Annotated in this window: 51 protein-coding genes and 1 pseudogene (1 of these 52 running past the window's edge); 24 read left to right on the forward strand and 28 right to left on the reverse strand. The window is 53.5% G+C overall.

From position 1 onward, the window contains the following. Positions 1 to 263, forward strand: a 263-nt coding sequence (locus tag CFLAV_RS35600) for a hypothetical protein (RefSeq protein WP_007416368.1), incomplete at its 5' end; no start/stop codon positions are given. A 38-nt stretch (positions 264 to 301) separates the two neighbouring features. On the opposite strand, the gene CFLAV_RS18735 is transcribed toward CFLAV_RS35600, so the two are convergent. Both CFLAV_RS18735 and CFLAV_RS18740 read right to left on the reverse strand, forming a co-directional pair. Then, entirely contained in the window at positions 302 to 1,438 is a 1,137-nt protein-coding gene (locus tag CFLAV_RS18735) for a glycosyltransferase family 4 protein (protein ID WP_007416369.1), read from the reverse strand. A gap of 296 nt (positions 1,439 to 1,734) precedes the next feature. Next, positions 1,735 to 2,538, reverse strand: a complete 804-nt coding sequence (locus CFLAV_RS18740; protein ID WP_040549416.1) for a class I SAM-dependent methyltransferase — start codon at positions 2,536 to 2,538, stop codon at positions 1,735 to 1,737. Between the two features lie 283 nt (positions 2,539 to 2,821). Between CFLAV_RS18740 and CFLAV_RS35025 the strand changes: the two genes are divergently transcribed. Continuing rightward, entirely contained in the window at positions 2,822 to 3,043 is a 222-nt protein-coding gene (locus tag CFLAV_RS35025) for a hypothetical protein (protein WP_007416371.1), read from the forward strand. A 167-nt stretch (positions 3,044 to 3,210) separates the two neighbouring features. On the opposite strand, the gene CFLAV_RS18745 is transcribed toward CFLAV_RS35025, so the two are convergent. Further along, entirely contained in the window at positions 3,211 to 3,534 is a 324-nt protein-coding gene (locus CFLAV_RS18745; protein WP_150107494.1) for a hypothetical protein, read from the reverse strand. Positions 3,535 to 3,899: 365 nt separating this feature from the next. On the opposite strand from CFLAV_RS18745, the gene CFLAV_RS18750 reads away from it, so the two are divergent. From CFLAV_RS18750 to CFLAV_RS18760, 3 genes are all read left to right on the forward strand, one after another. After that, positions 3,900 to 5,072 (forward strand): glycosyltransferase family 4 protein, encoded by a 1,173-nt coding sequence (locus CFLAV_RS18750; protein WP_007416373.1) that lies wholly within the window; start codon positions 3,900 to 3,902, stop codon positions 5,070 to 5,072. Between the two features lie 102 nt (positions 5,073 to 5,174). Beyond that, the gene (locus CFLAV_RS18755; RefSeq protein ID WP_007416374.1) at positions 5,175 to 6,335 is read left to right on the forward strand and encodes a glycosyltransferase family 4 protein; all 1,161 of its coding nucleotides are present in this window, start codon (positions 5,175 to 5,177) and stop codon (positions 6,333 to 6,335) included. Next, entirely contained in the window at positions 6,328 to 7,494 is a 1,167-nt protein-coding gene (locus CFLAV_RS18760) for a glycosyltransferase family 4 protein (RefSeq protein WP_040549418.1), read from the forward strand. Before CFLAV_RS18755 ends, CFLAV_RS18760 begins: the two co-directional genes overlap by 8 nt. Here CFLAV_RS18760 and CFLAV_RS18765 read toward each other — a convergent pair. The 3 genes from CFLAV_RS18765 to CFLAV_RS18775 are packed head-to-tail and all read right to left on the reverse strand — an operon-like array spanning position 7,483 to position 10,675. Next, a complete protein-coding gene (locus CFLAV_RS18765; RefSeq protein WP_007416376.1) occupies positions 7,483 to 9,033 on the reverse strand; it encodes an MATE family efflux transporter in 1,551 nt (516 codons plus the stop codon). The two genes, CFLAV_RS18760 and CFLAV_RS18765, sit on opposite strands and share 12 nt — an antisense overlap. Further along, positions 9,030 to 9,854: a hypothetical protein gene (locus CFLAV_RS18770; protein ID WP_007416377.1), complete on the reverse strand. Its 825-nt coding sequence runs from the start codon at positions 9,852 to 9,854 to the stop codon at positions 9,030 to 9,032. The genes CFLAV_RS18765 and CFLAV_RS18770 overlap by 4 nt, the downstream gene beginning before the upstream one ends. Then, positions 9,851 to 10,675, reverse strand: a complete 825-nt coding sequence (locus CFLAV_RS18775) for a glycosyltransferase family A protein (RefSeq protein WP_007416378.1) — start codon at positions 10,673 to 10,675, stop codon at positions 9,851 to 9,853. Before CFLAV_RS18775 ends, CFLAV_RS18770 begins: the two co-directional genes overlap by 4 nt. 152 nt (positions 10,676 to 10,827) lie before the next feature. On the opposite strand from CFLAV_RS18775, the gene CFLAV_RS18780 reads away from it, so the two are divergent. Beyond that, positions 10,828 to 11,928 carry an outer membrane protein assembly factor BamB family protein gene (locus CFLAV_RS18780; RefSeq protein WP_007416379.1) on the forward strand — a complete coding sequence of 367 codons (1,101 nt, stop codon included), beginning with the start codon at positions 10,828 to 10,830 and terminating at the stop codon, positions 11,926 to 11,928. Between the two features lie 673 nt (positions 11,929 to 12,601). On the opposite strand, the gene CFLAV_RS18795 is transcribed toward CFLAV_RS18780, so the two are convergent. From CFLAV_RS18795 to CFLAV_RS18815, 5 genes are all read right to left on the reverse strand, one after another. Then, a complete protein-coding gene (locus CFLAV_RS18795; RefSeq protein WP_007416380.1) occupies positions 12,602 to 13,276 on the reverse strand; it encodes a response regulator in 675 nt (224 codons plus the stop codon). 245 nt (positions 13,277 to 13,521) lie between these two features. Next, entirely contained in the window at positions 13,522 to 14,286 is a 765-nt protein-coding gene (locus CFLAV_RS18800; protein ID WP_007416381.1) for a glycosyltransferase family 2 protein, read from the reverse strand. A gap of 112 nt (positions 14,287 to 14,398) precedes the next feature. Further along, entirely contained in the window at positions 14,399 to 15,202 is an 804-nt protein-coding gene (locus CFLAV_RS18805; RefSeq protein WP_007416382.1) for an ABC transporter permease, read from the reverse strand. A 16-nt stretch (positions 15,203 to 15,218) separates the two neighbouring features. Next, on the reverse strand, positions 15,219 to 15,986 hold the full coding sequence (locus CFLAV_RS18810; RefSeq protein ID WP_007416383.1) for an ABC transporter ATP-binding protein: 768 nt from the start codon (positions 15,984 to 15,986) through the stop codon (positions 15,219 to 15,221). 4 nt (positions 15,987 to 15,990) lie between these two features. After that, a complete protein-coding gene (locus CFLAV_RS18815; protein WP_007416384.1) occupies positions 15,991 to 16,674 on the reverse strand; it encodes a RibD family protein in 684 nt (227 codons plus the stop codon). Between the two features lie 258 nt (positions 16,675 to 16,932). Between CFLAV_RS18815 and CFLAV_RS18820 the strand changes: the two genes are divergently transcribed. Beyond that, positions 16,933 to 20,145 (forward strand): beta strand repeat-containing protein, encoded by a 3,213-nt coding sequence (locus CFLAV_RS18820; RefSeq protein WP_007416385.1) that lies wholly within the window; start codon positions 16,933 to 16,935, stop codon positions 20,143 to 20,145. Positions 20,146 to 20,166: 21 nt separating this feature from the next. On the opposite strand, the gene CFLAV_RS18825 is transcribed toward CFLAV_RS18820, so the two are convergent. Beyond that, a complete protein-coding gene (locus CFLAV_RS18825) occupies positions 20,167 to 20,469 on the reverse strand; it encodes a putative quinol monooxygenase (protein ID WP_007416386.1) in 303 nt (100 codons plus the stop codon). Positions 20,470 to 20,541: 72 nt separating this feature from the next. After that, positions 20,542 to 21,675 carry an L-dopachrome tautomerase-related protein gene (locus CFLAV_RS18830; protein ID WP_007416387.1) on the reverse strand — a complete coding sequence of 378 codons (1,134 nt, stop codon included), beginning with the start codon at positions 21,673 to 21,675 and terminating at the stop codon, positions 20,542 to 20,544. Positions 21,676 to 21,872: 197 nt separating this feature from the next. Here CFLAV_RS18830 and CFLAV_RS18835 point away from each other — a divergent pair, with 197 nt between their 5' ends. Beyond that, a complete protein-coding gene (locus CFLAV_RS18835; RefSeq protein WP_007416388.1) occupies positions 21,873 to 22,937 on the forward strand; it encodes a DMT family transporter in 1,065 nt (354 codons plus the stop codon). A 175-nt stretch (positions 22,938 to 23,112) separates the two neighbouring features. Then, entirely contained in the window at positions 23,113 to 23,628 is a 516-nt protein-coding gene (locus CFLAV_RS35030) for a TPR end-of-group domain-containing protein (protein ID WP_007416389.1), read from the forward strand. Between the two features lie 53 nt (positions 23,629 to 23,681). Here CFLAV_RS35030 and CFLAV_RS37885 read toward each other — a convergent pair. Beyond that, positions 23,682 to 23,822 (reverse strand): annotated as a pseudogene (locus CFLAV_RS37885) (response regulator); the annotation flags it as partial. Positions 23,823 to 24,106: 284 nt separating this feature from the next. On the opposite strand from CFLAV_RS37885, the gene CFLAV_RS32690 reads away from it, so the two are divergent. Next, complete coding sequence (locus CFLAV_RS32690) at positions 24,107 to 26,008, forward strand: GH25 family lysozyme (protein WP_007416390.1); 1,902 nt, start codon at positions 24,107 to 24,109, stop codon at positions 26,006 to 26,008. 86 nt (positions 26,009 to 26,094) lie between these two features. Here CFLAV_RS32690 and CFLAV_RS18850 read toward each other — a convergent pair whose 3' ends face one another. The 4 genes from CFLAV_RS18850 to CFLAV_RS18865 form a co-directional block, all read right to left on the reverse strand. After that, a complete protein-coding gene (locus CFLAV_RS18850; protein ID WP_007416391.1) occupies positions 26,095 to 26,556 on the reverse strand; it encodes a response regulator in 462 nt (153 codons plus the stop codon). A gap of 149 nt (positions 26,557 to 26,705) precedes the next feature. Beyond that, complete coding sequence (locus CFLAV_RS18855; RefSeq protein ID WP_007416393.1) at positions 26,706 to 27,140, reverse strand: response regulator; 435 nt, start codon at positions 27,138 to 27,140, stop codon at positions 26,706 to 26,708. Positions 27,141 to 27,353: 213 nt separating this feature from the next. Further along, the gene (locus tag CFLAV_RS36560) at positions 27,354 to 29,504 is read right to left on the reverse strand and encodes an ABC transporter permease (protein WP_007416394.1); all 2,151 of its coding nucleotides are present in this window, start codon (positions 29,502 to 29,504) and stop codon (positions 27,354 to 27,356) included. 36 nt (positions 29,505 to 29,540) lie between these two features. Then, entirely contained in the window at positions 29,541 to 30,875 is a 1,335-nt protein-coding gene (locus tag CFLAV_RS18865) for an efflux RND transporter periplasmic adaptor subunit (RefSeq protein ID WP_007416395.1), read from the reverse strand. A 733-nt stretch (positions 30,876 to 31,608) separates the two neighbouring features. Between CFLAV_RS18865 and CFLAV_RS18875 the strand changes: the two genes are divergently transcribed. The 10 genes from CFLAV_RS18875 to CFLAV_RS32695 all read left to right on the forward strand — a co-directional run bounded on the left by CFLAV_RS18875 (position 31,609) and on the right by CFLAV_RS32695 (position 42,744). Next, positions 31,609 to 33,825 (forward strand): TonB-dependent receptor, encoded by a 2,217-nt coding sequence (locus CFLAV_RS18875; RefSeq protein ID WP_007416397.1) that lies wholly within the window; start codon positions 31,609 to 31,611, stop codon positions 33,823 to 33,825. A gap of 66 nt (positions 33,826 to 33,891) precedes the next feature. After that, a complete protein-coding gene (locus CFLAV_RS18880; protein WP_007416398.1) occupies positions 33,892 to 34,599 on the forward strand; it encodes an energy transducer TonB in 708 nt (235 codons plus the stop codon). A gap of 37 nt (positions 34,600 to 34,636) precedes the next feature. Continuing rightward, positions 34,637 to 35,296 carry a MotA/TolQ/ExbB proton channel family protein gene (locus CFLAV_RS18885; protein ID WP_007416399.1) on the forward strand — a complete coding sequence of 220 codons (660 nt, stop codon included), beginning with the start codon at positions 34,637 to 34,639 and terminating at the stop codon, positions 35,294 to 35,296. After that, on the forward strand, positions 35,293 to 35,718 hold the full coding sequence (locus tag CFLAV_RS18890; protein ID WP_007416400.1) for an ExbD/TolR family protein: 426 nt from the start codon (positions 35,293 to 35,295) through the stop codon (positions 35,716 to 35,718). The genes CFLAV_RS18885 and CFLAV_RS18890 overlap by 4 nt, the downstream gene beginning before the upstream one ends. Further along, entirely contained in the window at positions 35,715 to 36,134 is a 420-nt protein-coding gene (locus CFLAV_RS18895; protein WP_007416401.1) for an ExbD/TolR family protein, read from the forward strand. Before CFLAV_RS18890 ends, CFLAV_RS18895 begins: the two co-directional genes overlap by 4 nt. Positions 36,135 to 36,141: 7 nt before the next feature. Then, positions 36,142 to 36,672 (forward strand): coiled-coil domain-containing protein, encoded by a 531-nt coding sequence (locus CFLAV_RS18900; protein WP_007416402.1) that lies wholly within the window; start codon positions 36,142 to 36,144, stop codon positions 36,670 to 36,672. A 93-nt stretch (positions 36,673 to 36,765) separates the two neighbouring features. Beyond that, positions 36,766 to 37,002 carry a hypothetical protein gene (locus tag CFLAV_RS18905; RefSeq protein ID WP_007416403.1) on the forward strand — a complete coding sequence of 79 codons (237 nt, stop codon included), beginning with the start codon at positions 36,766 to 36,768 and terminating at the stop codon, positions 37,000 to 37,002. A 170-nt stretch (positions 37,003 to 37,172) separates the two neighbouring features. Beyond that, a complete protein-coding gene (locus tag CFLAV_RS18910) occupies positions 37,173 to 37,772 on the forward strand; it encodes a HEAT repeat domain-containing protein (protein ID WP_040549423.1) in 600 nt (199 codons plus the stop codon). Then, positions 37,769 to 38,434, forward strand: a complete 666-nt coding sequence (locus CFLAV_RS18915) for a HEAT repeat domain-containing protein (protein WP_007416405.1) — start codon at positions 37,769 to 37,771, stop codon at positions 38,432 to 38,434. Before CFLAV_RS18910 ends, CFLAV_RS18915 begins: the two co-directional genes overlap by 4 nt. Positions 38,435 to 38,706: 272 nt before the next feature. Continuing rightward, positions 38,707 to 42,744: an NPCBM/NEW2 domain-containing protein gene (locus CFLAV_RS32695; RefSeq protein ID WP_160164616.1), complete on the forward strand. Its 4,038-nt coding sequence runs from the start codon at positions 38,707 to 38,709 to the stop codon at positions 42,742 to 42,744. 147 nt (positions 42,745 to 42,891) lie between these two features. On the opposite strand, the gene CFLAV_RS18925 is transcribed toward CFLAV_RS32695, so the two are convergent. The 10 genes from CFLAV_RS18925 to CFLAV_RS18970 all read right to left on the reverse strand — a co-directional run bounded on the left by CFLAV_RS18925 (position 42,892) and on the right by CFLAV_RS18970 (position 52,340). Continuing rightward, positions 42,892 to 43,629 carry a glycosyltransferase family 2 protein gene (locus CFLAV_RS18925; protein ID WP_007416407.1) on the reverse strand — a complete coding sequence of 246 codons (738 nt, stop codon included), beginning with the start codon at positions 43,627 to 43,629 and terminating at the stop codon, positions 42,892 to 42,894. Between the two features lie 3 nt (positions 43,630 to 43,632). Continuing rightward, positions 43,633 to 44,256 (reverse strand): HAD family hydrolase, encoded by a 624-nt coding sequence (locus CFLAV_RS18930; RefSeq protein ID WP_007416408.1) that lies wholly within the window; start codon positions 44,254 to 44,256, stop codon positions 43,633 to 43,635. Then, a complete protein-coding gene (locus CFLAV_RS18935; RefSeq protein WP_007416409.1) occupies positions 44,253 to 44,591 on the reverse strand; it encodes a cupin domain-containing protein in 339 nt (112 codons plus the stop codon). Before CFLAV_RS18935 ends, CFLAV_RS18930 begins: the two co-directional genes overlap by 4 nt. Positions 44,592 to 44,654: 63 nt before the next feature. Continuing rightward, a complete protein-coding gene (locus tag CFLAV_RS18940; RefSeq protein WP_007416410.1) occupies positions 44,655 to 45,329 on the reverse strand; it encodes a PI-PLC domain-containing protein in 675 nt (224 codons plus the stop codon). 68 nt (positions 45,330 to 45,397) lie between these two features. Further along, positions 45,398 to 46,066, reverse strand: coding sequence for a class I SAM-dependent methyltransferase (locus CFLAV_RS18945; protein WP_007416411.1), 669 nt, complete (start codon positions 46,064 to 46,066; stop codon positions 45,398 to 45,400). Then, positions 46,063 to 46,893, reverse strand: a complete 831-nt coding sequence (locus tag CFLAV_RS18950; protein WP_007416412.1) for a glycosyltransferase family 2 protein — start codon at positions 46,891 to 46,893, stop codon at positions 46,063 to 46,065. The genes CFLAV_RS18945 and CFLAV_RS18950 overlap by 4 nt, the downstream gene beginning before the upstream one ends. After that, positions 46,890 to 47,960 carry an NAD-dependent epimerase/dehydratase family protein gene (locus tag CFLAV_RS18955; protein WP_007416413.1) on the reverse strand — a complete coding sequence of 357 codons (1,071 nt, stop codon included), beginning with the start codon at positions 47,958 to 47,960 and terminating at the stop codon, positions 46,890 to 46,892. Before CFLAV_RS18955 ends, CFLAV_RS18950 begins: the two co-directional genes overlap by 4 nt. Before the next feature lie 51 nt (positions 47,961 to 48,011). Next, a complete protein-coding gene (locus CFLAV_RS18960) occupies positions 48,012 to 49,067 on the reverse strand; it encodes an NAD-dependent epimerase/dehydratase family protein (protein ID WP_007416414.1) in 1,056 nt (351 codons plus the stop codon). A gap of 116 nt (positions 49,068 to 49,183) precedes the next feature. Beyond that, a complete protein-coding gene (locus CFLAV_RS18965) occupies positions 49,184 to 50,380 on the reverse strand; it encodes a glycosyltransferase family 2 protein (protein WP_007416415.1) in 1,197 nt (398 codons plus the stop codon). A 34-nt stretch (positions 50,381 to 50,414) separates the two neighbouring features. Beyond that, positions 50,415 to 52,340, reverse strand: coding sequence for a hypothetical protein (locus CFLAV_RS18970; RefSeq protein WP_007416416.1), 1,926 nt, complete (start codon positions 52,338 to 52,340; stop codon positions 50,415 to 50,417). A 205-nt stretch (positions 52,341 to 52,545) separates the two neighbouring features. Between CFLAV_RS18970 and CFLAV_RS18975 the strand changes: the two genes are divergently transcribed. From CFLAV_RS18975 to CFLAV_RS18985, 4 genes are all read left to right on the forward strand, one after another. After that, positions 52,546 to 53,031, forward strand: coding sequence for a YajQ family cyclic di-GMP-binding protein (locus tag CFLAV_RS18975; RefSeq protein ID WP_007416417.1), 486 nt, complete (start codon positions 52,546 to 52,548; stop codon positions 53,029 to 53,031). A 346-nt stretch (positions 53,032 to 53,377) separates the two neighbouring features. Beyond that, positions 53,378 to 53,593, forward strand: a complete 216-nt coding sequence (locus tag CFLAV_RS18980) for a hypothetical protein (protein WP_007416419.1) — start codon at positions 53,378 to 53,380, stop codon at positions 53,591 to 53,593. Positions 53,594 to 53,945: 352 nt separating this feature from the next. Beyond that, positions 53,946 to 54,080 (forward strand): hypothetical protein, encoded by a 135-nt coding sequence (locus CFLAV_RS36975; protein ID WP_272941488.1) that lies wholly within the window; start codon positions 53,946 to 53,948, stop codon positions 54,078 to 54,080. Positions 54,081 to 54,508: 428 nt separating this feature from the next. Then, positions 54,509 to 57,671, forward strand: partial view of a LamG-like jellyroll fold domain-containing protein gene (locus CFLAV_RS18985; RefSeq protein ID WP_007416421.1) — the 5' portion only. The gene runs 695 nt beyond the window's last position; only the first 3,163 of its 3,858 coding nucleotides appear in the window; the start codon lies at positions 54,509 to 54,511; its stop codon lies beyond the right edge, outside the window.

Below are 57,671 nucleotides of genomic sequence, written 5' to 3' on the forward strand. Positions count from 1 at the left end.
GCTTCACCGATGCCGAATGCCTGGCCCTCGCGAAGGCCTTAACCGGCAAAACCGACTGGCTGGTGGATCATGATGACGTGCACGAAAGGGAATGGAGTTGTGCCTCCTTCAGAGCAACCAAATTGAAGCTGGACAAGGGTAATCAGTTGGAGGTCAGCGGCAAGGCCTATACAGATTTTCTGGAGGCCATGACCAGACAGAAGGAACTGGACAGCATCAAGAACATCGAGGACAAATTTGGCTCTGCGTCCAGGTCCAAATAATCCATGATGGTCCGGCCCTCATCGACCGGCCGCACGTCCTATTTGCCCAGCACTTCCCGATAAATCTCCACATGTCGGCGGGCAATGATTGAAGGATGATATTTCTCGCGGGCGATTCGCTTTGCATTGACTGCCAGACTTTTGGCCAGGCCGGCATCAGTGAGCATCTTGGCAACGCCCTGCTCCATGCTGGAGACATCTGTCGGATCCATGAAGAGCCCATTACCCCCTTCTTCAATGAGATCAGGCAGCCCTCCCACCTTTGCGGCCAGGACTGGCACTCCTGCAGCCATGGCCTCCAAAACAACCATTGGGCAATTATCTTCCAGGGATGGAAGAGCCAGCAATGAAGCACTCTTCAGGTGAGTTTTTAGTTTCTCCCGATCAGCAAAACCACCGTACTCACACCAGGATCGGGTCGCAATGATCTCGAAGAATTCTTGCACATAGGGCTCCTCCTTGTTCGCCTGCCCCAGAAAGAGTAATTTGATTTTGTTCTTCGCGGCCCAGGAATCCAGCGCCTTAATAAAAGGATTTTGATTTTTTCGGTACGATATGTTCCCCACACACAGGACAGTCCTTGTTTCGTCTGGTGCGGTTTCGACATCAAAAAAGGATGCATCCACGGCATTTGGCACCAGCCAGGTTTTAGGTGCCAAACCCTTCACGGCCTCTTCGGTATAGTGAGTGATGCAAACCACCCCTTTGGTTTTTTGCAAAGCTATGTTCTCAAGTTGCGCCGCCAGCCAGTAAAATGACAGCGGTTTGGCTACATTGACCTGGGCAATCAATCGCATGTTTCCATGAATGGTCAGCACATTGGGAAATTTCGAAAAAACCGCACTCACCGCACACTCCCGTTCCGTCCCCTGCCCATGCACAATGTCGGGCCGGATGACTTTTAACCGGCGCCGCACGGCCCGCACGCATCCTTGATAGGACGTGCGCATCCATCCAAGCTTCGGCACATACAGGCTGTGAAAGAAAATATTTTCCGCCAGCTTCTCCGGCGATTTCACCGGCTTCTGCACGCACGATACCACGTGCACTTCCAATTCCGGCATCGCTGCAAAGCCTTGCAACAATGCCTCGGGCGCAGTTCCAAAGCCCGGCACCGGCACGTTGTAAGTCCCGTAGTGCTGGCGATTATCTGTTGTAATGACGGCAATCTTCATTTCAAAAATCTACGCAATATAATCCCGTCTCTGGCAACCACCGAAAATGCTGTCGTTTATTTAACCCGCGGTTGGAATTTCAAGACTCGCTCTCCTCCATCACCACGTGCGGAGAAGGACACCGAGTGGGTCAATGGCTTATCTGTTGCCTTCCACTCACTCCATGGGTAAGGCCATGGCGCGAAGAATACCATCATTGACTTCTTATCAGACATTTTTTCAGTAATCGCGCTAACTCGTGCTAGCAAAGCATTTCCCATTCCAGCCCGGAAACTGAAACTGATTTTGCCATTGGTTTAGGCAATCTTCTGAAAAACCCGATTGTGCCCCACTTGTAAAATTTCACGAAACCGCTTCGTGTCAATCTCCTGCGCCAACCGCGAAGGACCAGGATGCCCCCCCGTGGCGAACAGTGGCGGCCGATACGCCGTCGTCAATCCCGAATCATCCAACACAATCACACCCCCAGCCTTCACACTCTCGGAACAATTTTGCCAGTCCTGCAGCGCAATCTCGTAATCATGATTGCCATCAATGTAAATCAGGTCCCAACTTTGCGATTTGATCAATTCCTTCGCCGGGACATCGGTTGAATAAGCCTTGAGCAATATCGGTGCACGCAGCGAAAAATGCCGGAAGTTGGTCAGCGTATCTTCGTAATAATTGATCCCTTTATCATACTTCGAAACCGCATCGCCCGCCGTCGAGAATGGTGAAATGCCAAACACCGTGCACGGCACCCCTTTCAATCGCGCCAGCAGTGCCACCAAACTCGTCGTCTGCCCGCGATACACTCCGATCTCCAAAAAATTCGCTGGTTTCAAGGTTTCAAACAAGGAATACCACATCACATGCATGGCATCCTCGCCGAACCCCCGGCGATTCTGACTGAAATAAGTGCGATGCTCCCGGATTTCAGCCGGAAGGCGTTGATGAAAGAACCGAAAACACTCAAGATAAAAACCGGTGGGATCCTTTAAACTGCGCGGCCAATCGGCCTGGGTAAGACGCTCCGGAGCGGGCGTTTTCAACACCTGCTTTTTCATCCAGGCACTCGCCACCCGCCAGTAATGGGCATAAAGGAAGCCGGTTATCGACATGCTTAAAACGCTAACTTTAAAGGACAACCCTGTGAAAGCAAAAAACATCACTGCCACAACGGCGGATTGCCTCCATCCGCCAACAGGTCATCACAAACTTCGACCTATGCCCGGGAATCCTGGCCGCTCAACCACCATAACATGGGGACAACGATGCTTAAAATGCTTTCCGCAACGGGCAAGGTGAACTCCCAATTGCAGGAGAATCACGTACGGACGATATTTAAAAGTGAAGGTTTATGGATATCACTCCGCAGACTGTAAAAAGAAGGAGAGTCAAATCATGAAATATGTACTTTGTTTGGCCGGTCTTGCCGGCTTATTGACAGTAATCGGCTGCGAATCAGAACATCATGACCATGGCGGCCAGGGCGGGTATGGCAACGACACTTACTATGGCTCCGGTTACGGCCCTTCAGGAGACCGCTTCCGTGGCTACGATAAAGCCCCTCCACAATATCGAGAGGGCCAGTGGGACCGGGACTACCGGAACTATCCCCAGTAAAGTCCCGGATATTTCTCACCATTAAGCAGTGATACCCTGGACGCCAGCTAGCCTGCTTGCAACCGCTTAAAACACCTTGGATCAATAAAACCAGGGTGTTTGGCCGCTTCAGACTTCCAGCCCATTCTCTTTCCCTCAGCCAATCAGATGGAGGCATTCGGTTCCGATCACGGCTTGAACAGGCCATTTTCTTTCACGATTAGCCGCTCAATTGCATATTTTTGAAAGATTTGCCATTTCCGATACGTAGTTATTATGACAGCAGAGGCAAAATATTCCCGCACATGGCGGGCGCTGCTCACCAAATGAATAAATGCATAAGCACCAAACTTCATGCCTGGAAAGAAGTATGCTGGTTCCTTGCCAAGTCCCGTCAAAATTTCGAATTGAAAGACGTCGAAAGAACGGAACATTTGGAATTCTGCTCTGACGTGTGTACGGCTTATAACTACTCCCACTACTTTGAGACTCCCACCACGGCGGTTTTCCAACCGACCTGTCTCTCTGGCCCCAAACTAGAAACTTGACCGGCAACCTGTCCTAGGTAGTCAGACCGAAATCGATCGATGCCAAAAGTCAATTTGCAGACGCTTTCCTGAAACCGCGCGCCACCCTGGAATAGTTCTTATTAAAACGCGTCGACGCCCCTACTCCCAACCCTTTTGAACACTGCCTTCATGCTCAGCCAGAGAGTGATATTGTAACTTCGCTCACTGCCATTTCGAAAACCCTCAGGAACTCCCCCTCAAGAACGGGCCAATAACGGTAGAATTGTCTTTTTTGCAAAAGGAATGTCTCTAAAATGCCTGCTCACTTTTGAACTAAATCGGATCGAATGAATCGAAGCTGTTGTTGAATGGCGGCCAAACGAAAAATTGCCCTCTGCCTCGAATACCCGCTCGCCTTGCGCGGCGGCGTCAGCGTGCTCGTCGAAACCTTGCTGCAAGGCCTCGCGGCTCAATACGATCTGGTTCTCGTTTCCAGGGATTCCGAAAAGGACTTCTCCCGGCTCCCTGTTGCTTCATTTATCCAAAATCATTTCGAGTGGAATCCTGCCACGGTATCCCCCCGCACCTCCCGGACTCTGGCGGAACAACTCGCCCAGGCAGGAGTGCACCTGTCTCATTTTCATTTTGGCGGCAATTTCGGCTGGGGAAATCGTTTTATTGGCCATTGCCCCATCCCTTTCGTCCACTCCAAAGGAATCCAAGCGGTCAGCACCATACATTCCTTCAAGGGCTTGTTGGACGGTTATTGCGGCTCCCAGCGTGCCCTTATGGTCAAGCTCGCCATGCTGCCGCTGGCCTACGCTGGAAAGCTCCACGGGCTGTTCCATTTACGCCGCGAGATTGCCGTTTCCAAATCCAACTTTAACAAATTGCGCCGCGTCTATTGGCCCGCGCGGTCAAGGTTCGTCCAGATTTATCATTCGCGACTGAAGAGTGCTGACGCTCCGCCAAACAACCCGGTTCGCCAACCTCTCATCTTGAATGTCGGCCATCTGGCGGATGTCAAAGGGCAGGATGTGCTCGCCGAAGCCTTTGTGCAAATCGCACCAAAATATCCGGAATGGAAGTTGTGCCTTGTCGGTGACGTGCTGGAAGCAGAAATGGGCGAACGTATTAATGCACTCGCCCAAACTCACGGCCTGCAAAACCGCATTATCCTGGCTGGTCCACGGAACGATGTCCCTGAATTGATGGCCCAAGCCTCCATTTACGTGCAACCTTCGCGGAGCGAGGCATTGGGACTTGCTCTCCAGGAGGCCATGTTCTGCGGTTGTCCCACCATCGGCTCGCGGGTTGGCGGCATCCCTGAATTGATCCAGGACCAAAAAAATGGCTTGCTGGTCGAGCCTGGAAATCCAGCCCGCCTCGCCAAAGCGCTGGAAATGCTGATTCAAAACCCTGCATTACGTGAAAGCTATGGCCATGCGGCCAACACCTTCATTCGCGAAAGCGGCATGACCTATGAGGCGATGCTTGAGAGCCACCTCCACCTGTATGAATCCATCCTGGAAAAGAGCTGACGAGAAAATTGTCTTTTTTGCCGGAGCCATTCCATTAAATTATCTCCTTATTGTTGAAACAAATCGTCACCGGCCAACCTGAGATTGAACCGCACTGATTAAATGGCGCGCAGAAAAAACATTGCCCTCTGTCTCGAATATCAGTTGGCCTTGCGCGGGGGCGTCAGTGTGCTGGTGGAGAATTTATTGGCGGGCCTGGCGCCGCATTACGACCTGGTGCTGGTGTCCCGCGATTCCGCCAAAGAATTTGCCACGTCGCCCATGGCATCACTGGTTCAGCAACACTTCCACTGGGAATTAACCGCTGCTTCACCGATGACCGCGCGCGAACTGGCCGGCATTGGAGTCGACCTCGCGCATTTCCATCTCGGCGGCAATTACGGCTTTGGCAATCGTTATATTGGCCATTGCCCGATTCCCCTGCTCAACAAAAAAGGCATCCCCTGCTGTTCGACCGTGCATTCGGTCATTGATCCGCTGAATGGTTTTTGCGGGCCTGAGAAACCGCTCTGGTTCAAGCTCGCTTTGCTGCCAATCGCCTGGGCAGGCAAAATGCATTCTCTCCTGCACACGAAAAAGGAGATCGCCGTATCTCAACACGATCTGGCCAAACTGCAACGCTGGCATTTTCCGCTTAAAGGCAGGTATCTGCAAATCTACCACTCCCGTCTCAAACAAGCGCCGCTCGCTACCAATGAGCTGGCCAGAGAGTCGATCATATTGAATGTAGGGCACATCGCCTTTCCGAAAGGCCAGGTCGTGCTGGCGGAAGCCTTCACTCAAATCGCGGCCAAATATCCGGATTGGAAATTGTGTCTCATCGGGCATGTGGCTGAAAAGGAAGCTGCCGCCCGGGTCAGGGAAACAGCCAAAGCTCACAAGCTCGAAGATCGCATTCAGCTCGTCGGCGAGCGCCATGACGTCATGGATTGGATGACCCGCGCCGGCATTTACGTTCAGCCTTCATTTTTCGAGGCTCTCGGTCTGGCCCTGCAGGAAGCGATGTTCCGCGGCTGCCCTGCCATCGGTTCCCGCGTCGGCGGCATACCGGAGTTGATCGATCATCAGAAAACAGGTTTGCTGGTCGAACACAACAATGCTGCGGAACTGGCCCGTGCTCTGGAATCGCTCATTGCGAACTCCGCACTCCGCGAACAGTATGGCAAAGCGGGCGCGGTCTCAATTCGGGAACGGGGCATGACTTTCGAGGATATGGTCGCAAACCATATTCGTCTCTATGAATCCATCTTACAAAATGCCTAAAGAAAACTTTGTTGTCGCCACACCCGGCCGCTCGGTTTGCGACGACAATGCGCGCGCGCTGGAGCACCATGGGTTACTCCGTTTCCTGGCCCTGGCCACCCGCAACGGATCCAAAGGCATCCCCCCCGAGCGAACCCGCCTCAAACCCGCCGTCGGACTCGCCGCCTATGCCGCCGCACGCATGCTCTCCACTTTCGCCGCCGAATCCTTTCGCATGCGGTTGCACCCTTGGTTCGATCATTGGGTCAAAAAGCAACTGGAGCCGGGCAATCATATCATTTCCAGCTACGGCTATGTGAACGCTTCCTTCCAGTGGGTGCGCAAGCATGGCGGCAAAACCCTCCTCGATGGCGGCAACTCTCATCCTGAAAATTTCTGGACCATCCTAAGTGAAGAACATAAACGCTGGAATTGCCCTTACCCTCCCGTGGCCCGCCATCATTACGAACGCTCAATGGCAATGATGGAGCATGTCGATTATGTCCTCTCGCCCAGTTCCTTCGTGAGCCGCTCCTTTTTGGAACGTGGCTTCAAGCCTGAGCAAATGATCAGGAATATTTATCCGCTCGACCTCTCCTGCTTCAAACCGCCAACCGAAGGGAGGCCGAAGGACCGACCGCTGACAATAATTTCAACTGGGGCACTGTCCCTGCGAAAGGGTGCTCCATATATGCTTGAGGCGTTTAAAATTGTTCATCAAAAGCATCCCTCAGCCAGGTTCCGTCTAACGAACGTTGTTCAAAATAGTGCTGCTCCCATTTTAGAAAAATATCGTGACCTGCCAATCGATTGGGCTCCCAGCCTGCCGCATCCACAGCTAGCTCAGAGACTTCAGAATTCAGACATTTTTGTTCTCGCCTCTTTGGAGGAAGGATTGGCGAGGACAGCCTTGGAAGCCATGGCGTGCGGTGTACCGGTAATTTTAACACCAAATACTGGAGCAAATGATTTTGTTGAAGCAGGGAAAATCGGCGAAGTCGTACCTATCCGCGATCCCCAGGCGATCGCGGATGCAATCCTAAAATGGGGTGATCTGATTATGACAAGATCAACTCCTCCAACACGCATGTTTGATCCTAATCTTATCTCTTTTGAGAGCTTCGAAGCAGACTTCATAAGCCAACTGGCCGATCGCGGCGTTCTAAACTCACCGGCCTAACATTCCTTTGATGATACTCCATTCCCTGGAGATCATCTCCCGGTTAACACCTGCGGCCAGCGCTGCCACCAGCAAAATCAAACCAAAGCTTACCACCAGCATTATCACATGAGCCACTGAGTCAGGCTTCAACACTGTTCGACACAATCCACCAATTCCCACCACGGCCAATGGCAGCAGACAGCTTTTCGCGGACCATGATAACGGAGAGAGTTTCAGGTACCGGCAGGTAATCCACCCCAGGCTCAGGCTGAGTACAATCTGAGCTATCGCCGTTGCAATGGCAATGCCCGTAAGAAATCCCAGCCGCATTGATAAATACGATAATCCGAGGTTCAACAACCCCGTTCCACCGACAGCGATTCCAGTCTGTTTTATGCCGTTGTTTCCACATCGTCCCGCCACCTGGATGCCCGCGTCTCCCCCGGTGGTGGCAGCGAGGTTGCAGGCGAAGGCTATTTGAAGCGACAGAGGCATTTGATACTCCGCTCCCTGCCACAAGGCAATGAACAGATCATTAAAGGCCAAATAACCCAACGCCGCAGTACACCCCATCAAGATCTGAGCTGTGTTAAGAAAATTGACTTCCTTTAGCGCCCTGGTCTTTTCTGCCTCCTGCCCGCTCGCCAACCATTGTGTAATCTTGGGAATACTGACAAAACTCGCGGTCAAAATCAGCATGGTCGCCAGATCGCAAATTTTATAATTGAAAAAATATTTGGTCACGGCCGCACCACCGAAGCCAGGCAAAATGAGCACTCTATCAGTCGCAAAATATATGGCATTTCCTATGCTCGATAGATAGACCCACCCACTGGTGCCAGCCAACTCCTTCCAGAGTTTCAGATTAAACCCGAGCGGCCAAATGGTCCCTACCCACGGGTGCGCCCACTTAACCATCGAGCAGGCGAGCGCTCCAACAGCAATTGTTGCCGCTGAATAAGGCAACAACTGCACCCAGAGAGGAAAGTCATAAATGGCGAGCCAAACCTGTACCGCCGGCGCTAGTATTTGGCCGATAAGAACAGTAGGAATGACAGGCCAGGTCACCGTCCCCAAAGCAAAGTTCAAACTGTGAAAGTATCCCGCCAGCAGGACTACTGCGACGTTCATTCCACCTACTATCATCAGCAAAGTCAACGAACCAGAACCGGGAGCGCTATCAAACTTAAGCCATCGCGGCAACCAGGGCGAAAGGGCTACGAACGCCAGGAAGCACACCGAGGAGAGCAGTAGAACAATCGATCGCGCAGAGGCAAGCAGTTCACGAAGTTTTGAATCCTGCTTCTGTCCGAGATACTGCCCGGTGCGCAGAGCTATGGCGCCACCCATCCCCAGGTCGCTGAGTCCGCCCAGGCGCGTTACACTTTGAAAAGTAAGCCAGAGTCCGTACAAGTCAGCTCCCATCGCCTGCACCAACAAACGTGGAAATAATAATCCAAGCAATGAACCCAGTCCCATGGAGACAATGCGCATGCCGAAAGCCGACCGCACGGAAGTCCGGTTCTCCTTAAGCCATGAAATAAAGCTGCCTCTCATTCGCCTGCGAGCATGCCTTGCCCGTTAAAAAAACTTCCGCAAAGACCGGAAGCAACGCCTGTTTTCGACCAGGGTAATTTCGCGGCCAGGCAATAATTTTTCATCTGGCGCAACATCAGCCAGGTCTCGATCATGCGATTCATTCGGGTGCTCATCACTGCCCTGGCAGGACTCTTCGCCGTTTCACCTGTGGCTACGAGGCTTTCAGAAATATTTTCCAACCCGTAATGCAGCGCGAGAATGGCATTCAAATTCAAAGCCGCGCACGCAGGCAAATGAGCGGAAAAGCCTCCGGTGGCCAGCCAGGCCGTGCGCGTATAAGCAACATTGATCGAGCGTGAAATCCAACTCATCTGCCGGGGAAAATAATTGAGGAAATCCAACGGACTTATCGAACTCTGCCCGGTCGGGGCTCGCATTGTTTCCTTTCCCCAATCAGTCGCAACTTCGGCGTCACAGCGCACGAACTGTGCTTTGGGGCGTTCAGTGACCCGCTGCTTCAACCGCTCGAAATACGCAGGCTTTAATTCCTCTCCCGGCAACAACATTTTCAGCCACTCCGCCTCGGACTGCGAGTGAGCCCAGTTCCACTGCTCGGTGCGTTTTAGCTGAAAGGGTGCCTTCACCCTGCGCACAGGGATGCCGGCTGCCTGCAATTGTCTTTCCGCCTCGTTCACCTCAATGGAGACAGGCGCGAGAGCACTCTCGTTCAACTGAACCACAAAGCCGCGCTCCCTTTGTGCCACCAGCGAACCGATGGTCTCACCCAAGCAAGCCTCCGGGTGGGCAACGGGAATGATGATGTCCAACCAGGCACTCATGGCTTCCTCATTTGTACCCAATAATTCCGCACCTCCCGTGCCATCATGCGCGCGAATGTCACCTTGGAATATCGAACCCGCTCAGCCCAGGCACGATACCCGAGCATGCAATAATAGGTCATGGTTTCGCGAAAGGTGTCCTTTTGCCGCCCAGGAAGACTTGTCGAGAATCGAGCATCGTGAATATTAAAGTGGCACAGCGGCTCTTCGATCCCATAAACGCCATACCTTGCGGCCAGCGTGCAAAACATCAAACTGTCCGAACAAATCGGCAGCGGTGTGGGATATCCGCCCACGGTAATAAAAGCGGTCTTTTCAATGGCCGCGGCACTGGGTGGCCCGAATTGCATGCCGTAACCCAACACTTTCAACTCCATTTCTGCTGCGGAACGGAAACGTCCAGCCCACGGGCTGCCACTGGTGATGGTCGGATTATTTCCGGGATGCAAAACATAATTACAAAAAATATAACGGCAATGGGCATTGGCCGAAATGACCTCGCGCAACCGGGAGATGTAATTTCCATCCAGCCAGTCACCCGCAAACAACGGCTTCAACCAACTCGCGTGGGATTCGTAATGCGCCCAGTTCCAATGCTCCACGCGGCCCAATTCAAAGGGCGGCTTCACGCGCCGCACCGCAATGCCCACGCTTTGCAACTGAACGGCTGCGGCATCAATGATCTCTCCACCCTTGGTGGTATAATTATCACTCAGCAGCACTGAGAAGTTGCGATCTGTTTGCGTGGCCAAGGATTCAATGCTCCGCTGCAGGACGGCAGGCGGATTGCGCAAGGGCAGAATGACTTCAATCGTGCTCAAATGTTCTTTTACGCCTGTTCTTCTACGTGATTAACGGAACAGATTCAAGCGCGGACCGGCGGAGGCGAAGACGAACACCAAATTCATAAATCACCTTGACATTTCTTTCCGCTGCAAACGACCTTGGTAGACTGATCGTGCAGTCTGCTAATATGAAGAAATACTTTGCGTTGTCCGCCATGCTGCTGATTTCAATTTCGACATTGGTGGCCGAAGAACCGGGCAAGCTGATCTGGGAAACCTCCGTGGGATACTACTGCGATGCCTCAGCAGCATTGGCAGAGGACGGAACCATTTATATTACCTCTTCAAACAGTAAACTGGATGCCATTTCCACCACCGGGACAAAGAAATGGTCATTCAACTCCATGTCCGACATCAAGTCCTCACCCGCCATTGGTTCAGATGGCACCATCTATTTCGGAAGTAGAGACAGGCACTTTTATGCTGTCACCCCTGAAGGAAAAGAAAAATGGCACTTTAGAACTGGCGGCTGGGTGGACTCTTCCCCTGCGATAGCAGCCGATGGCACAATCTTTTTCGGATCATGGGATAAGGCTTTTTATGCAATTGATAGTAATGGCAAACAGAAGTGGAAAATGGAAACCGGTGGGCCGATCGACTCTTCCCCTGTGATTTCCGCTGACGGAACCGTGTATATCGGATCTCACGACCAAAAGTTCTATGCCCTCACTCCCGATGGTAAACTGAAATGGGCTTTTGAAACGAAAGGACCTATTGTCGCATCGCCAGCTATCGCAATGGATGGCACAATCTACATTAGTTCAGTGGATGGCAACCTGTACGCACTCAATCCTGATGGTTCCATGAAATGGAAATTTCATACTGGCGGAACACGAACTTCCTCACCAGTTCTGGATAAGGACGGAATCATCTACATAGGCGTAAACAATTTCTATTACTCAATAAAGCCGGATGGTACTAAAAATGCGGATTTTGGAAATGACGACTTTGACGGATCAGCCGCAGTTATGGACAACGGAGTTGTTGTCTTCGGCTCTCAGCAAGGAACTTTGTACGCATTTAACTCTCAATTCGAAATTCAATGGTACCTTGCTTTAGGCGGCGCCATGACCTGCTCGCCGACGATATCATCCAACGGTATGATTTATGTCGGCTCAAATGCTTTTAAATTCCGAGCTATTAAAGGCCCTTCCGGCCTTGCAAAAAGTTCCTGGCCATGCTTCCGTGGGAATAATAAGCAGACTGGAAGAGTAGTAGAAACGAAATAGATTTTTATCTCAGATTTTACAAACCCTCACCCACGTGGGTGAGTGGAGTGTCTCAGGACAATACCACTCCGCTTGGCAAGCAAACAGTTTGAAGCGCAGAATCCGCCTCCGAACCTAACCATGGAGCCGCATCGAGAAATCGGTGCGGCTTTTTCTGCATCCCGGTTCAATGGGACGAGCTTGCCACTTGGCAGGGAAGCGTAAAGAAGAACGAGGCGGCTTTTCCCACAGCCGATTCCGCCCGGATGCATCCATCTGGCTTGCTGAATTAACCAACTGCCCTTCATCCGTTTGGAATGGCATTCGGTATAATCAACGAAATTGAACACTGATCCATTTACCCCATGCGGGAGTCATGACTCCAAAAAATATCGGTCAAAGCTTAGAGCCCGTTTTAAAATTCTGGAGGGTGCTGTTTTTGCGCAAAAGGCTGTATGGCAAGGCGCGACGAAGGAGAATATCCCTGGTGGATCTTCGACTGAGGAGCAACGCCGCCAGACGGCCTTTTGCGCGAAAACCCTCCGGGCGGCGGTGCTTTTGGTCACGGCCTGCGTTGGCTCGGCCCTCACAGCCCGCTGCGGGGATGCTTGGTGCCCGTGCGGAAGCACCTCGCCACCTTGGCCGCAGCCAAAATCCCCAACCGCAGCACCCTCCATAATTTTAAAACAGGCTCTTAGAGCAGCGGGACCGCATTTTTTTCCACCATTCCTTTGGAGATGGCATAACGCGTGAGACTGGCCACATCGTGAATATTCAGCTTGTTCATCACCTGCTGCCGGTGTTTCTCAACCGTCTTGATGCTGATGGCAAGATCGTCCGCAATCTGTTTATTAGCCCTGCCCTCCGCAATCAATTGCAGAACCTCCCGCTCACGGGCGGTAAGATGAACGCCGCTTTCTCTGAACGCGTGGCCATTGGTAAACGCTTCGCGCTTTAATTCACTCAGGCCTTTGGCAATTGCGGGGCTGAAAAAGTTGTTCCCTTTATAAACTTCGCGAATGGCCGTCAACAAATCGTCCGCCGCGGATTGTTTGACGAGATAACCCAAGGCACCGGCTTCCATTACCTTCTGAACATATTCCTGGTCGCTGTACGACGAAAGCACGACCACCTTGATGCCAGGCTTGTTCTTCACAATCTGCCGGGTCGCCTCCAAACCGTTGAGCTTGGGCATGGCTAGGTCCATGACCACAACCTGTGGCGACAACTTTTTGGTCAGCTCCACAGCTTCACGACCATCGCCCGCCTCACCCACAACTTCCACATCACCAGCCGCCGCCAGCAGGGCCCGAAGACCTTGCCGGACAATGATATGATCGTCAGCCAGTAATACAGTGATCTTCTGCATATTCTTCAAAACAAAGGTAAAGGCGGAGACGGGAGGACGCTAGGGTTATTTTTCAAAACCTGTCCTGGTTCCCTGGCATAACCGGTCGAAATAAATAAAAAGACCAGCCCCACTCAGGGCTGGCCAACTTGCGATCTGGACGCAGTGAGCTTACCAAACATATTTTTAATCCCAATGAGGTGCTTCCCGCAAAGAGGGGTGTGCGGATCACCCTGTTCCTAAAAACTCAACAACCTGACCACCGTTTATACGGATTGCGCCCGCTTCCGATAATACTCCGTTTTTTTGAACAACTTCAAATCCTCCGGTGTTCCAATGCCGTACATCCCTTGCAGCTCGCGGCCGGTTTTCATGGTGATAATCTTCGCACCTTCGCCGATAAGTTGGTTGTAGGTGGGCGCAACATAGAACTCATTGTTCACCCGCAGATTCGCCGCAATCATGGCATCCGCCGCACGAACATATTCCCTGCCCTGCCGAAAATTATAAATGCCCACCGTCGCTTCGTTGCTCACAACCTGTTTCTCAACTACTTCCTGCACGCTGCCATCCGATTTCATGCGACAATAAGACCATTTCGGATGATCAGACCAGAAGGTCATGATGAGACCGGCCACCTCCCGCGCATCAGCCGCCGCCAGGTAATCGTTGATGTCCAGGTCAACAATTTGATCGCTGTTGGCTATCATCAACGGGTCGGTATTGTCAATGAACTTGCGGGCGAGCAACACCGTGCACGCCGCGCCTTCAGTGACCTGTGCGACTGGAACAATTTCACACCCGGGACAAAGCCGCTTCAGTTCCGCCGGCACTTCGGGATAATTTTCCAGATGCTCAGCCAGGCAAAGAAAAATAAATCGGTGCGGACGATTCGGCCGGATATTATCGATCACCCACTGGATCATGGGCCGTCCACCGACGGGAATCAGCGGCTTGGGTGTGGTATAACCGACCTTGGCAAAACGTGAACCGCGACCGGCCATGGGAATGACGATTTGTAATGTGCTCATTTAGATAATTCCACCTCTATCCTTGGAAATTACTGAAATGGTGACAAGCACGAAAGAGCTGACCACCTGCCCGATTGGCGCCAGAGCTCGTGCAAAAAGCAGTCGTTGGCATTTAACTCAACGTCTCCGCGCTGTATCTGGCAATGAGCCCGGTGCGCACGGCATGCTTATAGACCCGCGTGAAATACCAGCAGGCGAGCAGAATATAAAGCAGCGCCAGGCAAATACCCCACAGCAATGTGATGCCCGAAATGGGGCGACCGGCGACGACATTGCGCATTCCCTCAAACACATACGAAGGCGGCAAGAGGCGTCCGATCACCTGCATCCAGGGCGGCAAAGTCGAGAGTGGATAGAATACCCCGGCAAAAGGGGACAACAGCGCTGGGATCGGCCAGACAAACCATTCTGAAGCCGGCCCAAACCGCAGCACCACCGCGCTGCCAATAATCCCCAGCGCAATCCCCGTCAAAAAAAGCACCAGCAGAAATGGAATCAGCATCAACCCATAGGCAAAAAAGGAAAGCCCGAACACCGTTGTCGCCAGAACGAGCATGAAGACCAGCCCAATCAGGCTCGTCACGATGCTGGTAAGCACGAGTCCGCTCAAATATTCCGGAATCGAGAGCGGTGACGCAAAAAAATTAAGGAAATTACGCGACCAGACGTCCTCGAAAAATGCCGTCGTTACGCCGTGCATAACCCGCGTGAAGAAATCCCAGAGCAGCACCGCTCCCAGGAGCGTGGGCACAAAATTGAAACCGGAAGCCGTGACGCTATTGAGATACTTGGTGATGAAACCCCAAAGCACGATATCGATGGCGACCCATATGAACAGCGGCAAAGTGCGCGCCGGACTGCCACGCAGAAGATAAAACTGTCGCAATACAATGGCTGAGGTGCGTTTAAGAAACATATTAATTAGACACTAATTAGACACGCTCCAGCGCTAGTGGCTCACGCGCAATGGTGATGAATAATTCCTCCAGGCTCGTTTTACCGTGCTCAGCCGGAAGAGTTTTCGGATTCCCCTCGAGCAAAATCTTTCCATGCGAAAGGAAAAGCACCCGGTCGCACACCTCCTCGACCTCATACATATTGTGGGAGGTCCAGAGCACGCCGCCGCAATCACGAGCGGTAAACTCGCGAATCTTCGTGCGGATGTCCCGCGCCGTGGCCGGGTCAAGCGAGGCGGTCGGCTCATCCAGCAGCAGCAGGTGCGGCTGGTTCAACATTGCCTTGGCCAGACAAACACGCGTTTGCTCGCCCGAAGAGAGCACACCGCACTTGGTATTGCGAAACGCCTCGAGATCGAATTGCTTCAGCAAGGCTTCAATGCGATCGGAAAGTTTCTTCACTGCATAAATAAGGCCGAAGATCCGAAGGTTCTGATATACGGTCAGGTTTCCCGGCAGTGGCGCGTAAACTGCGGCAAAGTTCGTGCGTGATAAGGCCTGCGTGCGCTGTTTGGCAATATCAATGCCTTCAATGCGAATGCTCCCTGAACTGGGCTCGAGCACCCCAAGAATCATATTGATGGTCGTCGTCTTCCCTGCCCCGTTCGGTCCCAGGAGACCCACAATTTCGTTGCGGCCAACCTCAAAGGAAATGCCATCCACTGCCACTGTGGTGCCATACACCTTGCACAGTTGCGAGACGGACAGCACTTTCGATGTGGCTGTTTTTGGCTCTACAATCATCTGTTTATTTCTGAACCTTATACCGCAGCCACAAGATATCGCTGGTTAACTTCTTCGTGGCAAGCAGCTTCAGCCTCGACACAGATTTTTTTCGACTGGGCGTTTCGATGTCGAAGAGACTCGCAGTGCCAATGGTGCCATCGGCAACCGGCATGAGCAGCAAGCTCAGCTCATCAATCAAACCCGCCGCCAGGAACGAGCCGTTGATTTTCCCGCCACCTTCGAGCAACAATTTCTTGATCTGAAAATATTTACCCAACTTCTCGAGCACCCGCTTCAAATCGATTTGCGTTTTCCCGCCAAAAATATAGGAGATGTTTTTCTTTTGAAGAAATTCCAAATAACTGTCCGACACCTTTTCCGCCAATATCTCAACGATGTGATCCGCGTCAATGTGGTTTGATTTCCAATTCAGCCGGCCCGATGGATCGAGGGCGACTGCATACGATTTGCCTTTGTGCGGCGCTATGAAGTCTTCTCTCGGGATATTTCTCCCCACGGCTTTGCCCGAAAAACTGGCTTTTCCGGCATAACCCTCCATGGTAACCCGTCCACACATCCAGCCATCGGTTTTAAAACTGGCGCCGGTCCTCTCGTATTCCTTGTAGCCGCCGGTAATCTTCCAGCGATCTCCCACGATGCGGCCATCCACCGATGGCATCATATGACAAATAAGATATGGTTTCATCTAATCGCAGCTCCTTTCAAGCTTGGTGAATTACACTATACGCCGAAATCAATGTCTTGCCACCGGAGCACCAAGGCTGTGCGTATTCTTTCTACCTGTTGCTAGGAGTTTACCCCACTAGGCGAAAGCGGTTCCTCCCCTATCTTAAGCAACCTTCATAGACACTGAGGAGAACAGGCCGATCCGTTTTTGTTCAAAACCTGTTCGGAATGGAAAAATCAGAATTCCGTTTTTGAATTAATTTCACGAGGGGAAACCATGCAAAACGTAAACCATTCATTGGTTGTTAAAGGGAACAGAGGTCGCTTGCTGTGGACGATCGCGCTCGCACATCTGCTGCTGACCGGAACGGTGGCGTTTGCCCAGGTGAATTCGTGGACGAAGCCGACGAGTGGCGCCTGGGAGGAGCCGGTCTGGTCCCTTGGCATCCTGCCCAATAGTTCCCAGACCATTGAGATTACCAATGCCGGATTCAAGGCCGTCGGAATCAATCCTTCAACCGCGACCGGTTTTCCAGGTTCACTCACCATCAATCACCTGGACATCTTTGGTCCAGCCAATTCGTCCAATACTCTTTTGATGAACTTCTTCGGCACCAATCCGCCCCTGCGCGTACTCAACGGAGTGAATGTCGGCACCAATGGCCGCATTCTCAATCTGTTCTCCGGCCTGCTGGTGGTCAACGCTGGCCATCTGGCCATCACCAACGGTTCCGTGCAACAGGAGGGCGGCTTTGTGAGCGTGGGTGACGAAATCGATGTGGACGGCACCTACAACCTGACCAACGGGCTCGTGCAGACTCCCCATCTCGTGGTGGGCGGAGATAATAACGTGGGCCTCTTCACCCAGGAGGGAGGCACCAATTCCACGTCTGATCTCGTGGTGCAGGCCGATTCGGCACCGGCCACTTACGATCTGGGCGGAGGTGTTTTGAATGCCGGGAGCGAGGAGATTTTCAGCAGCCTCACCGCCATGGGCATCTTTAACCAGACGGGCGGGCGCAACACGGTCACCAACACCCTCAGGCTGGCGGGTTCCGCGGTAAGCAGTAATCCTTTTGGCCCCAGTGTTGCCCTTTACGCGATGAACGGCGGACAACTCTCGGTCGGCACCCTGCTCCTGAATGCTTACAGTTCCTTTGCGCAGTCCAACGGCACCACTATGGTTTCTGGTGCAGTGGAGTTTAATACGGGCAGTCCTTTTTTCCTCACTACCTCATTCCTGACCGGTGGCACGCTGGCGGCGGCGAATGTTAGTTTCAGCGGCGCGGGGGAGGGCCTGGAGCAAACCGGCGGCACTTTGATTGTGAGCAATCTCTTCTCCTTCGGCGGCTTCACCTTTGAGCCGCCGATTGGCTTTGCGCCCTATGACTTTGCCGGTGGCCTGCTGATGGCGAGCAACATTGAAATCCTGGCGAACTTTTCCATCGGCTCTGCCGGTGGGCAGACGCGGCGCATCACCAACCCGGGCTTTTTCCGGCTGGGTGCTGGGGGCACGGTAACCACGGCCACCATCGATGAGCAGTTGGGACGCTTCATCCTAGCCTCCTCCGCCGCCATCGATATGGGTGCAGGTGCCAGCAAGCTGGCCTTTGCCGACAGCAGCTCGCAGACGTGGGCTGCCGGGGCCATCCTCTCGATCCTCAACTGGAGCGGTTCCACCAATGGCGGGGGTTCGGACCAGCTCTTCTTCGGCACCAACTCGAGCGGGCTCACCCTGGCGCAACTGAGCCAGATCCGGTTTGTCAACCCAGCCGGCTTTCCTCCGGGCAGCACCAACTTTGCCCGTATTCTCAGCACCGGTGAAGTCGTGCCATCGGGCACTCAGGTCGTAGCCCAGGTGAATTCGTGGACGAAGCCGACGAGTGGCGCCTGGGAGGAGCCGGTCTGGTCCCTTGGCATCCTGCCCAACAGTTCCCAGACCATTGAGATTACCAATGCTGGATTCAAGGCGGTGGGCATTTTTCCTGCAACCGCGACCGGTTTTCCGGGTTCACTGACCATCAATCACCTGGACATCTTTGGTCCGGCCAATTCGTCCAATACTCTTTTGATGAACTTCTTCGGCACCAATCCGCCCCTGCGCGTACTCAACGGAGTGAATGTCGGCACCAATGGCCGCATCCTCAATCTGTTCTCCGGCATGCTGGTGGATGGCGGCCATCTGGGCATCACCAACGGTTCCGTGCAACAGGAAGGCGGCTTTGTGATCGTGGGTGACGAAATTGATGTGGAGGGAACCTATGACCTCACCAACGGGCTCGTGCAAACTCCCAATATTCTGGTGGACGGAGACATTAACGTGGGCCTCTTTACCCAGGACGGAGGCACCAATAGCACCACCGACCTGGTGCTGCGGGCCGGTTCCGCTCCAGCCATTTATGATCTGAGCGGAGGTTTTTTAAATGCCGGAAGCGAGGAGATTTTCAGCAGCCTCACCGCCATGGCCACCTTCAACCAGACGGGCGGGTTCAACACGGTTACCAATACCCTCAGGCTGGAGGGAGCCGCAACGGATCGCAATCCCTTTGGCCCCAGCGTGGCCCTCTACGCGATGAACGGCGGCCAACTCTCAGCCACCACCCTGCTCCTGGATCCGTACAGTTCCTTTGCGCAGTCCAACGGCACCACCACCGTTTCCGGAACGGTGCAGTTTAATGCGCTCAGCCCCTTTTTCCGCACCACCTCCTTCCTGGCCGGTGGCACACTCTCAGCGGCCAATGTTAGCTTCGCCGGTGCGGGGGAAAACCTGGTGCAAACCGGCGGCACCTTGGTTGTGAGCAATCTCTTCTCCTTCGGCGGCTTTGCCTTCTCCCCGCCGCTGGGCTTTGCGCTCTACGACTTTATTGGCGGCACATTAATAGCATCCAACATTGAAATCCTGGGCAACTTTTCCATCGATTCCGCTGGCGGGCAGACGCGGCGGATCACCAATCCGGGCTTCTTCCGGCTCGGTAGCGGCGGCACCGTGACCACCGCCACCATTGATGAGCGACTGGGACGCTTCATCCTAGCCTCCTCCGCCGCCATCGATATGGGTGCAGGTGCCAGCAAGCTGGCCTTTGCCGACAGCAGCTCGCAGACGTGGGCCGCCGGGGCCATACTCTCGATCCTCAACTGGAGCGGCTCCACCAATGGCGGGGGTTCGGACCAGCTCTTCTTCGGCACCAACTCGAGCGGGCTCACCCTGGCGCAACTGAGCCAGATCCGGTTTGTCAATCCGGCCGGCTTTCCTCCAGGCAGCACCAACTTTGCACGTATTCTCAGCACCGGTGAAGTCGTGCCATCCGTTCAACCGGTATTGGTTGCCATGAAGCAAGGCACAACGATGGTGCTGCAATGGCCCGCCCCCTTCAAACTTCTAACCTCCACGAACGTGCTGGGTCCTTACCTGGTGGTGCCGGGAGCAGTCAGCCCGTATGTGATCGATATCAAGAGTAGTCCGAAGGCCTTTTTCAGGTTGATGAACTAAAAGGATTTTTAGAAGAAGTCTCTACACATCATGCTTGGCCGCCAGCACCTCGACCTTTTCCAGCGTAGGTGGTTTGGCCAGCAAGTCAGGGGACTTGTTCATGAGGGCTTCGGCAACGCGACCCGACAAATGCGCCTGCCTGCCGTTCTCATCTGCAAAGGCGTCAAAGATGCCAAATGTGGATGGCCCCATGCGAATCGCAAACCATTCGAGCGTCCCCGGCTCCTGCCTGACCAAATCCAAACCGCCACGGAGAAATTTCTCCACCTCCGCTTCTTTTCCCGGCTTTGCTTCCATACGAACAAATAATCCTACGTTAACCATAATAATCTCCTTCCTAATCCGTCTCCGGCTTTTTGCTTTCTCGATTACTGCCGCAACTCGCAAGCCTACCGCTCAGCGCAGCAGAATGGGCTGAGTGCCTATGGCCACGCGAAAGAGCGTGTAAGGCTTGCGACGAAGGTCCTTCCCGTGATGGAAGCGCGCCTGGCGATGGAATTGGTTTGCCGTGACGTAAATATATCCATCTGTTGCGACTGACAATGTATCCGGCCAGAGGAGACGCGCATCGTGGGCCACCGTATCCCAAAGCCCATCGGGTGTGCGGCGCAGGATTGCATTGTGCTCGTAATTCGTTGCGTAAATATTTCCCTCAGCATCCGATTCCAATCCATCCCCAGCGCCGCCCTTGTCCCCATGATCGTTAATCGTCTGGGCGACAGTTTCATCGTCCAGCCAGGGATCGGCCAAAGCCTCGGTAGCCACGCTGTAAAGCCATCTACTTATCAGTGGGCAGTAATAAAGGCGTGACCCATCAGCGCTGATGGCAATGCCATCGGCACCCACCTTCATCGGTTGGGTTTTTCCATCCGGGCTGCGCTCCAGAAAAGGAGTGCCCTCGACCACCGGAAGACAGCCTCGCGGCGCACCGGCCTTCGTGGTGGGATGGTCGTGAAGCCGCCGCCAGCTTTGGCCGGTCCCCAGGTCAACCACGATGATTCCGTTCGGCCCCGTATCGGAGGAGTCAGTGATAAAAGCCATGCCCTCGGCGCCGCGCCGCAGGTCAAAGCGCATATCATTAAGGTAGCTGGTCGGCAAAACGACATCCTGCGGAAAGAGTATCTTCTTTACGATTGCATCCATCTCCAAATCCACACAAATGAGTTTAGGCCCGCCATATTGGGTCAGCTCGAATCTCGGGCTGCCGGTGTCAAGTATCCATAAACGGTTCGCAGGGTCCACCACCACGCTCTGGACCGATATGAAGGCCGCCGCGGGATCAATAGGCACCGAGCGGTTGGCCTCCTCATTTGGAAATGCCACCAGTCGCCCCTTCCAATACTCACATACCGTATATCGAACTTCGTCGCCCCATTTTGGAAAGCAGACAAAAATTCGCCCATCATGAGAAACGGTCACACCGGTCGGCATCGCACCGTCAAAGTAGGCCACCGGTTCAAGCAGGCCATAGGACTCATCCGCTGGCAGATTCCGTGTTGAGTCTTCCGGGGATAATGTTGCTACAGGCATGGAAAATACACCATCCTTTCAGAGTCAGCGTAAGCCTGTCCTCCACCATATCAAAAGGGGTGTTGAACCCATTAGTGAGGAGTCTCTCTGCACGCAAGCAACTTACTTGCGTGATGAAGGTCCAAACTCGGCGGCGGAGCCTTCTGAAGAACTGGACTATGAACTCGAATTAATCCATTTTTAAGGTGGAATAGCGGGTGAATAAAAACGCACATAAGTGGTCGGGCGTGATCGCTGCTTTGCTGGCTGCGTTCCTCTTCGGCGCCAGCACGCCGTTCTCCAAGGCGTTCCTGCCGCAGATGAGTCCCCAACTAATGGCGGGACTGCTCTACCTTTCCTCCGGCGTTGGGCTCGGCGTTTACTGGATTCTGCGTGGACGCAGCAACCGCACGGATAAGGAAGCCCGTTTAACTGGCAAAGATGTACCCTGGCTGGCCGGGGCGTTTCTTTCCGGCGGTGTGATTGGGCCGGTTTTGCTTTTAATAGGCTTGCGGGAAACTCCCGCGTCGAGTGCCTCCCTGCTGCTGAATCTGGAGGGAGTTTTCACCGCCTTGCTCGCCTGGTTTGTGTTCAAGGAGAATTTTGATTCACGCATCGCGGCAGGAATGGCGCTTATTGCCGGAGGTGGAGTGGTGCTGGCCTGGAACGGTCAACGTATCGAAGGTTTTCCCTGGGGATCATTGGCCATTATTGGAGCCTGCCTCGCGTGGGCCATCGACAATAACCTGACCCGAAAAGCGTCGGCCAGTGACCCGGTGCAAATCGCCATGCTCAAGGGCCTGGTGGCAGGAACCGTAAATACGACGCTCGGTCTTTTGCTGGGCAGCAAACTGCCTGGCCTATCCACGCTGCTGGCTACCAGCTTGATTGGACTCTTTGGATATGGAATAAGCCTCACGCTGTTTATTCGGGGATTGCGCCACATTGGAGCGGCCCGGACTGGGGCTTACTTTTCGACCGCACCTTTCATCGGGGCGATTATTTCACTCCTGCTCTTCCGCGACCCTATCACTGCAACGCTGCTCTTAGCCGGCTGTCTCATGGCCGCTGGCGTCTGGCTGCACCTGACGGAGCACCACGAGCACTGGCACGTTCATGAGCCGCTGGAGCACGAACATCTCCACTATCACGACGAGCATCATCATCATGCACATGGCCCCCATGATCCACCAGGCGAACCTCACAGCCATTGGCATCAACACGAACCACTGGGCCATTCCCACCCACACCAGCCGGACATCCATCATCGGCATGGTCATTAACATGCGTGCGATGAAACCCTTTTCTCCTCCTTGCTTTTTTCCGGCACAAAAGATGCCGAGTCAACAGCATGGTCATGCCCAGGAAAGGCAGACAAGTAGTTAAAACAACATCCAATAGTAGGGTTTTAGTCGATTGTGATTTGGAGCTTGGAGTGGCACATACCCATAAGAGTCTATGAAGCCACGGCATAAACCTTTGGACTTCCCCGATATCTTCTATCTGATGGCGGCGGAAGGATGGGTGGAACTCGGTAATCCTGTTGAAGCCAGCCTGGAATTGGAACAGTTCAACCGCGAGCATCGATCGCATCCGGATGTGCTCATCGTTCGCTGGGCCATTCATGCCGATTTAAAGGACTGGGACGCCTGCCTCCAGATCGCCGCCACTCTGGTTAAAACAGCTCCCCGACGCTGCCGCGGCTGGTTGCAATATTCCATCTCGCTCCATCGCCTCGATCGAACACAGGAAGCCTACAATAATCTGTTCAAGGTCGCCAAAAAATTCCCCAAGGAATGGGCGATACCTTACAACCTGGCTTGCTATTGCGCCCAACTGGGGAAAACGGAAGAAGCCTGGCACTGGTTGGAGCAAGCCTGCCTCGTTGGTATTGCCAAAGATGTGAAACGCACCGCCGTCACTGATCCAGACCTTGAACCCTTGTGGAAGCAGATGGGGCTGGAGAAGGCGTAACCAGTCATCAAAACGATTGGCTGCTTCAGGTCCTGCCTCTTAATCGCGTGGGCCAGCTCGACTCCCTTCATCTTAAGCATGGAATAATCGGTCATTACCAGGTCGCACTTACCCATCTTAGATTTAGCCAGACCTTCGGCTCCATTTCGAGTCGCACCAACCTTGTGTCTGCCGTGCGATAATTGGAGGCGCACTGTTCCGGCCAAACTAGCCAGCCTTCATTGGATGCGGGATGAAATGTAGATTTCTGTTTCCACTCTGTGCAATTTGAATCAACGGATTGCATGAAATCGGTCGCGCAGTACTGATTGCTACATCAAGCCGATCTGCCTCGTCACGCCTGCCCTGCCCGTTTTAAAAACATGCACTATCGAGCTTGCAAATAGAAACCCCGCCTTATAAAACTAAAGCACATAATTTCAAACGGCGAATTCCTATACTTGGAGTCCTGCCTGTTTGTTGTACGTGCATCAGATTTATGAACTCAGATCGCCCCTTTTCCTCCTGGCTACAGGTTATCATCATCACTCTCGGACTTGTCATTGCGCCCACGCTCGCCCTGGCTCAGCGGCCGATAGGAATCGATGTGTCCGACTACCAGAGCGCGAGCATAAACTGGGCGACCTTAAAGAATACTTACAACATCAGCTTTGCCTGGGCCAAAGCCTCGGAAGGCACAAGCTCCGGCAGCGGTTCCGGTGGCGGGAATTTCCCAACCTACAACGCCAACGCCAAAGCCGCCGGAGTAATCATCGGCGCTTACCATTATGCCCGGTATGACTTGCATGCCGGCACATCTGGCGCCACTTCGGAAGCAAATGTGTTCTGGAATGCCATCAAGACTTACACGAAAACTGATGGTCTGACCCTGATGCCGATGCTCGATGTTGAGGCCAGCTTCACCAACCAAACCAAAGCCACAATTACGGCATGGGTCAACCAATGGTGTCTCACGGTCTCCAACAACGCGGCGACTGCCGGCCTCAAGCTCAAACCATGCGTCTATATTTCAAGCTCCAAAGCCGCCACCTATCTTGACAGCACGGTGAACCAATGGAACACAGACATCGCCAGCTGGTATTCAAACCACGCCACCGCCGAATCCTCGGCGCAGGGAGCGGGAACTCCGATTGGCGGCATTACTCCATGGACCACCTGGCAGTTCTGGCAATACGACGACCAAAACGTCGCTCAAGCTCTCACTACCGGCGATGGCGATATTTTCAACGGCACCCTCGCCCAATTAACTAACAATATGGTGGTAAAACCCCTCGGGCCCGTCATCACCACCCAGCCTGTGACTATCACAGCCGTTGAAGGCGCGAACGCAAGTTTCACCGTGGCTGCGACCGGCAGCGGGACAATCCACTACCAATGGCAGTTTAACGGGACAAACATCGCCACCGCCACGGCCAGCAGGCTTACCCTCACCAATATCGTTATTACGAATGGCGGCGGCTACTCAGTGGCACTGACTGACTCGATTGGAACCACCCCCAGTTCCACTGCATATCTCAACGTCCAGATACCTTTGGTCAATGCCGCAGGGAGCATCGTGGCTCCCACCGGCATGGTGAACTGGTGGCCGGCGGATGGCAGCGCCAATGACATTTTTGGCACGGCAAACTGCCTCCCGCAGGGCGGATTTTACTACGCACCCGGCGAGAGCGGCACCGCTTTCCACTTTGATGGCTCAACCGGCCTGATGACAAACGGCGCTGCAAACCTGGCAGTTCCCTGGACGCTTAGCATGTGGGTCAACCGCCAAGACTCGCCCCAGACTTCGGCTATCTTGATGTCCGATGGCACCTACTCTTTGAAGCTCGAACAGTACAACGGCACTCACCAGGTGGGATTGACGATTTTGGGCGTGGGCGATTATGTCTTCAGCCCGGCTTACACCGTCCCGATCGGAACCTGGACCCATTTGGCCTTCGTCGGCACGAGCTCGGGCACCAGCTTATATGCCAATGGCATTTACAAAGGTTCGCTTACCAACATTCCCCTGCCCCGCAAGTTTATTGGAGCGGCGTACATTACATCCTCCGCCAAATATGTCGATTTCATGCTGGGCAGCCTCGATGAAATCATGACCTTCAACCGGGCTTTGAGCGCCTCGGAAATCAGTGCGATTTATTCCTCAGGCAGCGCAGGAATGGTTCGGGCGCCTCAGATTGTCAGTTCCCTGTCTTCCGGCCCGAACCAGATGACCCTCAAATTCAAAGGTCAAACCGGCAAAAATTACACCCTTTACTCTTCCACCAACCTGATTGACTGGATCTCATTGGGAAATGTCGCGAACACCCTTGGCACCAATCAATACATCGACACCTCCGCCACCAACGATCAGGAATTCTATCGCCTCTCGCAGACCTATTAATAGTCACCGCCCTGGTTCATGTCGCCTAGGATTTGCCTGGAAGAGATTTCTGAAGGCGAATCGGAATCAGCCATCAGTGAAATGGATTATGAACACTTTTCCGGGGGCCGTGGTTTTTGAGAGATCTCCCAAAAGCCTAAACTTTTTCCAATCATTTCGGTAAGCTCCTTCAAAGTTGAGGGCTTTACCAAATAAGCATTAGCTCCCAATTCAAAAGCTCGCTTGACGTCCGATTCCTGCGCGGAAGCAGTAAGAATAATAAAAGGAATCACGGAACAATCGGTATGGCTTTTAATCCATGTCAGCAGCTCGAAACCATTCATTAGGGGCATTTTCAGGTCACTATAAATAATGTAGGGAAAAGGATATTTGTTGCGGTCATCATAAGGCGGGAGGCCACGCAAATAATCGACGGCTTCCTGTCCATTACTCACAATACACACCTGCCCCTGAACCTCATTGCGCTTCAAGGCCATCTGGAGCAACAGAACATCATCCTCCAAGTCTTCCACGATCAATATGGGTTCCGTTTTTGAGTTTGTGAGCATGTCTTAAGCCGTTGCTATTAACGTCGCACTTCCGGAATGGTTGTAAAGAATCGGGGCTGCCACGGTTATGCCCGAACCACGATAGGAAGAGGTGTTTGATTTCTGATTATAAGCTTGAACCGTTTCAGACTGGTTGGGACGGCGGTAATTCATCTCTGCTTACTCATTAAATCCCAATACTCCACGATGATTCGATTGATGCGCTGAAGTTCTTTAGCCTCCATCGGTTTGCTAACGTAAGCCGCCGCCCCCAGTTCTCGCGCCCTTTCCTTGTCCGATTCCGTGCTGGAAGAACTGAGCATTACCACCGGAATGTGTTTTAATTCGGGGCGATTGCGCAGCCATTCCAGTACCTCAAAGCCATTTATCCGCGGCATTTTGATGTCCATGACAATCAGCATGGGAATGGGAAACTTTTCGCGGTCGGCATAGGCTTCCGCGCCACTAAGGTAAGCAATGGCATTTTCACCGTTCTCGGCCACTTGCAGGGGATTGGAAAGGCCGCTTAGGAGAAAAGCTCTCTTGAAGAAAAACACATCGTTTTCATCATCTTCGACCAAAAGAATTGTCGAATTTTCCAGCATCAATAACTTAGCCTACGCTTCAAATATATTCGCGGAATGGGGTAAAATCCCAATTGCGAAATGAGAGTTTACCGGGCGACGCGCCTGCCTTATGACGCGTAATCTTCATATTCTTCGGATTGTTGAAGCGAAATGACTGATTGGATATTGATCAAGCCCTCGGCTGAAGATCGCTGTCAAAGTTTACCAGAACGCATTATTGCGGATTGTACTTTACTCATATCGGAGCGCCTCAATCGGGTTGAGCCGCGACGCTTTCCAGGCGGGGTAATAGCCGAAGATGATTCCCACCGTCAGCGAGACGGCGACCGCCGCAATGATGGCGGGCAAGGATGGCAAGGTTGGCCAGTGCAGCAATGCGGTAACGAGGAGCGAAATGCCGCGGCCAGTAAGAATCCCGACGATGCCTCCGGCGAGGCAGAGCACGACGGCTTCGACCAGAAATTGCCTGAGAATGTCACGCGCACGTGCGCCCAAAGCCATGCGCAATCCAATTTCCCGCGTTCTCTCGGTCACCGAAACCAGCATGATGTTCATGATTCCAACTCCGCCGACGACCAGCGAAATGAGGGCGACAATCAGCAGCAAATTCGTCATGACCCGGCTGGTGGAGGCGAGTGCCTGCGAAAGCTCAGTCAAATCGCGAATTCTGAAATCGTCCGGTCTTCCAGCACGAATCCGGTGCCGCTCCCGCAGCACGCTGGTGATTTGCCGAATGGCGATCGGAATATCGTGTGGACTGGCAGCGGAAACCCAAACGTCGTCCAGGTCCGCGAACCGCGTCATTTGGGGCATGTCGGCCGCTTGCACGGCGGACTGCTGTGGGTAAAGCTGCACCTGCTGGTTTGGATAAAGTGGCTTGAGGGAGTTAATTTGGCTGGACGAGGACGCGGCTCCTGCAGTTTGAGTGGCCTGTCTTACTCCGGACACCCGGAATTTAATGGTTGTCCAGGGAGCAATCATATAATCGTCCTGATCTCTTCCCATCATGTTGGCTCCCTTCGGACTCAGGACGCCGATCACTTTCAAGCCGATGTTTTTGATTCTGATTTCCTTGCCAACTGGCGACTCGTCGCCGAACAACTGTTTGACCACCGTTTGACCAATCAGACAAACTGCCGCCGCGCTGCGGACATCGTCGGTAGTGAACGGTTGGCCCGCTGACAAATCCCATTTGCGGACCGTCAGGAAATCCGGTGTTGTGCCGAGGATATTGTTTGGTTGCCAATTGCGGTTGCCGTACAGCACCTGCGCCCGGGAGTCCACGCTCGGAGCCACCGCCTGAACGGCGGTACATTCCTGTCGAATGGCATCAGCATCTTCGGGAGTCAGCGTCACCTGCCCGCCGCCGCCCGAACTTACTCCGCCCACTGAAGTGTCACTCGGATCAAGCTGGATGACATTGGCTCCCAGACTGGCAATGGTCTGTTCGATGGAATGCGAGGAGCCCCGGCCGATTTCCATCATGGCAATTACGGCAGCGATGCCGATGATGATGCCAATGCACGTCAGCACCGAGCGCATGACGTTGCGCCGCAGCGCATGCAAAGCCATCCGCAGGATTCGGTAGGCTGTGCTGAAGGAAAAGGCCGGCCAATCTGCCGCAACTTCAGGTTGTTGCCGCCTGCCTGTGGTAACGGTTTCCGCCTTGCCAGCCGGCACTGGATTTTGTGGCGGTCCATCTTCAACGATGATTCCATCGCTGACGCGAATCACGCGCTTAGCATGCCGGGCGACGTTCATATCGTGAGTCACGATAATGATCGTAATGCCTTCCTCCTCGTTCAGCTTTTGAAACATCCGCAGCACTTCCTCAGTCGTGCGTGAATCGAGGTTGCCGGTTGGTTCATCGGCGAAGAGTACCGGCGGACGATTGATTAACGCGCGAGCAATGGCGACGCGCTGCTGCTGGCCACCCGATAGCTGGGAAGGTTCGTGATCCATCCGCTCCTGCAACCCGACGAGTTGCAACATTTCCCGGGCACGCTGACGACACTCATGCTGGGACAGATGAGTGGCAGTGTAGTTCAGCGGCAACAGCACATTGTCCAGCGCACTGGTCCGGGGCAACAAATTAAAGTTTTGGAATACAAATCCAATTTTTGTATTGCGCGCCAGGGCACGGCCATCCTCGGAGAGCGCAGACATCTCCTGTCCATCGAGCCAGTAGGTGCCGGAGGTCGGCTGGTCGAGGCAGCCTAAAATGTTCATGAGCGTGCTCTTACCCGAACCGCTGACGCCCACGAGAGCAACCAACTCACCCTGATTAATTTGCAGGGAGACTCCCTGCAGCACGGGTATCTCGAGTTCACCCCGGCGGTAAACCTTGAGAACGTTTTCTAATGTGATGAGAGCCTTGCTCAATGACTTTATTTCCCTTTTCGATTTGAATCAGGCAGTTCAACGCTTGCGAACAGGCGGCAGGAAAGGATTTTGGGTGCCGGTCTGTGTGTTTTCAGCGGTTTCCCCGGTGACGACTTCCTGGCCTTCGCGCAAACCATCGGTAACGACAGCAGTGCTTGCACCATCTGAGGCCCCGCATTTCACCTCCATGGGCCGGACGAATTCGCCATCCTTCACCCAGACCAGGCCCTGAGTTTGTTTGGAATTTTCGTCCTTCCTGGCGGGCTTCGATTCGCCATGAGGTTCCTCCTGCGCCGGGCTGGTGGATTTCCACGAACGGAAGTCCGGCGCTATCTGCGCGAGCGAGGAAGGGTTCCAGCGCAAGGCGGCGTTGGGCACCAAAAGTGCATTCGAGTCCTTCTTCACGATGAAATGCACGTTGGCGGTCAGATAAGGCAGTAAAATATTGTCTGGATTCTCCGTGTTCACCTCGACGGTGTACATGACCACATTCTGTGTCATGGTGGCGTTCAGGCGCACCTTCCCCACAGTGCCAGCGAATTCCCGGTCGGGAAAAGTGTCACAGGCGAACGTAGCCGGTCCCCCGCAAACGATGCGGCCTATGTCCGCCTCGTTCACGGCAACCCAGATCTGCATTTTGGTGAGGTCGTTGGCGATGAGAAACAGGCTGGGGGCGTTAAGGCTGCTCACGACGGTCTGCCCGATGTTCACGCGGCGGTCGATGATCACGCCTTTGACCGGCGATTTGATGGTGCAGAAATCCAGGTTGCGTTGCGCCTTATCGATGGCTGCCTGGGCTTGCACGGTGCTTGCCTTGGCTCGCGCGAGGGCCGCTTCGGCAACGGCCACGTTGGCTTTGGCGACTGCGTCAGCGGACTTGAAGGAATCGAAGTCGGAGCCGGAAATTAACTTGGCAGCGCTGAGCGCCTGCGCGCGATCCCATTCCGTCCCGGCCTGAAGCAGTTTGGCTTTGACCTGTTCGATATTGGCGGCAGCGCTCAGTTCGTCAGCCTTGTCCTGTTCCATTTGCGCCCTGGCCACGGAAAGCTCGGCGGTGTAAACCGACTCGTCGATCTTGGCGAGAATACCTCCCTCTTCGACAACCGAGCCGTAGTCAATCGTTTTGCCATCCTTGTCCTTGCCGAAAGAACTGATTTGACCCGCCACCTGGGCGCCGACATCCACGACTTCCACCGGCTCTATCGTTCCCGTTGCGCTGATGGTGGTGGCGACATCACCGCGCTTCACGATTGCGGTGCGGAATGACAGTTTGGGACCATTTTGCGCATGCCAGCGCCATGCTCCATATCCGCCGGCAAGGGCAAGGATGACGATGGCGATGATTGGTTTTTTCAAAAAGCGTTGCATCATTTGATTCTGATTTGTCAGCGGATCAGGCGAATGCAAGTGAGCAGTGCGCGGCGGCTGATTTACATGACTCAAAGCAATAAAGACAAACAGCCTACCGCTCAACACTTAATTTGCATGCTGTTTGACATTCTCTTTTCCAGGCACAGCCGTCAAATTAAACAAAATTCATTCCCACTTCGCAGCACTGGAACGTATGAAATGCTTGCAAAAGGATTCTGCGCATGCTAACTGAACAATGCGGTTGCTCAGACATGCGCTTTTTTGATAAACAAAGCAGGATCGGCAAATCCATTCTGGCATTTTTGCTGGCTGGTTTAGTGTTGCTCGTCGGCGCGTCCGCAGCCAGTTCTTCGCTCCACAAATTCCTTCACTCTGACGCCGGCTCATCTGACCATGAGTGTTTGATAACCGCCTTTCACAAAGGCAAGGTATCAACGGCCGCTGCCGCGCCAGTTCAGGTTAGTGTGGAGACCTCAGTTAGCTGGAGCCTCCCGGTCATTGAAACTTTTGTTCCCGCTTCCGCAGATTATCGGTTTTCTTCAAGTCGCGCTCCTCCTTCCCACCCCTTCTCCCATCTCATCTAGTTCTCAGGTCGTTTTTTAGACGTTCAGTATTCCGTAAATAGACCTCTTTGTCGTGGGTGCGTGTGCATTCATGCCAGAGCCTTGGAACACGTAAAACTTATTAACCGTAAATTTTTTAGTTGTGATTAATTTCAAATTTGAGCGCAGTTATGAAAACCTTTTCCATCATTCAGAAGCATTCTGTCCTTAATAAAACCAAAGTCTCCTTTGTCAACCAACGTGCGTATTGGGCAGCCATCTGGCTGGCTTCATTAAGCTGTGGCAGCATTGCCCAGGCACAAACCAATGAGGTTTCAGCATCGGCTGCGACCGCAAGTTCAGGCAGTTCGACCAACGTTTCCAAGCTGGAGAATGTGACCGTGTTCGGCCAGTTGGAGGAGGCGCGCAACAAGATCGTGGCCGATCTTGGCGCGACCACCTACACAATCACCCAACAACAAATTGAGGCGCAATCCCAAGGGCAAAACGCTTCCTTTAACCAGGTGCTGCTCCGCGCTCCCGGCGTGGCACAGGATTCCTTTGGACAGATTCACGTCCGGGGTGAACACGCCAATCTCCAATATCGCATCAACGACGTCATCCTGCCGGAGGGCATCAGCGGGTTCGGCCAGACATTGGATACCCGTTTTGTGAATCAGTTGGAACTCATCACCGGCACCCTGCCCGCCCAGTATGGCTTCCGCACTGCGGGAGTGGTGGACATTCATACCAAGAACGGCGCTTTTAACAGTGGCGGCGATGCTTCCCTCTATGGCGGCAGTTTTTCCACGATCCAGCCGAGTTTTGAATATGGCGGCAAGCAGGGCGACCTGAACTATTATTACACCGGAAGCTATCTGCACACCGGCCAGGGAATTGAAAATCCCACGGGCAGCAATGATCCGATTCACGATAATTCCGATCAGTTCAAAGGTTTCGCTTATCTCTCCTACGTCTTGGATGACACCAGCCGGCTGAGTCTGATGTTGAGCGGGGCGCATGGCTACTTTCAGGTGCCGAACAATCCCAATCAACCTCCGGGCACCGATCCGAATGGCAATCCCTTCCCACTTGGAGGCGTTGCCTTTAATTCTTCGAGTCTCAACGAAAATCAAACCGAGCAAAATTACTACGGAGTGCTCGCCTATCAGAAGATCCTGGGCGACCTGAACTTTCAACTCGCGGGATTCAGCAGCTACAGCAGTGTGTTGTTCCGCCCCGACTCAACCGGCGACCTGTTCTTCAACGGTGTGGCCAGCCGGGTGGATCGACACATTCTCACGCAGGGTGTTCAAGGCGATTCCAGCTATGACATTAATGAAGCGCACACCCTGCGCGGCGGAATTCAGGGGACTGCCTCCAAAGCCGTTGCTGATACCAGCACCACGGTGTTTGCCATCGACGGCGCAGGTAACGCCGTGCCGCCTCCATTCGCCATCGTGGACAACAACTCCCTCTGGGGCTATCTCTTCGGCGCGTATCTCCAGGACGAGTGGAAAATCACGGATAAATGGACCGTCAACTTCGGCGCTCGCGTTGATGCCTACCATGCGGTCATCACGGAATCCGAGTTCGAGCCGCGTCTCAATGCCATCTTCAAAGCGACGGAGAAAACCACGTTGCATGCAGGTTATGCGCGCTACTTCACTCCGCCACCGCTGGAATCGATCTCACGAACCACCGTCGCGAAGTTCGAAAACACCTCCAACGCGGCGGCCAATTCGCAGAACGATCCGGTTAGAGCCGAGCGGTCGCATTATTTCGATGTGGGTGCCACGCAGACACTCGTGCCCGGGCTGAACCTGGGGCTTGATGGCTATTACAAGATCGCCAAGAACCAACTGGATGAAGGCCAGTTTGGCCAGGCGCTTATTGAGACACCTTTTAATTACAACCACGGCGAGGTGTATGGGGTCGAACTTTCTGCGACTTACAAAAAAGATGGCTTCTCGGCCTTCGGCAACTTTGCGTATTCCGTCGCGAAGGCGCATGACATCAATTCGGCACAGTTCAACTTTGATCCCGCCGATCTCGCCTACATTAAAAACCATGATATTTTTGTCGATCACAATCAAACCTTCACCGGTTCGGTTGGCGTGTCCTATCAATGGAGGAAGACCCTGGCCTACGTCGATATGCTTTACGGCAACGGTCTGAGAGCCGATGGCGCGGTTCCGAACGGTCGTAAACTTAATTCTTACAGCCCGGTCAACCTGGGAATTGAACATAGCTTTCAGGTGGGCAAAAACCTGTTAAAGGCCCGCTTCGATGTAGTGAATGTGTTCGACGAAACCTATGAATTGCGCGATGGGACCGGCATTGGCGTTGGCGCGCCGCAGTTCGGTTCCCGCAGAGGTTTCTACGGCACGCTCAGCTATGTGTTTTAAAAGATTGGCCCGTTGCGGCCAGCCTATAAATGGGCTGGCCGCAACCCAACCTGAACTTGATCCAAGATGAAGGCAGATGATTTAACGCCAAAAGCTGGCTACCTGTTGAAGTCCGAACTGGCACGCGTCTGCCTGCCTTCCGCACGCAAGGACACGGATCGGAAGTTGGCCTGGATTAATTCCATCTGCATTTTGTTTCTGGTGATTGGCCTTGTTGGTTCCCAACCTGCAGCCGTCAAAATGAAGCCATTGCCTTCGATGGAGGAAGTCATTCCAGCCATGGTGGAACCCATTGTTCAACCGGTTGCGAGCACCACCCAGGAACAGAGCCAGGACTCGACCGATCAGGACCAGCCGGATACTCCCCAAGTGGTGATCGTCACACCTGAAACGCCCAACATCAATTTCTCAATTCCCACCGTAGGAACTTTGGTGGTGCCTTCCGCGCTCGCCAAAGCGCCTCCAGCGACCGCGCTGAGACCAATTGCGCCGGTAAAACAGGGGCCGGTTTCGGTCGCCAGCACTGGTGCGGGAGGTGAGCGACCACAACCACCCTATCCCAAAATTGCCTTGCAGGAACATGAACAGGGCACCGTCACGGTGCTGATAAATGTTAACGACACCGGGGGTGTCAGCTCCATCGAGGTTAAGGAATCATCCGGTTTCCCAATCCTGGATCGCAGCACGGTCGATTACATCAAACGACGCTGGGTTGTGCCGCCCATGAATGGCACACGGACTTTCGAAACCTCAATCACCTATAAACTGAAATAAAACGATCCCATAATCCCCAATAAAATATTCGTCTCTTATGCTCGCAAATATCGTAGTTCAATTCTTTCTCAAAGGCGGCCCGGTGATGTGGCCGATCCTGGTTTGTGCCGTAATTGCGGTTGCGGTCGTTGGCGAGCGCACATTCTGGTGGCTGCGCGAAAGCCGTAAACGCGATCCTCAAAAGCTGGAGCAACTGTTGGCGGCACTGGAGAATTCCGACGTGCCACAGGCCACGAAACTCTCAAAAGGCTCGGAAGATCCAGTTATTCGGATGATCTACCGTGGCCTTAATCATGTGAATGCTTCGATGCAAGGGGCTTTGCAACTAGCCGCTGGCATTGAATTGGAACGCGCCGGTCGCTTCCTGACCGTCATGGACACGTTGGTAACCCTTGCGCCGCTCCTCGGACTGCTGGGAACGGTCACCGGGTTGATGAGGGCCTTTCTCAGTATTGGAGACGCTGAATTATCGGTCATGGCGGTCACGGGGGGAATCGGGGAGGCGTTGATTGCGACGGCGTGCGGACTTGGAATCGCGATCATTTCCCTGATTCCCTACAACTACTTCAACCGGAAGATCACCCGTTTGCAGTTTGAACTGGAGACGGCGGCCACGAATGTCGAGGTGATGGTGAACGCAACCAAGATGAATGAAGTCAATAACCGACAGTTGTCGCCCGCCCCTGCCGCCCGATGAAACTAACCTCGCCAGTTCAAGGCCGCCATTCGCGCATCGAGATCATTCCGTTGATCGACATCATGTTCTTTCTCCTGGCCTCGTTCATGATGGTCAGCCTGCAGATGAACCGGACCCAAAACATCAAGGTCAACCTGCCATCCGCCACCCAGTCCCGGCATGATTTCAAGCCGGACATGGTCAACGTCGCCGTCGATAAGAATGGAGGCGTCTGGCTGGAGAAAAAGCAAATCTCATTGCCTGAACTCGGCGCCGTGCTCAGCAACCGTTTCCGGTTGGACACCAACCTGCCGGTCTATATCAGCGGCGATCGCGACACACTGCATGGAGCCATGGCAGATGTTTTGGAAACGGTGCGCGGAGCGGGAGTTCAAAAGGTGGCCTTCACCGTGGGCGCGAATGAAACCCAGAATAACAAATGAAAATCCGCTCCCCTCTGCCGCGAAGAAAGACGCGTATCGAGATCATACCCTTGATCGACATCATGTTCTTTCTGCTCGCCTCGTTTATGATGGTCAGCCTGCAAATGCAAAAAGTGCGGACGCTCAAGGCCAGTCTGCCCACAGCCACGCTGGCCAAAGCCAGCGCCAAGCCGGATATGATTAACCTGACCGTGGACAAGTACGGGCAGGTATCCCTGGATAAAAAGCCCGTGTCCTTCCCCGAACTGCTGCCCATTCTTACGAACCGTTATAACCTGAATACCAACCTGCCCGTATACATTTCCGGCACCAGGGACGCCACGCATGGTTCAATGATCTATCTCCTGGACTTTGTAAAGCGCGCCGGCATCCAGCGTGTGGCCATCGCGATAAAGAGTGCGCCCGATCATCCGTAAAAACATAATGAAAAGTTTCCAACAAAACCTGCTTATTCTGCTGGCACTCAGCCTCTGCGCCTTGTGCGCCTACCAATGGTATGGCCAGACTCTCCAGCGGAAGGAAATCGCCGGTCTCAATCAACTTCTCTATGACAAATCGGCTGCCGTTCAGAGCTACACCAATTCCATCAAGACCATGGACCGGCAGATTGCGCAAATGGATGGGCGGATTACGGAGTTAAAGGAGATTGCCAAAACCAACGATCAACTGGTGCTCAGTCAGAAGCGCGACCTCAGCCGATTGCAGGCGAGCAATAGTGGTCTGACAAATCAGATAACGGAATACAAAAAGGCGGTGGAGAGTCTGGAAACAAAAATCAAGGATGCCTACGCAGGCATCAAAAAGCAAAATGACGCCATGAAAGAGTTGGCAACACAAAGAGACGACTTCATCAAGAAATTGAATGATGCCGTGAAGGATCGCAATGATGTGGCAAGCAAGTATAACGAGCTGGTGGATAGATTCGATAAGCTGCAGGCTGTGGGTAACAAGTGATCGAATGATTTGCCCGGCAAGGATGACGGGGTGCGCTGGATTGCACGGGTGGGTTCCGCTTCGGGTCGCGTGGGTTGAGCTGTTTTGCAGCTTATGGATAAGTTCACCACGGATACACGCAGGGCACGGAGAATATGGGAATGGAATGGCGGGTTGGGTGTGGCCTGGGAGTATGGGGAGGGTAAGATAGTGGATATTATTGGAGATGTACGCCGGTTTGGAAACCAGCGCTCTGAAAAAACCAGTTCTTTTCCGCGCTCGCATCGGAGTGCGACATTGGTTGGGGCGATTACGTTTCCCTGGGAGAAGTATGATCCCGCTTACGCGTAGATGCTACGGGAGAGTTGATGCCCAGGGGTGGCACTGGGGCATGGGTCGCGTACGCGAATCCAGGCGAGTTCGAGTGTTGCGATTGTGAGCCATGTCAGTGCGGCACGCGGGAGTGACGCGCGGGAGTTAATTTTCTCGTAAGCCGTAGCGAAGCATTTTATATCTTTGGTGTGGGGAAAAAGTGGAGAATTATCATCGTGGTTGCCGTGGTTACCCTTGTAATTGGAGGGATGGTCTGGCGCAGACCTCGCCCGCATGAACCGGAGCCGGTTTATCAAGGGCAACCGCAGAGTGCGTGGATCAATAGTCTTCAGGGAGGAATCGTGGGAATTGATAATGAGCACACCTGGCAAAGCCTCTTCACTGAAGATGAGGTAACCATCCTGATAAAAGCATTGGAAGCGCGTGACACTCGGAGTCAGAAGGTTTACAGGGCTGTGTGGCACAAGTTGCCATCGGCCCTGAGACGCCGACCCTTGCCTTATCCAGCGCAATCTGCGGAGGACGCTCATGTCACAGCGGCTGTGATCATTGGATTTTTGAGAGAGGATGCTCAATCAGCGATTCCGGCGCTAATTCGAGTGCTTCAGCAGGATGACATGGAATTCGCACGACGCCGAGCGGTAATGGCTTTGCCAGAAATCGGGCCAAGAGACAAACGGGTGGTGACGGCCCTCCGCGAAGCATTGAATGATCGATCACCTAAAGTGCGCGAGGCGGCGACGAATGCTCTTGCACAAATGTCGCCCCGGGTTCGGTCTATGAAATGAAAACGAAGCGGAATATCGAAATTCTCATCGTGACCCTGCTCACGGGTTTCGTCGTGATTTATGCCATATGGCCGAGTGAGCCGCGCTACCAAGGGAAGACGTTAACGAAGTGGCTGGAGTATTATTACATCAAGTATGGAAGCGGGACGGGGCGTAACAGGCCACTGCCACCCAAGGAACACGAGGCGGTTGACGCCATTGGTGTAAAGGCCATCCCCACGCTTTTATCGATGTTGAAAGCGAAGGATTCGCCAACACGAACCAATTTCATTCGCTTCTGGCGTCAGCACGGGTTTCCGAAAATCGATTGGGGAATGGAGGCGAACAATCAGCATGAGATGGCTGGAATGGGCTTTGCTATTCTCGGCAAGGAGGCACGTGCCGCCACATCTGGTTTAATCAAGCATACCGTTAATGAAGATCCTAAAATCAGACGCACAGCGCTGCTTTGCCTGAACACGATAGAAGCCGATCCGCAAATGTTATTTCCTGTTTTGGTCGAGCGCCTAAAAGATGACGAAGATCTGGTCAGCCACGTGGCCGCATATATGTTACGCGAGAAGTTCCCCAAGGAAGCAGAAAGGCTTGGCATTTATGAAAGATTTCCAGAATTAAAGCGAAGTTTCAAACCAGGCATTCAGCACTTCGATTGGCTACTTTGAATGAAATCCAGAAAACTGACAATTGCGTTAGTGGTGCTATTAATTCCCTTTTGGGCGGGCTATTCGTGTCGGCCTTGTCTCAAACCAAAATCCTCCTACCATTCGGAAATTTCTTTTGGCATTCGGTATAACTGAAATTTCAAGATAAATATTTCCAAAAAGGGTATAAATCGTTCGACATGGTTTCGCAATTTGAGGCAGGATGTGTGGTTTAAGGGGGGAATCCGGAAAGCGACATCAAACCGCTGATGGAATCCCGCCTGAGTATTTTTATGAGCTATTGGAATGTGAAATTGAGAGTGCTGCTGGGGATTTGCGCGGGGCTGCTTGGTGTGCAGTCCGCGCAGGCGTTGACCAATGGTTTGGCGCTGACTCCGCCGATGGGTTACAACACGTGGTATGCGCGGGGCAGCAGCATCAACGAAGACTATATCAAAAGCATTGCCGACACAATGGCCACGAACGGGATGAAGGCTGCTGGCTACGAGTACGTCAACATGGACGACGGCTGGGCGGGCTACCGCGACACGAATGGAGTGATGATTGCCAACACGAACAAGTTTCCCAGCGGAATCAAGGCCTTGGCGGATTACGTGCATGGGAAGGGCTTGAAGCTGGGGCTTTATACGGTTTTTGGGCCGACCACCTGCGCGCATCTGCCCGGCTCCTACGGGCATGAAGTTCAGGATGCGCAGACCTATGCACAGTGGGGCATTGATTACCTGAAGTATGAAGGATGCAGTTTCCCCGATCCACTGGCGCATGAAACTGAAAAGGCGGTGCAAATGCGGGACGCCTTGGCTGCGACCGGCAGGCCGATTGTATTTACAATGTCGACCGGTCCGGCTGAGTCGTGGATGCCGGATGTGTTGAACATGTGGCGCGGTGCGGGCGATAATGTGCCGCACGGTTGGAATACTTTCTTAAGGCATATGGATTTTGTGGCGCAGACGCCGGAATTAGCCGGCCCCGGACACTGGAATGACCCCGATGTCATGGACCTGGGTTTTGGGGGCACGGAACAGGACAAGGCCATTCTCACCATGTACTGCATTGTGGCGGCGCCTCTGCTGTCACCAACTGTTAGTTCGGGTTACCTCAATATTTTGACGAATGCCGAGGCGCTGCAGGTGAATCAAGATCCGGCAGGCATACAAGGAGCGTGCGTGGCCACGAACGGTGACTTGCAAGTGTGGAGTAAGCCTTTGAGCGAAGGGGTGAATGTGCGCGCCGTGGCGCTGTTGAATCGAGGCACCAACACGGCGGATATTACAGCCAACTGGGGTGATCTGGGTTTCCCGGCAGGAGTGGCAAAAGTTCGGGATTTGTGGGCACGGGCCTATGAAGGGAATTTCACGAACAGCTTCACTGCCACAGTGCCGGGCCAGAGTGTGAAGTTTTTGAAAATTGCCTGGGGTTCAACTCTTAATCCGCCGGTCGCGGGAACGAATTATCTCAGCGACCTCAATTGGCTGGCCGGCACCACCTGGACGGTGTTTCCTCCGGGCATTCAGATGGACAAAAGCGGCGCAACGCAACCGATGAGCATGCATGGCATACACTACAGCAAAGGCCTGGGAACAATTGCGTATACCCGTGCTGAATATTTCCTGGGAGGAGTGGCAACGCGATTTCAGGCCACCGTGGGCGTGGATGACGTGGCGGGAGGTGTTTTGGGTTCCGTGGTATTCCGTGTCTATGCAGATGGAATCAAGATTTACGACAGTGGATTAATGAGGAACTCTTCGGCGTTGCAGCTCATTGATGTGGACATCACTGGCCGTCAACGGCTGGTGCTGGAAGTGAACGACGGTGGGGACGGCAACGTAAACGATTATGGCGATTGGGCCAATGCCCTGATTACTGCGCTTCCACAGCCCCCGGCAGCCCCCGTTGGCCTTGCCACCATCTCGACAGGAAATCAAGTGAGCCTGACCTGGTATGCCATTCCCGGAGCGACCAGTTACACGGTCAAGCGGTCCAGTACCAGCGGCGGCCCATATCAGGTAGTGGGCACTTCCACCAATTCTTCCTTTGCAGATATCAACAGCTCCGGGAGCACCTATTATTATGTTGTTTCAGCGGCGAACCTTTATGGACAGAGCACCAATTCCCTCGAAGCCGCGGCAGTTCCTCCTTCCTATTGGGCGAACACCATCACTGCGGCGCCTCAGAACTGGGAGGCAACCCCCAATTGGACCAACACCATTTCATTTCCCAACAATCTTTACGTCGAGGCCGTGATCAACGCGAATATTGTTTCCAATCAAACCATCAATGTGAATCAGCCCATCTCGATCGGCTCGCTCACCCTGGGAGGCACGGATGCGTCTGCATCCTACACCATCGCGGGAAACGGAGGCACGTTGACCTTTAATAACGGCTCCGGTGTCAGTGTCTTGACACAACTGGCCGGCAGCAAGGGAGACACATTGGCTGTTCCCATCACGCTCAACAACCAGACCACGGTTAGAACCCTCTCTTCTTATCCGTTGAATATTTCAGCTGCGCTATCCGGAGGAGGTGCGCTGGTTAAAAATGGTTCCGGGACACTTTCGCTGGGCGGCTCCAATTCGTTCACCGGCGGTTTAAAGATTGCCCAGGGAACTCTGCTGCCAGGCAATGCTTTCGCATTGGGCTCCACGGCTGGCGGAACAATTGTGGACAATTTTGCCACCTTGGACCTGAACGGTGTTGATGTGGGGGGGGAGCAGGTGACGGTATCAGGAACGGGTTCGGGATTTGCGGGAGCCATCGTCGATAATAACACCAATGGAAGCCCGGGGAGACTTCAAGCTGTAACTCTGGGAGCTAATGCGACATTTGGCGGGCAAAACAATTGGTCGATCAGAGGCACGAATGGGTCTGCGCCCTCCGGCTCTTTGAGCACAGGGGGAATGGCTTATAATCTTACCAAAATGGGAACGAACCTGGTTTGGCTCAGCTCGATTGATGTGGATTCCAGTTTGGGAGATATCGATATTGAGCAAGGGTTTCTGGGTTTCGAAGGCGCAACTACATCGATGGGAAATCCGGCCCGCACGCTCACTGTGAAACCGGGAGCCTCCTTGGTTTTCAATCAAACCACAACTCCGTGGAATAAAGTCATTGTGCTCAATGGGGATGGGCTGAACCAAACTCTTGGGGGTAATGGTGGCAGCAACACTATTGCGGGTCCAATCACGCTCAACGGCTCCTGCCGGATTGATGTCAGCGCCGGTTCGCTTACCTTTGCCGGCCTCCTTGGCGGCAATGGCACTCTTCGCAAGAACTTGACCGGCACACTTTATCTCTCTGCAACCAACAACTTCACGGGAGACACCCTGGTCAATGCAGGGGTACTGGCCGTGAAAGACGGCGGATCGATCGCCAGCAAAAATATCGTCATTAACTCCGGCGCCACACTTGATGGAACCAGTGCAAATCAAGGTGAGATCACTCTGGGAGATGGGCAGACACTGGGCGGCCAGGGAACGATCAAAGGCAACCTGACACTTGCCGCAGGAGCAACGCTGCTGTCGAGCATTGGTAATGGAACACCGGTGTTCAACAATTCACTGATACTGGGCGCGGGCAGCAAATGTGCGTTTGAATGGAGCAAGCCGCCCATAACCAACAGCCTGGTGCAAGCGGCCAGCTTGACGTATGGCGGACAACTGGCTTTGACTTCCTTAACGAGCAATTCGCCGGTCATTGGCGATGTTTTCAAACTCTTTAATGCCAGCAGCTATGCCGGCGCCTTCCAGACCATCTCCCCTCAAATTCCCGGACCCGGAATGCTATGGGACACCACGGGCTTAACCACCGACGGCACCATCCGCATTATCGCGGGAACATTGCCCCACATTGATTCATTTTCAATGACTGGAAACAGCCTGCGAATTTCCGGCCTCGACGGCAAACCGAACGCCCCTTACCACGTGCTGGCATCCACAAACTCGGCGCTGCCGCTCTACCAGTGGATTCGGATTTCAACCAACACCTTCGACGCAGCCGGTCACTTCTCCTTTACCAACCTCATTGACCACGCCGTTCCAGGAATGTTTTTTAGCCTGGACCTCTCACTGGCTGAATCGCTGCCACAATTGAGGTTGGTATCCCTGCCGGGAAATAATTTGGTTTTGACCGCGGGCGGCGGCCCGGCCAATGCCAGTTGCACAATATTGGCCTCGACAAATATCGCCCTCCCGCTGGCTCAATGGACGCACATCGCCACCAATCAACTGGATGCCTACGGAAACTTCTCCCTGACGAACACTATCAGTCCCGGCGTGACTAAAAGGTTTTATTTTCTGCAAATTGCCAGGTGAGTGAAACCGTCCTCCAAGCCTTATTTTTACTGGCCGAGGGCTCCGAGACTACCGGGATGTGCCTGCCAGTGGCAGCGCAGAGCCATGACTTTTTTGCGAATCCAGAAGACCGCACGTGTGCCGTGGGCTCTTAAAGGCCGCATCAGTTTAAGCTTTGCCGGAAAGATAATATTTCATGAACATCTCCACATCCTCAGGCGTGCCCAGGCTGTGCATCGTGCCCTCAGGCAGGTGATGGGTCCGAATATTTTTGCCGGCGAGAATCAGCTCGTTGTAAACCGGGCATACAAAAAATTGACCGCTGGTGGTCAGCCCTTTCAAAATCATTCTCTCCGATGCCTCGACCAAGTCCCGCGCCCGTCGAAAATAATACAAACCCACAGTCGCCTGCTTGCTGATGGGCCGCTTTTCCGCAACCGCAATCACTTTTCCATTCGCATCCGTTTTTGCGAACGACCACCGTGGATGTGTGGCGGTGAAGGTGAGAATGCAACCATCAATTCCAGATTCGCGGCAGGCTGCATAAAATGGATCCAGGCTCGATGTAATAATTTGATCTCCGTTGGCGATCAAGAGCTCATCATCCAGGTTCAACTCATCCACCGCCAACAGCACGGAACAGAGCGCTCCGGCGGTTTCATTTTCGAGCCCAATCACCCGGCAGTTTGGCGCCAGCAAACGCAGCATGTCGCCCAGGTAAAACTGCGACAAATGTTCCTTGCGACAAATGAAGGTGTATTGAACCGGCTGCGGTGGCGCCAGATTTTCGAGCACCATCTCAATCATGGAACGATTACCGATCTCCAGCAAAGGTTTCGGAAAAGTGTGACCTCTTTCGGCAAAACGGCTTGCCTTTCCGGCCATGGGTATGATGACTTGCAACATAACTTATCCCCTCGCCCCTTCCAACGCGCGCTTTACGCGATCGTAATCAACTTCAGTAAAACCACTCACCTGGCAAACCTGTGCCCCGCTCCGCTTCGCGGCTTCGATTCCGTGCGGCGCGTCTTCAACAATGATTACTTCCTCCGCTTTGACACCCAATTTTTGGAACGCGGCCAGGTAAATCTCCGGGTCGGGCTTCGCGTGAGTTACATCCTCGTTGCTCAACACGAAATCAAATAAATCAAAAATGCCACTGCCCCGCAACATGAGTTCGACACTCTCACGAATGGAATTGGAGCAGACAGCGAGTTTGTAGCCATCGCGCTTGAGTTGATGAACCATGAACTCCTTTTCAAATACCGGTGTGCAACTCCGCAAAATCTCCTCGCGGGTATATTTCTGTTTGATCTTGTTGACCAGAGTGTGCAAACCGCGCGGAAACCCTTTTTCAACGGAGAGCATCTCGAGCTTCTTGCGGGTTGGAAGTCCATTGTAGGTGGTCAGATGTTCGTAACGTGCAATGTTATAACCGAACAATCCCAGCGCCCGATTTAATGCTTCGTAATGCCACTCTGTCGCATCTACCAACACTCCATCCAAATCGAATAAAACGGCTTTGATCTTCATGCTTTGAAATCTGGAGAAGGATACTTATCTCCGCTCACACATGGCAACTTCACCACTACCGTCGTGGTATCTGTGAGCGGCACAAAGTCAGTGGCCTGCCCGGGTTCAATCTTGATAATCTCCCCCGCCCCAACCTCCTCCCCGCTCATCCGCACCCGTCCCGAGACAATCAGCGTCAATTCAGTTGCCACTTTGTGATAATGAGCCCCTTCGGATTCACCGGCCTTGTAATGCTTTACCGCCACTTCCACGGCGTCGCTCTTCACAATGGTCGGGGAAAAATTTCCCACGAACCAACCTTTGGTGAATTCGTCCAGTTTGTAGCGCTTCAACATGATAATGCTCTGACAGTTGGAATCCGTTTATGTTTCAAGAAATGCTTTTGCTGCACCCAAAATTCAGCCAAAGAAGTCTCTGGCATCCAATGCATAGTCTGTGCAGATCCCATCGATGTGCCAAGACTTAAAATCCTGCCAGCGACGCCTCATTGCCGCACGGTCAAACCCATGAATCTCCGGGGAAATTACGTAAAAAAGCCGGCCGGCCTCCTGCACTTTCTTCACTTCACTTTCGGTAAGCCAAAGTGAGTCAAACTCATCAGCCCAAACAACTTCTGCCGGTATCGACAGGCATTGCGCCAAACTTTCATTACGGTCACTCAGACGTGAGGCCATGCGAACCTGATTGCCACCGGGCAGCGAACGAATCTTTTTTTGGGAAGAACCCGGAGTCCTGGACTCCAAAAGCTCGAAATCAAAATAAAAACATTTCCGACCCAACCGCCCTGCCTTCATGAGTTCTATCAAGACCGGTTCGTAGCCCAGTTCCTTCACATTAATGGCCAGTTCCATTTCCGGATGCTGCTTAAATATATTTGTATAGGCGTCGAGGGCATTATCCGGAGTCCGGGGATGTGGATCATGGCTGATGTAAAACTCACCAGCAGCGTCCCGCCGCAAATCTGTTTCCAGACCGAATCCCAGTTCCAACGCCTTCGCACAGGCCGCCAGGGAATTTTCCACCACCGAACGCGGACCGGTCAGGTTTGCCCGATGGGCCATAATGGTAATCATAAAGCTGCGCTATCAAGCGAGAATCGACCAAAAAAATGGCCGACTGGAAATCTTCGCAGGCATGGCGATCAGGGTTTGCGGGCAATCACCAGAAACTGTTTGCCGAAAATGCTCCATGCCGGCCGCAACTTTAGATACGTCCGGAGGAAAACAAGCGGATACTCCGGACTATTAACCATCGTGTATGGAAGAAATCTTCCTTCGCAGCGATCGACCTGGAATCCACGAGTCGTGACAGCTTCTTTCAGAGACTCCTCGGTCAGCGCCAAATGGTGATCCCAAAATTCCCAATATTTGCCGGGCAAATACTTGATATTAGGGCCCATGGCGATCAGGCGGCCGCCCGGTGCCAGGCAACGTCGCGCTTCGTCAAGAGTCCTGCCCAGGGCAGCCTTATCCGGCAGATGCTCAAAAAAATTGCTCGTGAAAACCACGTTGAGCGAACCTTCCGGTAACTGCCACTTTTGGGAGCAGTCCTGTTCCAAAAAAGTTACCGACTTCTCCAAAAAACCCGGGGCGTTCGGGTTTAAGTCCATTGCATACCTTTTGCCGCACTGGACCTGATTGATGAATTCGCCATAACCGCAACCCAGATCCAAAACCGTCTCCGTCGAACCGATATATTTTTGGAAAAAGTCCCCGAGCAGGATCGACCAGACACGTGAACGATACTGGCGCGTGCTTTCAAATCGCGTTTCGTAAATACGCTTTAAATCCTGGGGATCGTTGGCGCTCATTTCTTTTTGTAATCACCGCGGCTGAAATATTTCTCGAGCCATATGTAGAGACAAATAAACAAGTACCGACTCCCCATCTCCTTGATCTTGAGCTTTGCCTCACCGGTTCGCCGGTTGCGCCAGGTGATGGGAATAACGGTCCAGGTGTATCCGCGCACAATGGCTTTCAACGGCAGCTCCACCGTAAGGTTGAAATGAGGAGAGATTAGCGGCCGGCACCCCTCAATCACGGTTTTGCGATAACATTTGAAGGCATTGGTCGTGTCATTGAGCTTGACCCGGAAAAGCACCTTCAAAAAGAAATTTGCCAGCCGATTCACAAACAACTTGAAGCGGGGATAATCAATGACACCGCCACCTTTCATGAAACGGCTGCCAAACACACAGTCGTATCCCTCTTGCAACTTCTTCCAATACCGCACCACATCCCGGGAATCATCGGACTCATCCGCCATCATGATGGCCACTGCATCGCCCGTGGCCTGGTCCAGGCCATGGATGATTGCGCGGCCAAATCCATGCAATCCATTGTTTTGAACCGGCCGCAATTCGCGGATTTGTTTGGCGACCTCCGTCAAAATCTCCCACGTCCGGTCCTTGCTCCCGTCATCAACCACCACGATTTCATGGGGAATATTTTGCAGTTTGAGCTCCAGATGCAGATGCTCCACGGTCGAGGCGATGCAACCCTCTTCATCCCTTGCGGGGATTACCACGGAAAGCAACGAAAGCGGCTTGGCGGCGGACTTTTGTTCGCCTGTTTTCAAGTCATTAACTCCGCCGGGACTTGCCCCTGCTTTTTCAATTGGTTGTGCTTGCAACATCATGGTGCAGATAATTCCAGCCAGTCAGGGTGTGCTTCAGCGTGACGCGCGATCTCATCAAGAATGGCTTCGAGCTTTGTCTCCGGCTCCCAGTTCCAGGCTTTGCCGGCCAGGGTCGAATCCAACACCATCCAGGGAATATCGAAAGCCCGATTGCGTCCATCGCTCTCGACGGTATGCGGACCAAATCGCGCCGCACACCAATCGCTCAACTGCGCCAATGAAGTGGCACTCGCCTCGCCGCCACTGACGTTGGCGATGCGCGGTTTGCCAGCACCCTTCCCGGCTTCCATTTGCTTTAATACCAGTGAAACAATATCCCGCGGGTGAAGGCAATCGCGAACTTGAGCTCCCTGGCCATTAAATCCGATATATTTCATCGGCTTCCGGCGCAGCCAGGAATTAATCCAGAAACTAAAAATGCCCTGGTCTGCCCGGCCAAACTGGCCTGCCCCGGCCAATACTCCGCAACGATTGATCCAAACTGGAAAGCCGAATGTCTCGCCATACTCCAGGGCCAGATGTTCCGATGCCAGCTTGGTGCTGCCATAGAGCGATACCGGGGGAGTGGTCGAAAAAGTCTCGGCCACACCCTTTCGGGAAAGCCCAGGTGGCAGGATGGCCCCGGGGTCGGGCACATAAGCCTTTTTCACTTCCATCACCTTCATTTCCGCCAACGGTGCAATGGAATAAACGCGGCTGGTGCTCAACAGCGTGAATCCAGCTTTTCTTGCCTTGCAGTACTCCAGAAGATTGATGGTACCAACCAGATTATGTTCCACCAATTGGCGGCTGCTCACCTGCCCATCCACACCGGCGAGGACGCTGGGATTGGCCGCGGCATCGATAACCCAGTCAGCCGGTGGCAGCACTTCCAAATCCGTGGCGCTCCGCACATCGGCGTGCAGGACGCGCACCCCCATTCGCTTTAGGTTCACCCGGTTGAGCTCACTTCCAGGCCGAATGAAATTATCGAAGCCGAGCACTTCGATGCTGCTGAAATTCTCACGCAGATGAGCAGCGATGGTGCTGCCCACAAACCCGCAAATTCCACTAATAATCAGCCTCATTCAGTTTTGTGTTTCGGCGCGTAAATGGCGGCGATCAAAGGCTTACATTGGTTATTGCTCGACACAAGCCGCATGGATTTCCTTCAAGATGCCCATTAAGTCGTAGCGATATTTCCATTGCGGATAGTGTGTTTGGAATTTCCGGACGTCGCTAATCCACCAGATATGGTCGCCGATGCGATTGTCCTCGACATATTTCCAGTCCAATTTACGTCCGCTTATCTGCTGGCAAAGATCGATTGCTTCCAACATCGAACAATTGGAATGGCGGCTGCCGCCCATGTTGTAAACCTCTCCCGAGCGCGGCGCCAAAACGAATTGCCAGAAAGCCTCCACGAGATCGTGACTATGAATGTTGTCCCGCACCTGTTTCCCTTCATAACCGAAAACGCGGTAAGGTTTGCCGGTGACCGTGCACTTCATGAGGTAGGCTAAAAATCCATGTAATTCAGTTCCAGCATGACCCGGGCCGGTCAGGCAGCCACCACGGAAACAAACGGTGCGCATTCCAAAATAACGACCATACTCCTGCACGAGGACATCCGCCGCCACCTTGCTCGCGCCAAACAATGAATGCTTCGTCTGGTCAATCGACATGGTTTCATCGATTCCCTCTTTATAAGCATGCGACAAATCGATTTCCCAGCGTTTCTCCTGCTTCACCAGTGGCAAGCGATTGGGTGTATCTCCGTAAACCTTGTTGGTGCTCGTGAAAACGAAAGCCGACTCCGGACAAAACTGCCGGGTCGCTTCCAGCAGGTTCAGCGTTCCCACCGCATTAACTCCAAAATCAGTGTGCGGTTCGCGGGCCGCCCAATCGTGGGAAGGCTGAGCCGCTGTGTGCACCACGGCCTTGATTTCACCGCCGTACTGTTTAAAAATTTTTTCAATCGCCCCAGCGTCACGAATATCGGCATCATAATGCCGATAGTTCTTCAGATTTTTTTCCAAAGCCTGGCGGCTGGCGCTGGTGGAGGCTTCAGCTCCAAAAAAACGGGCGCGCATATCATTGTCGATGCCCACAATATGGAAATTCTCCTTGTGGAATCGCCGGCACGTTTCGGAACCGATCAATCCGGCGGCTCCTGTAACTACGATGACGCTCATGCTACCTGAATACCAGCCGTCCGCAAGCGAGGCAATAACAAAACCCGCGATTGGGCCCGCTCATGATCTGAGTTGAAAGAACCCGCATTCCACACACGCGCCGCTCCCCCAGTGGTTTACGTTGCTTCAGGCGGTGCTGGCGGTTTGCGGGAGGTGGTCTTCAAGCCGAGCACGCTCATGAAAAAGCTCGATGAGATGGTCTGGACGCTGATTACCAGGAGGGTGGCAGCCGGGATCAATCGGCGCAGGTTTTGGGAGTAATCCAGCGAACCATATCCCGCCTGTTTCCAAACCCACAGCGCACGGACGAGCATACCAAGTCCCAGCAGCAAAATTATCAACCCGGCAACGATCCCTTTTTCCAGGGTGAAAATCCTGAATATTCGCGAAAACTTTGGATCGTCCGGCAACAACCCTTCTGCAATTGCAAAAACCTTCGTAAAAAAAGCGAGGGCCACAAACTGCACCCCGATGATCATCCACATGCAGGCGACCATGAGCGTTCCCACATCAAAATTCACCGACCCAATTTTGAAGGGAACCCAATAGGTCAGATTGGCCAGGATAAAACCCGTCAGGCATAAAAGCAGACCGGGAACCAGAAACAGCCAGCGTGGTGAATAAATCAACATGAACCGCAGATGCCGCCAACCGTCCCGCCACGGCTTGAGATGCGGTGGACGCGAACGTCCGTCCTTATGCAAAGTGATCGGCGTTTCCGAGATCCGCATCGATTTCAAAGTCGCGACAATAACCATTTCGGAAGCGAACTCCATGCCGGTAGTCTTCAAGTCCATCCGGTCGTAGGCCTCCTTGGAAAACGCCCGCAGGCCACAGTGAAAATCCTGTGCCGGGCTCCGGAAAAAGAGTTGCCCCAGAAATGAAAGGCTGGGATTGCCCAGCCACCGGTTTTTCCAGGGCATCGCCCCGGGCATGATCGTGCCGCCGCCTTTGGGCAGCCGGCATCCCATCACCAGATCATCCCCTCCGCGCAATTTTTCCACGAAACCATTGATGTCGGAAAAATCATAGCTGTCGTCGGAATCTCCCATGATGATCCACTTGCCCAGGGCTGCTTCAATGCCATAACGCAACGCATTGCCATAACCTTTGGGCTTCACATGCACCACGCGGGCGCCGAGCTTTTCGGCAATTTCGATGGACCCGTCCTTGCTGCCGTTGTCAGCAATCAAAATTTCTCCCTTTACCCCTGCCCGCTCAATACCCACTTTTGCTTTCTTGATACAGGCAGCCAGGGTTTCAGCCTCGTTCAAGCAGGGCATCAAAATGGTCAGCTCAAATTGCGGTGGCATGGTTTGTTCTTTCAATTCCGGGTGGCGGATCGCTTCAATTTTTTTTCGTTTCTACAGATTTCAATTTTACAAGCCGCCATTCTGATTCTCCCCGGCTCGCGCGAAGATTGAGCCGGATCACCTGCACAACTTCCGCGTTTATCCGCCCCAGCCATTCTTCAAAGGGCTCTGTATAATGGAGCGAAAACTGTTCCGAACTTACCAGCACATATTTTATGCCGCGGTCGCGCAGGTCTTCCGCGGTATCCTTCTGCAAAACATGCTTGATGCGCCGGCTACCGAACGGCTTCCACAATGAGGTCTCCGGGTCATCGAAAGAAATTAAGCCGAGCACCGTGGCCTCGGGCGGCAGTTTCTCGAGGATCGGCGCAAAACCATTCGCCCGCTCTCCATACACCGTGTAAACGGATTGAGCCCGCTGCAGCAATGGATTTTGCCGGTTCGGGGCCATTGCCAACACATGTCGTGCAGGCCAAAGGGGTCTTGCGGGAGAAATAATCAGCAGCATTCCAGCCGCGATGAAGAGCAGCAGTGCGAATCGTCTCCACCAAACATTCCGCACCAACCCTTCATTCCCGCGGCCCACCAGAAAAACTGGAATCAGCAAACCGTAGTAGGGTGTCAGCAACCTGGCCGCTGTGGTCAATCCAGACTTGGCCATAAATGCCAATAGGGAAATGAAAGGTGACATCAGCACCGCGGTCCGATAACCCTTTCCAACGGGTTGAGTTTGCAGATTTGAACCTGCAGCCTTGGAACGTCTCAGGGACGCGATCACGCCGGCCACCAATAACACGGATATTCCCAGACCAAGTCCGGCATCCTCCTCGATTTGCATTTCACCCAGTGCCAGATGCGCTCCCCCCGGTTCAAAATTCGTTTCCAAAACCTGGAGTGACGAAGGCGGTATTACTTTCATCATCATCCGGTTCCAGGCCTTGGCCATGGGGAAGACCGGTGGAACCACGTTCTGCAGACCAATCAACAGGATGTTGTGTCGGATGAAAAACAACGGCGATTGCTTGTTCGTTTGCCAGTTTTCCGTCGCCAGGCCCGTCCAATCGCCACAATATTTGTAGTTAAGCGCCGCCATCGGGAGAAAGGAGGCTCCAACCGCAACCATCCCTACCGCGATGGATGGGACAAATTTTTTGAACAGTAAAGGAACAGTTGGCAGGATTACGATGGCCCAAGGCAACAACAACGGGAGATTGCTGGTCTTTCCACTGCTCAACAACGCCGCCGCCAGGCAGGAATACCAGACATCGCTGACCCGGGAGGAAACGCGCGCGCGCAATGCGAAATCGACCGCTGCCAATCCAACCACGGCGCCAAACAGGTCGTTGCCAATGCTTCCCGCTTGCAGAAGAAAACAATAGGCGGTGGGCAACAGCCACATCCAATGCCACGCCACCCGCCGTCGCACTCCCAACCGGGTGAAAACACTGTAAATTAAACCGGGCAGCAAAAGGTAGCTGATGATGTTGATGAGGAAGAGCAACCGGTCACTTTTAGTGAGAGCGATGATGGGTACGGAAACCCATTCGAAGCCCACTGACCGGGAGTTCAACCGGTGAAACTCCGTATGAATCCAATGCCACTGCCCTTCGGCAAGCCAGTTCAAGATGCGCGGCACACGGTAGGACAAGGCATCGTAGTTGGTCGGCGGATAAATGAGTCCTCCCAGAAAAGCCATCGCCGCAAGCACGAGGAAAGCCCGGGGAAAGGAGCGACGAAACCGGGCTTTGAAGGTTGAAACCCACGAACCAGATGGCTCACCCGCCTTGGCTTGCCTCCACCACACGAACCCCAAGGCAGCTCCCACCAGCAGGATAACCGCATAGCCAACCGCATTCAGTTGGTGAAGGGCGGAAAGGATCCAACCGGCACAATTCAGGTAGGCACAAAGGATTATCCAAAATGCGATACCAAGCGGGGTTCTCGTTCGGTTCTTCAACATTAAATCACAAACATCTGTAAGGTCACGGCGACAGGAACTCGCATGGCGTACACCCAATAATTATTTTACCGGCACCAATACGGGACAACCTATTTAGCCTATCAATCGCGTTCGGACTGGGTCAATGAGAAAGCCTTCCGACTGAGGTGGCATACGTGCCCGCACTTCCCGCTTTCTTTTTGGCCAAGGCATCTTATTTTAAGGCATGCCTTCGTTTGATATTGTTTCAGAAGTGAACTCGATGGAAATCGAGAACGCCGTTAACCAGGCCAAAAAGGAATTGGCCACCCGCTTTGATTTCAAGGGGAGCAACGCCGAGATCGTCCTCGAGAAAAATGAGATCAAACTGAGCGCCGAGGATAATTTCAAAGTAAAGACGCTCGTTGAAATGGTTCTTGGCAAACTTGCAAAACGTCAGATCAGCCTGAAGAACGTGGACAAGGGCGAACCCGACATCTCACCCTTGGGACATGCCCGCCAGGTTATTAAAATCAAACAGGGACTCGAAACTGCGATCGCCAAACAGGTCACCACTTTCATCCGTGATTCCAAACTGAAGGTAACCACCCAGATTCAGGGAAACGAAGTCCGGGTTTCCGGCAAAAGCCGGGATGACCTGCAATCTGTTATCGCCGCCGTGCAAGGTCACGACTTCCCCGTCTCCCTACAATTCCAAAACTTCCGGGATTGATCCGAGCCTGCTGCCAGCATTATCTGCACAGTCGGAAAATGCATCGACCCTGCCGATTCGCTTGATGCCTCCATGATAATAGAACCCACGATGGCATTCGCGCAGCAGAGCCGATTCAACCAGAACATGGCAGACGTTATCTCCTTCTCCCTTTGAAATGGGAGAAGGCCGGGATGAGGGAAGATGCGCTCGGGCTCTTCGTCGACTCGGGGACCTCCCGCACCTCCAACCGGGGTTGCTCCCCAGTCGCAGATCGCCTTGAACTGCCTACTCGACGCTGGTCCAGCCAACCAAGTGATCAGGCACTGATTATGCTCCCTCATCACATCGAAATCTAAGATTTATTATGCAAGCCGAAGCATTGATTAAATTGATCGAAGAAATGATCGAAATTAAAGTCCGGCAGCAGGCCGGAGCCAACGCTGCCATCAACTCCAAACTCCCCCCTGAATTAGCCCAGCTGATAGCCCGGACCAAAGTGGCCGATCGCGACCGAATCCTCCGTGTACGGAGCGAATTGCTGCAACTTTTGGGAAACGGAACCGGTGGGTTCGCTTCTTAAAGTGAATCTATCCTGCAATGGACTGAATGAGCCGGCCGGGTAATCGCCGAAGCTTTCACCGGCGAGATAAGCCAACCTACTCCTGGCGAAAAGCAAATGGCCTTGAAATGCCAGGCACCGTGGCAACGGACGTTTGCTCCTGGAATGAAATGGTTTTGATTACCTTGATCACCAATCACCCCGCTTTGTAGTGCGATAATTGCAACGAGTCCTTCGACTGGGCATCGTTGTCTTAATTGCGGACAACATGGGGAGGAAAGTTCCCTGATAGTGGAGCGGCGGAAGTCCAGCAGAGCGCACTCTCGGCATGGTGTTTTAGGTTGGCAGATTTAGTTTGCCAGACTTATACCGAATGCCAAAAGAAATTTCCGAATGGCAGGAGGGATTTTGGTTTGAGGCAAGGCGGAGACCGCAGGCGCTATCCTTTGATAGCGACAAGGGCGACAACGCCGCCTCAAATCAAAAGCACCCTGCAGCCAACGACTAATGAATTTTCTTGTCCCCAAAGCCATGACTTTTCAGTCTCCATTTTCCTCAAATTTATTTCCTTCGTTCATTCTGTTTCTTTTCCCCATTTCGGAAATTAATTTTGGCATTCGGTATAGATCATGGTTTGCAAACTGGGTGTTCAAAAATCTGTGTGGGTTAAGCAACTTCTGAGTAAACCATTGTACAGCAGAACTGATAAGGGATGTCAGTTGGGCCATGACTAATGAATCCAGTTGATCTCTGGCTGGAATTCTGTAGTTTTCGCCCAGAGCGTATATTCAATCCAGACTGCCCGTCGAGGGGCGTTGATGGTTTCGGAGGACGAACCTCCCAAAAGTAATTGCATCCCCCCTGCATTCATGCAGCGCACTTGTAAAAAATCACGCTCACGTTCGGAATAAAGCGGTCTGTTTAAATTTGTAACAAATGACTTCTCTGTTTGGTGACTTATTTCGGAAGGCGCGGCAACGCGCAATTTTCATCATTCGCCTCGGCGCCATTGTGACAATACTTCAGGCCGTGAGCTTCAACCCAGCCGCCGCGTCGCCCCCACCCGGCTATTACCTGGCATGGGGTGATGAATTCAACGGAACGTCACTGGACACGAGCAAATGGACCTATTGGTTGCCCGGAAAGTGGAACGATGCCGTGAATGTCACCAATGCGGTGACCGTTAACGGGAGCAACCTGGTCATCACGACGTATAGTGCCCAGGGAACCAATTATTCAGCCATGCTCGCCTCACAGTTTCACTTTCATCCGCGCTACGGTTACTACGAGTCGAGCATCCAGTGGGGCAACTCAAACGGAAATTGGTCGGCCTTTTGGCTGAGGTCACCGACGATGGGCACTTACCTGGATGACGCTTATGTGTCCGGCGGGGAAATGGACGTCTGCGAACATCGCTACGTGGGCATCTACGGCACCAACATCAGCAAAATTGTTTCCGACAACATTCACTGGAACGGCTACGGTGCGGCTGAGCAAGACTCAGGCAGCCCCAACGTGGGCAATGTCGCCACAGGCTTCCACACCTACGGACTTCTCTGGAACGGCGGCACCTACTCCTTTTCCATCGACGGCGGAGAAGTATGGAACGCCAACGGCACCGGCACACCAGTCTTCGGCAGCGATGCCTACGTAATATTAAGCAGCGAAGTGAATGACACTTCGACGACCTGGGCAGGCTACATTCCTGCCAGCGGTTATGGCAGCCAAGCAACCAGCACCGTCAAAATGACTGTCGATTACTTCCGATACTACGCGCCAACCAATGTCCTCTTCTGGACGGGCACCAACTCAACTGCATGGAACAACTCCGCGAACTGGGTTGCCAATCTAACGCCTGGCGCGGCAAGCGATCTCACCTTCTCTTATCTGAGCGCCAATCTGAACAGCGTTTTGGGAGCCAACATGACTGTCGATGGATTGGTTTTCCTCGAAACTGCCAACAGCGCTTCCATTGGCGGCGCAAATACGCTCACACTCGGTTCGGGCGGCATTGACATGGTGGCGGCGAATCAGAACGTCGCGCTGAACGCACCCATCACCGTGGGCAGCAATCAAAGGTGGACGGTTGGCCGCAATAATCCCGGCAATCGTTTGACCGTCAACGGGAACATTGGCGGCACGGCATCTCTGACCAAAGCTGGCTACGGCACCTTGGTTTTGAACGGAACGAACAGCTTTTCTGGCGCGTTGAACGTGGATACTGGAGGCTCAGCCACGAACGACGGCAAATTAATCATCACCAGTTCCGCCGCCATCGCCAACGTTGCTTCGCCAATTTTTATTCGCAACACTGGCACGGCAGTTTCCACACTAGAGCTTTCGAACAGTGTTGTCGTTTCGCAGAACGTCAGCCTGGCTGGCCGTAATACAAATGCGGCCGCCATCGAAGCACTTTCGGGTTCCAACTCTCTGAATGGCGGGATTACCCTAACCGGGGGAGGCTCGAACTACGTGCTCCAGTCTGACTCTGGTCTGCTTCAGGTAAGCGGCTCGATCTCAGCCGGCAGCACCGCCACTGGCCCCTGTATTCTGACGTTCCAGGGGAGCGGAGATTTTTCCATTCCAGCCACAATCCAAAACGGCAGCTCCTCGGCACTCAGCGTCGTGAAAACCAATTCCGGCACACTGATACTTTCGGGGCTGACTACCTACACCGGCGGCACCACCAACTGGGGCGGCACCTTGTTCGTCAATGGTTCGCTCGCCGGTCAATTGGTGATCATGGGTGGTGTCCTGGTTGGCGTCGGGACAGTGGCTGGCGACACCACGCTTCAAGGCGGTGAGATTTCTCCGGGCAGCGCTGTCACCAATTCCATCGGCAAACTTTCCTTTGGTGGCAACCTGACTCTGGGACCGGGCGCTGTGACTGCCATGGAAGTAAGCGCGACTGCGCAAACCAACGATCAATTGAACGTGGCAGGCACCTTGAACCTTGGAGGAACTTTGTATGTGATAAATCTGGGAGGCACGTTCGCGCCCGGCCAGAGCTTTAAACTCTTCAACAGCGGTAATTGTGTCGGAACATTTTCCGCGCTGGTTCTCCCGTGGCTCAGTGCCGGGATGGCATGGAATACGAACGACCTGACGAATGGCATCTTGTCCATCGCACCTGCTCCACGGCCATTAGGACCGACGACGGCCTACGCAGCAGCCATCCGCGCCTATCAGCCCGCCGGATACTGGCCATTGCAGGAGACCAACGCTCCCGCCTCCGCGGCCACGGAAACCAACCTCGGTTCGCTCGGCTCCGTGGGCAATGCCTATTACGTCGATACCAATCCAACCGACGTCACGCTGGGCGTCCCGGGCGGTCTGGCGGCGGATACCGACACCGCAGTGGCGTTCAATTCGGCAGCCCAGACTTTCGCGTTTGTACCGCGCGCCAGTCCGACTTTGACCCTTATGCCGCCCTTCACAATTGAAACCTGGTTCAAGCCGCAGACGGCGGTTTATGGCGTCATCCTGGGCGAAGGCGGCGGTGCCAGCCTGAATGGTGGCCCAACCTATGGCGGCTTCCAATTTGGCTGGGCGGGTGGCAACAAGACGCGGTTTGAATCGCAGCTGTATCATTATGGCATCAATGCCAGCAGCCTGTTTGATACTCCTACGGGTTATTCTGTGAATACCTGGTGCCACTACGTCTTTACTTACGACACCTCCTCCACTGCCACTATGTACGTCAACGGGCAGGCGATGGCCAGTGCCACCCTCTCATACGTTGCCGATAATTGGTCCCCGCTTACCATCGGCAATGGCAAATGGAACGGCCTCGGTGCCCAGCGCGCGGTCAATGGAACGATTGACGAGGTGGCCGTGTACACGAACCTCCTCTCACCGTCAGACATTTCAGCGCACTACTCCGCCGGCACCAATAATGCCCCAGCGACTGCCTACAAGCAGTTGGTCCTGAACAATCATCCGTTGCTCTATTTCCGGATGAATAATCCGGGTTCCAGCATACCCGGCCCGGCGCCAACTCCGGTCGCGGTCAACTTCGGCTCTGCGCCGGTGGATGGAGCCTATCTTCCGGGAACTGTTCCGGCTGGCGTCTCGGGCCCCTCTGCCACAGGCATGGGAA

Origin of the sequence: Pedosphaera parvula Ellin514, assembly GCF_000172555.1 — a bacterium.
Classification (GTDB): domain Bacteria; phylum Verrucomicrobiota; class Verrucomicrobiia; order Limisphaerales; family Pedosphaeraceae; genus Pedosphaera.

What these genes read in the sequence shown, in the direction of transcription:
- CFLAV_RS18915 (WP_007416405.1), top strand. Translation starts at nt 37,769, where the DNA reads ATGAAAACGAAGCGGAATATCGAAATTCTCATCGTGACCCTGCTCACG.
- CFLAV_RS18905 (WP_007416403.1), top strand. Translation starts at nt 36,766, where the DNA reads ATGGATAAGTTCACCACGGATACACGCAGGGCACGGAGAATATGGGAA.
- CFLAV_RS18855 (WP_007416393.1), bottom strand. Translation starts at nt 27,140, where the DNA reads ATGCTGGAAAATTCGACAATTCTTTTGGTCGAAGATGATGAAAACGAT.
- CFLAV_RS18955 (WP_007416413.1), bottom strand. Translation starts at nt 47,960, where the DNA reads ATGAGGCTGATTATTAGTGGAATTTGCGGGTTTGTGGGCAGCACCATC.
- CFLAV_RS18850 (WP_007416391.1), bottom strand. Translation starts at nt 26,556, where the DNA reads ATGCTCACAAACTCAAAAACGGAACCCATATTGATCGTGGAAGACTTG.
- CFLAV_RS18820 (WP_007416385.1), top strand. Translation starts at nt 16,933, where the DNA reads ATGCAAAACGTAAACCATTCATTGGTTGTTAAAGGGAACAGAGGTCGC.
- CFLAV_RS18880 (WP_007416398.1), top strand. Translation starts at nt 33,892, where the DNA reads ATGAAGGCAGATGATTTAACGCCAAAAGCTGGCTACCTGTTGAAGTCC.
- CFLAV_RS18945 (WP_007416411.1), bottom strand. Translation starts at nt 46,066, where the DNA reads ATGAGCGCCAACGATCCCCAGGATTTAAAGCGTATTTACGAAACGCGA.
- CFLAV_RS18770 (WP_007416377.1), bottom strand. Translation starts at nt 9,854, where the DNA reads ATGAGTGCCTGGTTGGACATCATCATTCCCGTTGCCCACCCGGAGGCT.
- CFLAV_RS18815 (WP_007416384.1), bottom strand. Translation starts at nt 16,674, where the DNA reads ATGAAACCATATCTTATTTGTCATATGATGCCATCGGTGGATGGCCGC.
- CFLAV_RS36975 (WP_272941488.1), top strand. Translation starts at nt 53,946, where the DNA reads ATGCCAAAAGAAATTTCCGAATGGCAGGAGGGATTTTGGTTTGAGGCA.
- CFLAV_RS18750 (WP_007416373.1), top strand. Translation starts at nt 3,900, where the DNA reads ATGGCGGCCAAACGAAAAATTGCCCTCTGCCTCGAATACCCGCTCGCC.
- CFLAV_RS18895 (WP_007416401.1), top strand. Translation starts at nt 35,715, where the DNA reads ATGAAAATCCGCTCCCCTCTGCCGCGAAGAAAGACGCGTATCGAGATC.
- CFLAV_RS18925 (WP_007416407.1), bottom strand. Translation starts at nt 43,629, where the DNA reads ATGTTGCAAGTCATCATACCCATGGCCGGAAAGGCAAGCCGTTTTGCC.
- CFLAV_RS18980 (WP_007416419.1), top strand. Translation starts at nt 53,378, where the DNA reads ATGCAAGCCGAAGCATTGATTAAATTGATCGAAGAAATGATCGAAATT.
- CFLAV_RS18800 (WP_007416381.1), bottom strand. Translation starts at nt 14,286, where the DNA reads ATGAGCACATTACAAATCGTCATTCCCATGGCCGGTCGCGGTTCACGT.
- CFLAV_RS18885 (WP_007416399.1), top strand. Translation starts at nt 34,637, where the DNA reads ATGCTCGCAAATATCGTAGTTCAATTCTTTCTCAAAGGCGGCCCGGTG.
- CFLAV_RS18875 (WP_007416397.1), top strand. Translation starts at nt 31,609, where the DNA reads ATGAAAACCTTTTCCATCATTCAGAAGCATTCTGTCCTTAATAAAACC.
- CFLAV_RS18735 (WP_007416369.1), bottom strand. Translation starts at nt 1,438, where the DNA reads ATGAAGATTGCCGTCATTACAACAGATAATCGCCAGCACTACGGGACT.
- CFLAV_RS18975 (WP_007416417.1), top strand. Translation starts at nt 52,546, where the DNA reads ATGCCTTCGTTTGATATTGTTTCAGAAGTGAACTCGATGGAAATCGAG.
- CFLAV_RS18810 (WP_007416383.1), bottom strand. Translation starts at nt 15,986, where the DNA reads ATGATTGTAGAGCCAAAAACAGCCACATCGAAAGTGCTGTCCGTCTCG.
- CFLAV_RS18805 (WP_007416382.1), bottom strand. Translation starts at nt 15,202, where the DNA reads ATGTTTCTTAAACGCACCTCAGCCATTGTATTGCGACAGTTTTATCTT.
- CFLAV_RS35025 (WP_007416371.1), top strand. Translation starts at nt 2,822, where the DNA reads ATGAAATATGTACTTTGTTTGGCCGGTCTTGCCGGCTTATTGACAGTA.
- CFLAV_RS18960 (WP_007416414.1), bottom strand. Translation starts at nt 49,067, where the DNA reads ATGAGCGTCATCGTAGTTACAGGAGCCGCCGGATTGATCGGTTCCGAA.
- CFLAV_RS35030 (WP_007416389.1), top strand. Translation starts at nt 23,113, where the DNA reads ATGAAGCCACGGCATAAACCTTTGGACTTCCCCGATATCTTCTATCTG.
- CFLAV_RS18935 (WP_007416409.1), bottom strand. Translation starts at nt 44,591, where the DNA reads ATGTTGAAGCGCTACAAACTGGACGAATTCACCAAAGGTTGGTTCGTG.
- CFLAV_RS32695 (WP_160164616.1), top strand. Translation starts at nt 38,707, where the DNA reads ATGAGCTATTGGAATGTGAAATTGAGAGTGCTGCTGGGGATTTGCGCG.
- CFLAV_RS18830 (WP_007416387.1), bottom strand. Translation starts at nt 21,675, where the DNA reads ATGCCTGTAGCAACATTATCCCCGGAAGACTCAACACGGAATCTGCCA.
- CFLAV_RS18970 (WP_007416416.1), bottom strand. Translation starts at nt 52,340, where the DNA reads ATGTTGAAGAACCGAACGAGAACCCCGCTTGGTATCGCATTTTGGATA.
- CFLAV_RS18760 (WP_040549418.1), top strand. Translation starts at nt 6,328, where the DNA reads ATGCCTAAAGAAAACTTTGTTGTCGCCACACCCGGCCGCTCGGTTTGC.
- CFLAV_RS18890 (WP_007416400.1), top strand. Translation starts at nt 35,293, where the DNA reads ATGAAACTAACCTCGCCAGTTCAAGGCCGCCATTCGCGCATCGAGATC.
- CFLAV_RS18795 (WP_007416380.1), bottom strand. Translation starts at nt 13,276, where the DNA reads ATGCAGAAGATCACTGTATTACTGGCTGACGATCATATCATTGTCCGG.
- CFLAV_RS18900 (WP_007416402.1), top strand. Translation starts at nt 36,142, where the DNA reads ATGAAAAGTTTCCAACAAAACCTGCTTATTCTGCTGGCACTCAGCCTC.
- CFLAV_RS32690 (WP_007416390.1), top strand. Translation starts at nt 24,107, where the DNA reads ATGAACTCAGATCGCCCCTTTTCCTCCTGGCTACAGGTTATCATCATC.
- CFLAV_RS18825 (WP_007416386.1), bottom strand. Translation starts at nt 20,469, where the DNA reads ATGGTTAACGTAGGATTATTTGTTCGTATGGAAGCAAAGCCGGGAAAA.
- CFLAV_RS18765 (WP_007416376.1), bottom strand. Translation starts at nt 9,033, where the DNA reads ATGAGAGGCAGCTTTATTTCATGGCTTAAGGAGAACCGGACTTCCGTG.
- CFLAV_RS18865 (WP_007416395.1), bottom strand. Translation starts at nt 30,875, where the DNA reads ATGATGCAACGCTTTTTGAAAAAACCAATCATCGCCATCGTCATCCTT.
- CFLAV_RS18940 (WP_007416410.1), bottom strand. Translation starts at nt 45,329, where the DNA reads ATGATTACCATTATGGCCCATCGGGCAAACCTGACCGGTCCGCGTTCG.
- CFLAV_RS18930 (WP_007416408.1), bottom strand. Translation starts at nt 44,256, where the DNA reads ATGAAGATCAAAGCCGTTTTATTCGATTTGGATGGAGTGTTGGTAGAT.
- CFLAV_RS18740 (WP_040549416.1), bottom strand. Translation starts at nt 2,538, where the DNA reads ATGTCGATAACCGGCTTCCTTTATGCCCATTACTGGCGGGTGGCGAGT.
- CFLAV_RS18950 (WP_007416412.1), bottom strand. Translation starts at nt 46,893, where the DNA reads ATGATGTTGCAAGCACAACCAATTGAAAAAGCAGGGGCAAGTCCCGGC.
- CFLAV_RS18755 (WP_007416374.1), top strand. Translation starts at nt 5,175, where the DNA reads ATGGCGCGCAGAAAAAACATTGCCCTCTGTCTCGAATATCAGTTGGCC.
- CFLAV_RS18965 (WP_007416415.1), bottom strand. Translation starts at nt 50,380, where the DNA reads ATGCCACCGCAATTTGAGCTGACCATTTTGATGCCCTGCTTGAACGAG.
- CFLAV_RS18780 (WP_007416379.1), top strand. Translation starts at nt 10,828, where the DNA reads ATGAAGAAATACTTTGCGTTGTCCGCCATGCTGCTGATTTCAATTTCG.